The sequence below is a fragment of the Streptomyces sp. NPDC048473 genome (assembly GCF_043200155.1).
Lineage (GTDB): Bacteria > Actinomycetota > Actinomycetes > Streptomycetales > Streptomycetaceae > Streptomyces.
Map to the genome: position 1 here is coordinate 396,607 of NZ_JBICXE010000006.1, position 40,901 is coordinate 437,507.

General features: G+C 70.0%; 36 protein-coding genes (1 of these 36 running past the window's edge). 24 read left to right on the forward strand and 12 right to left on the reverse strand.

From position 1 onward, the window contains the following. The 12 genes from ACGFU7_RS14285 to ACGFU7_RS14340 form a co-directional block, all read left to right on the forward strand. On the forward strand, positions 1–136 hold the end of the coding sequence (locus ACGFU7_RS14285) for a dihydroorotase (RefSeq protein WP_393695523.1). The gene continues 1,151 nt to the left of window position 1, outside the view; 136 of the gene's 1,287 nt are visible here — the last part of the coding sequence; its start codon lies off the left edge, out of view; it ends in the stop codon at positions 134–136. Continuing rightward, a complete protein-coding gene (locus tag ACGFU7_RS14290; RefSeq protein WP_393695525.1) occupies positions 133–714 on the forward strand; it encodes a hypothetical protein in 582 nt (193 codons plus the stop codon). Before ACGFU7_RS14285 ends, ACGFU7_RS14290 begins: the two co-directional genes overlap by 4 nt. Then, positions 711–1,886, forward strand: a complete 1,176-nt coding sequence (gene carA, locus ACGFU7_RS14295) for a glutamine-hydrolyzing carbamoyl-phosphate synthase small subunit (protein ID WP_393695527.1) — start codon at positions 711–713, stop codon at positions 1,884–1,886. The genes ACGFU7_RS14290 and carA overlap by 4 nt, the downstream gene beginning before the upstream one ends. Continuing rightward, a complete protein-coding gene (gene carB, locus ACGFU7_RS14300) occupies positions 1,879–5,187 on the forward strand; it encodes a carbamoyl-phosphate synthase large subunit (RefSeq protein ID WP_393695529.1) in 3,309 nt (1,102 codons plus the stop codon). Before carA ends, carB begins: the two co-directional genes overlap by 8 nt. A gap of 65 nt (positions 5,188–5,252) precedes the next feature. Further along, a complete protein-coding gene (locus ACGFU7_RS14305) occupies positions 5,253–6,362 on the forward strand; it encodes a quinone-dependent dihydroorotate dehydrogenase (RefSeq protein ID WP_393695531.1) in 1,110 nt (369 codons plus the stop codon). After that, on the forward strand, positions 6,359–7,198 hold the full coding sequence (pyrF, locus tag ACGFU7_RS14310) for an orotidine-5'-phosphate decarboxylase (protein ID WP_393695533.1): 840 nt from the start codon (positions 6,359–6,361) through the stop codon (positions 7,196–7,198). Before ACGFU7_RS14305 ends, pyrF begins: the two co-directional genes overlap by 4 nt. A 244-nt stretch (positions 7,199–7,442) precedes the next feature. Continuing rightward, a complete protein-coding gene (locus ACGFU7_RS14315; RefSeq protein ID WP_014157387.1) occupies positions 7,443–7,766 on the forward strand; it encodes an integration host factor in 324 nt (107 codons plus the stop codon). 38 nt (positions 7,767–7,804) lie between these two features. After that, positions 7,805–8,422, forward strand: coding sequence for a guanylate kinase (gene gmk / locus ACGFU7_RS14320; protein WP_393695535.1), 618 nt, complete (start codon positions 7,805–7,807; stop codon positions 8,420–8,422). A gap of 81 nt (positions 8,423–8,503) precedes the next feature. Then, complete coding sequence (gene rpoZ, locus ACGFU7_RS14325) at positions 8,504–8,776, forward strand: DNA-directed RNA polymerase subunit omega (protein ID WP_003970369.1); 273 nt, start codon at positions 8,504–8,506, stop codon at positions 8,774–8,776. A gap of 132 nt (positions 8,777–8,908) precedes the next feature. After that, complete coding sequence (gene coaBC, locus ACGFU7_RS14330) at positions 8,909–10,111, forward strand: bifunctional phosphopantothenoylcysteine decarboxylase/phosphopantothenate--cysteine ligase CoaBC (RefSeq protein WP_393695537.1); 1,203 nt, start codon at positions 8,909–8,911, stop codon at positions 10,109–10,111. Positions 10,112–10,354: 243 nt separating this feature from the next. After that, entirely contained in the window at positions 10,355–11,563 is a 1,209-nt protein-coding gene (gene metK / locus ACGFU7_RS14335; RefSeq protein WP_393695539.1) for a methionine adenosyltransferase, read from the forward strand. Between the two features lie 126 nt (positions 11,564–11,689). Continuing rightward, positions 11,690–13,834 carry a primosomal protein N' gene (locus ACGFU7_RS14340; RefSeq protein WP_393695541.1) on the forward strand — a complete coding sequence of 715 codons (2,145 nt, stop codon included), beginning with the start codon at positions 11,690–11,692 and terminating at the stop codon, positions 13,832–13,834. A gap of 206 nt (positions 13,835–14,040) precedes the next feature. Here ACGFU7_RS14340 and ACGFU7_RS14345 read toward each other — a convergent pair whose 3' ends face one another. Next, positions 14,041–14,589, reverse strand: a complete 549-nt coding sequence (locus ACGFU7_RS14345) for a hypothetical protein (protein ID WP_393695543.1) — start codon at positions 14,587–14,589, stop codon at positions 14,041–14,043. 229 nt (positions 14,590–14,818) lie between these two features. Between ACGFU7_RS14345 and fmt the strand changes: the two genes are divergently transcribed. Beyond that, the gene (gene fmt, locus ACGFU7_RS14350; protein ID WP_393695545.1) at positions 14,819–15,751 is read left to right on the forward strand and encodes a methionyl-tRNA formyltransferase; all 933 of its coding nucleotides are present in this window, start codon (positions 14,819–14,821) and stop codon (positions 15,749–15,751) included. Positions 15,752–15,833: 82 nt separating this feature from the next. Then, positions 15,834–17,267 carry an RsmB/NOP family class I SAM-dependent RNA methyltransferase gene (locus tag ACGFU7_RS14355; protein ID WP_393695547.1) on the forward strand — a complete coding sequence of 478 codons (1,434 nt, stop codon included), beginning with the start codon at positions 15,834–15,836 and terminating at the stop codon, positions 17,265–17,267. A gap of 153 nt (positions 17,268–17,420) precedes the next feature. On the opposite strand, the gene ACGFU7_RS14360 is transcribed toward ACGFU7_RS14355, so the two are convergent. Further along, complete coding sequence (locus ACGFU7_RS14360) at positions 17,421–18,035, reverse strand: PadR family transcriptional regulator (protein ID WP_393695549.1); 615 nt, start codon at positions 18,033–18,035, stop codon at positions 17,421–17,423. Positions 18,036–18,134: 99 nt separating this feature from the next. Between ACGFU7_RS14360 and ACGFU7_RS14365 the strand changes: the two genes are divergently transcribed. The 5 genes from ACGFU7_RS14365 to ACGFU7_RS14385 all read left to right on the forward strand — a co-directional run bounded on the left by ACGFU7_RS14365 (position 18,135) and on the right by ACGFU7_RS14385 (position 22,336). Further along, positions 18,135–18,596, forward strand: coding sequence for a hypothetical protein (locus tag ACGFU7_RS14365; protein ID WP_393695551.1), 462 nt, complete (start codon positions 18,135–18,137; stop codon positions 18,594–18,596). Further along, positions 18,593–19,801, forward strand: a complete 1,209-nt coding sequence (locus ACGFU7_RS14370) for an FAD-dependent oxidoreductase (protein WP_393695553.1) — start codon at positions 18,593–18,595, stop codon at positions 19,799–19,801. The genes ACGFU7_RS14365 and ACGFU7_RS14370 overlap by 4 nt, the downstream gene beginning before the upstream one ends. Before the next feature lie 423 nt (positions 19,802–20,224). Continuing rightward, on the forward strand, positions 20,225–20,359 hold the full coding sequence (locus ACGFU7_RS14375) for a hypothetical protein (protein ID WP_393695555.1): 135 nt from the start codon (positions 20,225–20,227) through the stop codon (positions 20,357–20,359). Positions 20,360–20,472: 113 nt separating this feature from the next. Then, positions 20,473–21,156 carry a ribulose-phosphate 3-epimerase gene (rpe, locus tag ACGFU7_RS14380; RefSeq protein ID WP_393695557.1) on the forward strand — a complete coding sequence of 228 codons (684 nt, stop codon included), beginning with the start codon at positions 20,473–20,475 and terminating at the stop codon, positions 21,154–21,156. A gap of 163 nt (positions 21,157–21,319) precedes the next feature. Then, the gene (locus tag ACGFU7_RS14385; protein WP_393695623.1) at positions 21,320–22,336 is read left to right on the forward strand and encodes a sugar-binding transcriptional regulator; all 1,017 of its coding nucleotides are present in this window, start codon (positions 21,320–21,322) and stop codon (positions 22,334–22,336) included. A gap of 209 nt (positions 22,337–22,545) precedes the next feature. Here ACGFU7_RS14385 and ACGFU7_RS14390 read toward each other — a convergent pair whose 3' ends face one another. Continuing rightward, a complete protein-coding gene (locus ACGFU7_RS14390; RefSeq protein WP_393695559.1) occupies positions 22,546–23,568 on the reverse strand; it encodes a terpene cyclase in 1,023 nt (340 codons plus the stop codon). 307 nt (positions 23,569–23,875) lie between these two features. Here ACGFU7_RS14390 and ACGFU7_RS14395 point away from each other — a divergent pair, with 307 nt between their 5' ends. The 5 genes from ACGFU7_RS14395 to ACGFU7_RS14415 all read left to right on the forward strand — a co-directional run bounded on the left by ACGFU7_RS14395 (position 23,876) and on the right by ACGFU7_RS14415 (position 30,480). Further along, positions 23,876–25,342, forward strand: a complete 1,467-nt coding sequence (locus tag ACGFU7_RS14395; RefSeq protein WP_393695561.1) for a GuaB1 family IMP dehydrogenase-related protein — start codon at positions 23,876–23,878, stop codon at positions 25,340–25,342. A 198-nt stretch (positions 25,343–25,540) separates the two neighbouring features. Continuing rightward, positions 25,541–26,998: an aldehyde dehydrogenase family protein gene (locus ACGFU7_RS14400; protein ID WP_393695563.1), complete on the forward strand. Its 1,458-nt coding sequence runs from the start codon at positions 25,541–25,543 to the stop codon at positions 26,996–26,998. Positions 26,999–27,110: 112 nt separating this feature from the next. Further along, positions 27,111–27,566 (forward strand): Lrp/AsnC family transcriptional regulator, encoded by a 456-nt coding sequence (locus tag ACGFU7_RS14405; RefSeq protein ID WP_393695564.1) that lies wholly within the window; start codon positions 27,111–27,113, stop codon positions 27,564–27,566. A gap of 360 nt (positions 27,567–27,926) precedes the next feature. Then, entirely contained in the window at positions 27,927–28,724 is a 798-nt protein-coding gene (locus tag ACGFU7_RS14410) for a carbon-nitrogen hydrolase family protein (RefSeq protein WP_393695566.1), read from the forward strand. A gap of 49 nt (positions 28,725–28,773) precedes the next feature. After that, positions 28,774–30,480, forward strand: coding sequence for a flavin monoamine oxidase family protein (locus ACGFU7_RS14415; RefSeq protein ID WP_393695568.1), 1,707 nt, complete (start codon positions 28,774–28,776; stop codon positions 30,478–30,480). 13 nt (positions 30,481–30,493) lie between these two features. Here ACGFU7_RS14415 and ACGFU7_RS14420 read toward each other — a convergent pair whose 3' ends face one another. From ACGFU7_RS14420 to ACGFU7_RS14460, 9 genes are all read right to left on the reverse strand, one after another. Continuing rightward, complete coding sequence (locus tag ACGFU7_RS14420) at positions 30,494–31,342, reverse strand: fumarylacetoacetate hydrolase family protein (RefSeq protein WP_393695570.1); 849 nt, start codon at positions 31,340–31,342, stop codon at positions 30,494–30,496. A 78-nt stretch (positions 31,343–31,420) separates the two neighbouring features. Continuing rightward, complete coding sequence (locus ACGFU7_RS14425; RefSeq protein ID WP_393695572.1) at positions 31,421–32,443, reverse strand: hydroxyacid dehydrogenase; 1,023 nt, start codon at positions 32,441–32,443, stop codon at positions 31,421–31,423. After that, positions 32,427–33,482, reverse strand: coding sequence for a dihydrodipicolinate synthase family protein (locus ACGFU7_RS14430; RefSeq protein ID WP_393695574.1), 1,056 nt, complete (start codon positions 33,480–33,482; stop codon positions 32,427–32,429). Before ACGFU7_RS14430 ends, ACGFU7_RS14425 begins: the two co-directional genes overlap by 17 nt. Before the next feature lie 8 nt (positions 33,483–33,490). After that, positions 33,491–34,519 carry an NAD-dependent epimerase/dehydratase family protein gene (locus tag ACGFU7_RS14435; protein ID WP_393695576.1) on the reverse strand — a complete coding sequence of 343 codons (1,029 nt, stop codon included), beginning with the start codon at positions 34,517–34,519 and terminating at the stop codon, positions 33,491–33,493. Between the two features lie 6 nt (positions 34,520–34,525). Continuing rightward, a complete protein-coding gene (locus ACGFU7_RS14440) occupies positions 34,526–35,473 on the reverse strand; it encodes a carbohydrate ABC transporter permease (RefSeq protein ID WP_393695577.1) in 948 nt (315 codons plus the stop codon). A gap of 2 nt (positions 35,474–35,475) precedes the next feature. Continuing rightward, positions 35,476–36,381 carry a carbohydrate ABC transporter permease gene (locus ACGFU7_RS14445; RefSeq protein ID WP_393695579.1) on the reverse strand — a complete coding sequence of 302 codons (906 nt, stop codon included), beginning with the start codon at positions 36,379–36,381 and terminating at the stop codon, positions 35,476–35,478. Between the two features lie 107 nt (positions 36,382–36,488). Next, positions 36,489–37,745 carry an extracellular solute-binding protein gene (locus ACGFU7_RS14450; RefSeq protein WP_393695581.1) on the reverse strand — a complete coding sequence of 419 codons (1,257 nt, stop codon included), beginning with the start codon at positions 37,743–37,745 and terminating at the stop codon, positions 36,489–36,491. Positions 37,746–37,792: 47 nt separating this feature from the next. Then, positions 37,793–39,049, reverse strand: coding sequence for a Gfo/Idh/MocA family protein (locus tag ACGFU7_RS14455; RefSeq protein WP_393695583.1), 1,257 nt, complete (start codon positions 39,047–39,049; stop codon positions 37,793–37,795). 233 nt (positions 39,050–39,282) lie between these two features. Next, positions 39,283–40,901, reverse strand: a 1,619-nt coding sequence (locus tag ACGFU7_RS14460) for a peptidase C14 (protein WP_393695585.1), incomplete at its 5' end; no start/stop codon positions are given.

The following is a 40,901-nucleotide window of genomic DNA, read 5'->3' on the forward strand; positions in this document are numbered from 1 at the left end:
CCGTGGTGTCGTGGACCCCGCGGGCTTCGCCTCCCGCAGCCGCAACACTCCCTACGAGGGTCGCGAGCTGCCGGGGCGAGTCACCCACACCTTCCTGCGGGGCCGTGCCACGGTCGTCGACGGGAAGCTCGCGTGACATCACTCACCCCCCTGCACCTCCAGCTCGCCGCCGAGCAGAAGTCGGCCGAAGTGACCGACTGGTCCGCTCGCATCAGCTGGGTCATCGGACTGATCGTCCTCATCGCCTTCGTCTACTGGCTGATGCGCCAGGGATGGAAGTGGCGGGGGAGCCTCCAGTCCGATCTGCCGGAACTCGGCTCCACCCCGGAGGGGTTCGCGGACGGCGAGAAGCTGCTGACGCTGACCGGCAGGTACCACGCCTCGACGACCGCCGGGCAGTGGCTCGACCGGATCGTCGCCCACGGCCTCGGTACCCGCAGCCGCGTCGAGCTCACCCTGACCGACCAGGGTCTCGATGTCGTACGACCCGGGGCAGCCGACTTCTTCGTCCCGGCGGCCTCACTGCGTGAGGCCCGGCTCGACAAGGGCATCGCCGGCAAGGTCCTCCCCGAGGGCGGCCTGCTGATCATCACCTGGGCGCACGGCGACAAGCTGATCGACTCCGGTTTCCGCTCCGACCGCTCGGCCGAGCACCCGGCCTGGGTCGAGGCCATCGACCAACTCACCAGCACTACGGAAGGCACCGCACGATGACGATCTCCACCCGGGGAGCCGCCAAAGCTCCCGCCGTACTCGTCCTGGAGGACGGCCGCGCCTTCCGCGGCCGCGCCTACGGGGCCGTGGGGGAGACCTTCGGCGAGGCGGTGTTCTCGACCGGCATGACCGGATACCAGGAGACGCTGACCGACCCCTCGTACCACCGCCAGGTCGTCGTGATGACCGCCCCGCACGTCGGCAACACCGGTGTGAACGACGAGGACCCCGAGTCGAAGCAGATCTGGGTCGCCGGATACGTCGTCCGCGACCCCGCCCGGGTGCCCTCCAACTGGCGCTCGCAGCGTTCGCTCGACGAGGAGCTGGAGCGCCAGGGCGTCGTCGGCATCAGCGGCATCGACACCCGCGCCCTCACCCGCCACCTGCGCGAGCGCGGCGCCATGCGCGTCGGCATCTTCTCCGGCGACGCCGTCGCCGACGAGGCCACGCTGCTGGCCCGCGTCCAGGAGGCCCCCGAGATGGTGGGCGCCGACCTCTCCGCCGACGTCGCCACCAAGGAGACGTACGTCGTCCCCGCGATCGGCACGAAGAAGTTCACCGTCGCCGCGATCGACCTGGGCATCAAGGGCATGACCCCGCACCGGATGGCCGAGCGCGGCATCGAAGTACACGTGCTGCCCGCCACCGCCACCCTGGAGGAGGTGTACGCGGTCGAGCCCGACGGCGTCTTCTTCTCCAACGGCCCCGGTGACCCGGCCACCGCGGACCACCCGGTCTCCGTCATGCAGGGCGTCCTGGAGCGGAAGACCCCGCTCTTCGGTATCTGCTTCGGCAACCAGATCCTGGGCCGCGCCCTCGGCTTCGGCACCTACAAGCTGAAGTACGGCCACCGCGGCATCAACCAGCCCGTGCAGGACCGCACGACCGGCAAGGTCGAGGTCACCGCGCACAACCACGGATTCGCCGTCGACGCCCCGCTCGATAAGGTGTCCGACACAAACTTCGGCCGCGCCGAGGTCTCCCATGTCTGCCTGAACGACCAGGTCGTCGAGGGACTGCAGCTCCTCGACCGGCCGGCCTTCAGCGTCCAGTACCACCCCGAAGCCGCTGCGGGCCCGCACGATGCCGCGTATCTCTTCGACCGGTTCGTCGAGCTCATGCGAGACAACAATCAGCCCAGCGTTTCCCTGATGGAGGGCCAGCGTGCCTAAGCGCTCCGATATCCAGTCCGTCCTGGTCATCGGCTCCGGCCCGATCGTCATCGGACAGGCCGCCGAGTTCGACTACTCCGGTACCCAGGCCTGCCGCGTCCTCAAGGCCGAGGGCCTGCGTGTCATCCTGGTCAACTCGAACCCGGCGACGATCATGACCGACCCGGAGATCGCCGACGCCACGTACGTCGAGCCGATCACCCCCGAGTTCGTCGAGAAGATCATCGCCAAGGAGCGCCCCGACGCGCTGCTCCCCACCCTGGGCGGCCAGACCGCGCTCAACACCGCGATCTCCATGCACGAGAACGGTGTCCTGGAGAAGTACGGCGTCGAGCTCATCGGCGCCAACGTCGAGGCCATCAACAAGGGCGAGGACCGCGACCTCTTCAAGGGCGTCGTCGAGGCCGTCCACGCCAAGATCGGCCACGGCGAGTCCGCCCGCTCGGTCATCTGCCACACCATGGACGACGTCCTGGCGGGCGTCGATACGCTCGGCGGCTACCCCGTCGTCGTCCGCCCCTCCTTCACCATGGGCGGTGCCGGTTCCGGCTTCGCCCACGACGAGGAGGAGCTATGCAGGATCGCCGGTCAGGGCCTGACGCTCTCCCCGACCACCGAGGTGCTCCTGGAGGAGTCCATCCTCGGCTGGAAGGAGTACGAGCTGGAGCTGATGCGCGACAAGCACGACAACGTCGTGGTCGTCTGCTCCATCGAGAACTTCGACCCGATGGGCGTCCACACGGGCGACTCGATCACCGTCGCCCCGGCGATGACGCTCACCGACCGCGAGTACCAGCGGCTGCGCGACATCGGCATCGCGATCATCCGCGAGGTCGGCGTCGACACCGGCGGCTGCAACATCCAGTTCGCCATCGACCCGACCGACGGCCGGGTCATCGTGATCGAGATGAACCCGCGCGTCTCCCGCTCCTCGGCGCTCGCCTCGAAGGCCACCGGCTTCCCGATCGCCAAGATCGCCGCCAAGCTGGCCGTCGGCTACACGCTCGACGAGATCCCGAACGACATCACCGAGAAGACCCCGGCCTCCTTCGAGCCGACCCTCGACTATGTCGTCGTCAAGGCCCCGCGGTTCGCCTTCGAGAAGTTCCCCTCCGCCGACTCCACCCTCACCACCACCATGAAGTCGGTGGGCGAGGCCATGGCGATCGGCCGCAACTTCACCGAGGCGCTCCAGAAGGCTCTGCGCTCACTGGAGAAGAAGGGCTCGCAGTTCACCTTCGTCGGCGAGACCGGCGACAAGGCCGAGCTGCTGGCTGAGGCGGTCCGCCCGACCGACGGCCGTATCAACACCGTCATGCAGGCGATCCGGGCCGGCGCCACCCAGGAAGAGGTCTTCGACGCCACGAAGATCGACCCCTGGTTCGTCGACCAGCTCTTCCTGATCAAGGAGATCGCCGACGAGCTGGCCGCCGCCGACAAGCTCGACCCCGAGCTGCTCGCCGAGGCCAAGCGCCACGGCTTCTCCGACGCTCAGATCGCCGAGATCCGCGGCCTGCGCGAGGACGTCGTGCGCGAGGTGCGGCACGCGCTCGGCATCCGCCCGGTCTACAAGACGGTCGACACCTGCGCCGCCGAGTTCGCCGCGAAGACGCCGTACTTCTACTCCAGTTACGACGAGGAGAACGAGGTCGCGAGCCGCACCAAGCCTGCGGTGATCATCCTCGGCTCCGGCCCCAACCGCATCGGGCAGGGCATCGAGTTCGACTACTCCTGCGTCCACGCCTCCTTCGCCCTGAGCGACGCGGGCTACGAGACCGTGATGGTCAACTGCAACCCGGAGACCGTCTCCACCGACTACGACACCTCCGACCGCCTGTACTTTGAGCCGCTGACGCTTGAGGACGTGCTGGAGATCGTGCACGCCGAGTCCCTCGCGGGCCCGGTCGCCGGTGTCATCGTCCAGCTCGGCGGCCAGACCCCGCTGGGTCTGTCGCAGGCGCTCAAGGACAACGGTGTGCCGGTCGTCGGCACGTCCCCGGAGGCGATCCACGCCGCCGAGGACCGCGGCGCCTTCGGCCGCGTCCTGGCCGAGGCCGGACTCCCGGCCCCGAAGCACGGCACCGCCACCACCTTCGACGAGGCCAAGGCCATCGCCGACGAGATCGGCTACCCCGTCCTCGTACGTCCCAGCTACGTGCTCGGCGGCCGCGGCATGGAGATCGTCTACGACGAGACGCGGCTCTCCTCGTACATCGCCGAGTCCACCGAGATCAGCCCCACCCGGCCGGTCCTGGTCGACCGCTTCCTCGACGACGCCATCGAGATCGACGTCGACGCGCTCTACGACGGCACCGAGCTCTACCTCGGCGGCGTCATGGAGCACATCGAGGAGGCCGGTATCCACTCCGGTGACTCCGCCTGCGCGCTGCCCCCGATCACCCTCGGCGGCTACGACATCAAGCGGCTGCGGGCCTCCACCGAGGGCATCGCCAAGGGCGTCGGCGTACGCGGACTGATCAACATCCAGTTCGCGCTCTCCGGCGACATCCTGTACGTCCTGGAGGCCAACCCGCGCGCCTCCCGCACCGTCCCCTTCACCTCGAAGGCGACCGCGGTCCCGCTCGCCAAGGCCGCCGCCCGCATCTCGCTGGGCGCGACCATCGCCGAGCTGCGCGAGGAGGGCCTGCTGCCGAAGAAGGGCGACGGCGGCACCCTGCCGCTCGACGCGCCGATCTCCGTCAAGGAGGCCGTCATGCCGTGGTCGCGCTTCCGCGACATCCACGGCCGCGGCGTCGACACCGTCCTCGGCCCGGAGATGCGCTCCACCGGTGAGGTCATGGGCATCGACTCGGTCTTCGGCACGGCGTACGCCAAGTCGCAGGCCGGCGCGTACGGCCCGCTGCCCACCAAGGGCCGCGCCTTCATCTCGGTCGCCAACCGCGACAAGCGCTCGATGATCTTCCCGGCGCGTGAACTCGTCGCGCACGGCTTCGAGCTGCTGGCCACCTCCGGCACGGCCGAGGTCCTCAAGCGCAACGGCATCAACGCCACGGTCGTGCGCAAGCAGTCCGAGGGGGTGGGCCCGCAGGGCGAGAAGACCATCGTCCAGCTCATCCACGACGGCGAGGTCGACCTCATCGTCAACACGCCGTACGGAACGGGCGGCCGCCTCGACGGCTACGAGATCCGTACCGCGGCCGTCGCCCGGTCCGTGCCCTGCCTCACGACGGTCCAGGCGCTCGCCGCCGCCGTCCAGGGCATCGACGCACTCAACCACGGAGACGTCGGCGTACGTTCCCTCCAGGAACACGCGGAACATCTGATCGCGGCGCGCGACTAGCAGGCCCAGCAGGGGGACACCGGAAACGGTGTCCCCCTCTCTGTGAGGACACCGAGGACACCCCGATGTACAAGTTCTTCTTCCAGCTGGTCTTCAAGCGGATGGACCCGGAGCAGGCCCACTACCTGGCCTTCCGGTGGATCCGCCTCGCGGCCCGCATCCCCGTGCTGCGTACGTTCGTCGCAGCGGCGCTCGCCCCCCGCTACAAGGAGCTGCGCACCGAGGCCCTCGGCCTGCGCATGCACGGCCCGTTCGGCCTCGCCGCGGGCTTCGACAAGAACGCCGTCGCGATCGACGGCATGTCGATGCTCGGCTTCGACCACATCGAGATCGGTACGGTCACCGGCGAGCCGCAGCCCGGCAACCCCAAGAAGCGCCTCTTCCGCCTCGTCGCGGACCGCGCGCTGATCAACCGCATGGGCTTCAACAACGAGGGTTCGGCGGCCGTGGCCGAGCGTCTGGCCGCCCGCAACCCGGTCTTCAGGACCACGGTCGGCGTCAACATCGGCAAGACGAAGGTCGTGCCGGAGGCCGAAGCGGCCGGCGACTACGTGAAGTCCACCGAGCGGCTCGCCCGCCACGCCGACTACCTCGTCGTGAACGTCTCCTCGCCCAACACCCCCGGCCTGCGCAACCTCCAGGCCACCGAGGCGCTCCGGCCCCTGCTCAGCGCCGTGCGCGAGGCAGCCGACCGGACCGTCACCGACCGGCGCGTTCCCCTGCTCGTCAAGATCGCCCCGGACCTCGCGGACGAGGACGTCGACGCGGTCGCCGATCTCGCGGTCGAGCTGGATCTGGACGGCATCATCGCCACCAACACCACCATCGCCCGGGACGGCCTCGGCCTGAAGTCCTCGCCGTCCCTGGTCAAGGAGACCGGCGGACTGTCCGGTGCACCCCTCAAGGCGCGCTCCCTGGCGGTCCTCAGCCGCCTGTACGCGCGGGTGGGCGACCGGATCACCCTGGTCGGTGTCGGGGGCGTCGAGAACGCCGAGGACGCCTGGCAGCGCATTCTCGCCGGTGCCACGCTCGTCCAGGGCTACAGCGCCTTCATCTACGAGGGCCCGTTCTACGCCCGGGCGATCCACAAGGGCTTGGCGGCGCGCCTGGCCGCCTCCCCGTACGCCACCCTCGCCGAAGCCGTCGGCGCAGAAACCAGGAAGGCCACCGCATGATCCCGGAACCGTTCGGCGCGCGCCTGCGCCACGCCATGGACACCCGCGGGCCGCTCTGCGTCGGCATCGACCCGCACGCCTCGCTCCTCACCGCCTGGGGCCTGAACGACGATGTCGCGGGTCTGGAGCACTTCACGCGTACGGTCGTCGAGGCACTGGCCGACCGGGTCGCCGTCCTCAAGCCGCAGTCCGCGTTCTTCGAGCGCTTCGGCTCGCGCGGCATCGCCGTCCTGGAGAAGGCCGTCGAGGAGGCGCGGGCGGCCGGTGCGCTCGTCCTGATGGACGCCAAGCGCGGCGACATCGGCTCCACCATGGGCGCCTACGCGGCGACCTACCTGGACAAGGACTCACCGCTGTTCTCCGACGCGGTCACCGTCTCGCCGTACCTCGGCTTCGGTTCGCTGCGCCCGGCGCTCGACGCGGCTGTCCTCTCCGGCGCGGGCGTCTTCGTGCTCGCCCTCACCTCCAACCCGGAGGGCGCGGAGGTGCAGCGCGCCACCGCCGCCGACGGCCGTTCGCTGGCCCAGCTGATGCTCGACCACATGGCCGCCGAGAACGAGGGGGTGACCCCGCTCGGCTCCGTCGGCGCGGTGGTCGGTGCCACGCTCGGGGACGCGGGCGTGAATCTCGCCATCAACGGCCCGCTGCTCGCCCCCGGGATCGGGGCCCAGGGTGCGACCCCCGCGGATCTGCCCGGTGTCTTCGGCGACGCCGTGGGCAATGTGGTGCCCAGTGTGAGCCGCGGAGTACTGAGTCAGGGACCGGACGTGGCGGGGCTGCGCGCAGCCGCCGACCGGTTCACGGACGAGGTCCGGACGGCCGTCGCAGGTAGGTGAACATGCCACGTAACAGCGTGTTGACTGAATCCTGACCAAAAAACTCGGTTGTTATGACTGAAATGTCCTGGTCGGCCGAGGCTGACCAGGACTTTTCGTTGGTTCTCGCTGACTCGGGCGGTCTTGGCCGCTAGTCTCCGTCGAGAGCCGACGTACACAAGTTGTCCGTCGCTCACCTGGTGTGGAGCGCCCAGCTTCCTCACCGGTCCGTATCCGACAGATCGACATCCGAGGTGACGTAGGCGTGGCTCTTCCGCCCCTTACCCCTGAACAGCGCGCAGCCGCGCTCGAAAAGGCCGCCGCGGCTCGCCGGGAGCGGGCCGAGGTCAAGAATCGACTCAAGCACTCCGGCGCCTCGCTCCACGAGGTCATCAAGCAGGGCCAGGAGAACGACGTCATCGGGAAGATGAAGGTCTCCGCCCTCCTGGAGTCTCTGCCCGGCGTGGGCAAGGTCCGCGCCAAGCAGATCATGGAGCGGCTCGGCATCTCCGAGAGCCGCCGTGTCCGGGGTCTCGGCTCCAACCAGATCGCATCCCTGGAGCGTGAGTTCGGCGGCAGCGCCGCCTGACGTTCTCAGGCACCCCTGAGAACCTGGATAATCGCCTCATGGCTGCAACATCCCGGGGGACGTCCCCCGTACCCCCGGACGTACGTCCGCGGCTGACCGTGCTCTCCGGCCCCTCGGGGGTCGGCAAGAGCACGGTCGTCGCCCATATGCGCAAGGCCCACCCCGAGGTATGGCTCTCGGTGTCGGCGACGACCCGCAAGCCGCGCCCCGGCGAGCGCAACGGTGTCCACTACTTCTTCGTGGACAACGACGAGTTCGACAAGCTGATCGCCAACGGCGAGCTGCTGGAGTGGGCCGAGTTCGCCGGTAACCGGTACGGGACGCCCCGCCGCGCCGTGCTCGACCGCCTGGAGGCGGGCGAGCCGGTGCTGCTGGAGATCGATCTCCAGGGTGCCCGGCTGGTCCGGCAGTCGATGCCGGACGCCCAGCTCGTCTTCCTGGCCCCGCCGAGCTGGGAGGAGCTGGTGCGCCGGCTCACCGGCCGCGGGACCGAGTCCGCCGAGGTGATCGAGCGTCGGCTCGTCGCTGCCAGGATCGAACTGGCCGCCGAGTCCGAGTTCGATACGACGCTGGTCAACACCTCCGTCGAGGACGTGGCCCGTGAGCTGCTAGCCTTGATGCTGGAGGCTTCCGGCCACCGTGCCGGCAGCGAGTGACGCAACCGACACGCGCGGCAGTACGGAACTCCGCACTGTCAAAGATTTTCTTTGATCTTTACCCCCTTCGGAAGGCAGAGAGTGTCCTCTTCCATCACCACGCCCGAGGGCATCATCAACCCGCCGATTGATGAGCTCCTTGAGGCCACAGACTCGAAGTACAGCCTCGTGATCTACGCCGCCAAGCGCGCGCGCCAGATCAACGCGTACTACTCGCAGCTCGGCGAGGGTCTCCTGGAGTACGTCGGTCCGCTCGTCGACACCCACGTGCACGAGAAGCCGCTCTCGATCGCGCTCCGCGAGATCAACGCGGGCCTGCTCACCTCCGAGGCCATCGAGGGCCCCGCGCAGTAAGCAGGAATTGCATCTTCATCACAGGCCCGGCAGCCACGGCTGCCGGGCCTGCGGTGTGTCCGGGGCGACAGCATCGGACCGGGTGCGGTGAGGCAGCATGGGGGTGTTCGTATCCGAGTGCGGGGAGACGCAGTGGACAAGCCGAAGGTCGTTCTTGGGGTCAGCGGAGGCATCGCCGCGTACAAGGCGTGCGAGCTGCTGCGCCGGCTGACCGAGTCCGGTCATGACGTGAGGGTCGTCCCGACCGAGTCGGCGCTGCACTTCGTGGGAGCGGCCACTTGGTCGGCGCTCTCGGGCCACCCGGTCTCGACAGAGGTCTGGAACGACGTCCACGAGGTGCCGCACGTCAGGATCGGGCAGGGCGCCGACCTGGTCGTCGTCGCCCCCGCCACCGCCGACATGCTCGCCAAGGCCGCCCACGGTCTCGCGGATGACCTGCTCACCAACACACTCCTCACCGCCCGCTGTCCGGTCGTCTTCGCGCCGGCCATGCACACCGAGATGTGGGAGCACCCCGCCACCCGGGAGAACGTCGCCACGCTGCGCCGCCGCGGCGCCGTCGTCATCGAGCCCGCCGTCGGCCGGCTCACCGGCGTGGACACCGGCAAGGGCCGGCTGCCCGACCCGGGGGAGATCTTCGAGGTCTGCCGCCGGGTGCTGGCCCGCGGGCCCGTCGAAGCCGACCTGGCCGGCCGTCACGTCGTGATCAGCGCGGGCGGTACGCGGGAGCCGCTCGACCCGGTGCGCTACCTCGGCAACCGTTCGTCCGGCAAGCAGGGCTACGCCCTGGCCCGCACCGCGGTCGCCCGAGGCGCCCGGGTCACCCTCATCGAAGCGAACACCGGCCTGCCCGACCCGGCAGGCGCCGACGTCGTGCACGCAGGGACCGCCATACAGCTTCGTGAGGCGGTGCTGAAGGCCGCCGCGGACGCGGATGTGGTCGTGATGGCGGCTGCGGTCGCAGACTTCCGCCCCGCCGAGTACGCGACGGGGAAGATCAAGAAGAAGGACGGCCAGGAGCCCGCGCCCATCAAGCTCGTCCGCAATCCCGACATTCTCGCCGAGGTCGCCGGTGAACGCGCCCGGCCGGACCAGATCGTCGTCGGTTTCGCCGCCGAGACCGACAACGTCCTCGCCAACGGCCGCGAGAAGCTCCGCCGCAAGGGCTGCGATCTTCTCGTCGTCAATGAGGTGGGGGAGCGCAGGACATTCGGCTCCGAGGAAAACGAAGCGGTGGTCCTCGCAGCCGACGGCGCTGAGACCCCGGTGCCGTTCGGTCCCAAGGAGGCGCTCGCCGACACGGTCTGGGATCTCGTGTCGTCGCGGCTCGGATGAAGTTCTCGTTTCACGCCATCGCATTGGCCAAAACCCCTGAAATATGGGCGCAAATGGCTTTTTCGGGAGGCGATTTTCGTACAGTGACGGGCCGTGCCGCAGGTCACAGAACTCCCAAAGGGCGAGACACGTTGTCCGCCGAGCGACAGCGACAGATAAACTGACCCTCGGACCGTGCCGGGCGCAGCTCCCGGCCGTCCGCCAAATGATCAGCCAGCAGCCGCTGCAACCCCAGGGAGCGATGTGTCCCGCCGTCTCTTCACCTCGGAGTCCGTCACCGAGGGTCACCCCGACAAGATCGCTGACCAGATCAGCGACACCATTCTCGACGCGCTGCTCCGTGAGGACCCCCGGTCCCGCGTCGCCGTCGAGACCTTGATCACCACCGGTCTGGTGCATGTTGCGGGTGAGGTCACGACCAAGGCCTACGCCGACATTCCGACCCTCGTACGCAACAAGGTTCTCGAGATCGGCTACGACTCCTCCAAGAAGGGCTTCGACGGCGCCTCCTGTGGTGTCTCGGTGTCCATCGGTGCGCAGTCGCCCGACATCGCGCAGGGCGTCGACACCGCGTACGAGCAGCGGGTCGAGGGCGATGAGGACGAGCTCGACAAGCAGGGCGCCGGCGACCAGGGCCTGATGTTCGGCTACGCCTGCGACGAGACGCCCGAGCTCATGCCGCTCCCGATCCACCTCGCGCACCGGCTCTCGCGCCGGCTCTCCGAGGTCCGCAAGAACGGGACCATCCCGTACCTGCGCCCGGACGGCAAGACCCAGGTCACCATCGAGTACGACGGCGACAAGGCCGTCCGTCTCGACACGGTCGTCGTCTCCTCGCAGCACGCCAGCGACATCGACCTCGACTCCCTGCTCGCGCCCGACATCCGCGAGTTCGTCGTCGAGCACGTGCTCGGGCAGCTGATCGAGGACGGCATCAAGCTGGACACCGACGGCTACCGGCTGCTGGTCAACCCGACCGGGCGCTTCGAGATCGGCGGCCCGATGGGCGACGCCGGTCTGACCGGTCGCAAGATCATCATCGACACCTACGGCGGCATGGCCCGCCACGGCGGTGGCGCCTTCTCGGGCAAGGACCCGTCGAAGGTCGACCGCTCGGCCGCGTATGCCATGCGCTGGGTCGCCAAGAACGTCGTCGCCGCGGGCCTCGCCGCCCGTTGCGAGGTGCAGGTCGCATACGCGATCGGCAAGGCCGAGCCCGTCGGCCTGTTCGTCGAGACGTTCGGCACCGCCGCGATCGAGACCGAGAAGATCGAGCACGCCATCGGCGAGGTCTTCGACCTCCGCCCGGCCGCGATCATCCGCGACCTCGACCTGCTCCGCCCGATCTACGCCCAGACCGCGGCGTACGGCCACTTCGGCCGCGAGCTTCCCGACTTCACCTGGGAGCGCACGGACCGCGTGGACGCGCTGCGCACGGCGGCCGGGCTGTAAGCCTGCCGCTCCCGCCCGTACGCCGGGGCCCGGACGCCGCACATCGGTGTCCGGGCCCCGGTGCGTGCGGCCGCCGGCGCTGCCTCGCCGGGGCCGCTGTCAGTGGTGTCTGGTAGGAATTTGGCTGTGAGCAGCGACAACGAGCGATCCGAGGACCCCGGGGGCGGGGCCCCGGAGCAGCTTGCGCTCATTCGGGAGACGGTACGGAAGGCCAAGGTGCCGCGGGCCAAGCCGCGGACCTGGCGCGGCGCCGCGCTCGCCAAGGAGCTGCCCGTCGCCCGGGTGCTGGTCAACAAGGGCGTGCTCCATCTCGACCAGTACTTCGACTACGCAGTGCCCGAGGAGCTCGACGCCGACGCACAGCCCGGAGTGCGGGTGCGGGTGCGATTCGGGGCCGGGGGACGCAATGTCCGTGGCGGGCGGCGCGAAGGGGGCGGGCTGATCGACGGGTTCCTCGTCGAGCGGCTCGCCGAATCGGACTACACGGGGGCGCTCGCCGCACTCGCCTATGTCGTATCGCCCGAACCGGTGCTGGGGCCGGAGCTGCTGGCCCTCTCGCGGGCTGTCGCCGACCGTTACGCGGGCAGCCTCGCCGATGTGCTGCAGCTCGCCGTGCCGCCCAGGAACGGACGGGCCGAGTCCAAGCCCTCGCCCGAGCCCCTGCCCCCGCCGCCCGCGCCGTCGGCGGGGAGCTGGGAGCGGTACGCACAGGGGCCCGCGTTCCTGCGGGCACTGGCCGAGGGCGGTGCACCCCGGGCCGTATGGACCGCCCTGCCCGGACCGCACTGGCCCGAGGAGATCGCCAGGGCCATGGCCGCGACGCTCGCCTCCGGGCGCGGCGCACTCGTCGTCGTGCCGGACGGCCGGACCGCGGGGCGGGTGGATGCCGCGCTCACCGAGCTGCTCGGCGAAGGCCGCCACGCGCTGCTGACCGCGGACTCCGGACCGGAGAAGCGGTACCGGGAGTGGCTCGCCGTGCGGCGCGGCTCCGTGCGGGCGGTCGTCGGGACGAGGGCCGCGATGTTCGCACCCGTCGCCGACCTCGGACTGGTCGCCGTCTGGGACGACGGGGACTCCAGCCACAGCGACGACAACGCTCCCTTCCCGCACGTCCGCGAGGTGCTCGAACTACGGGCCGCGCACGGCCGGTGCGCATTCCTGCTCGGCGGTACGAACTGCACCGTGGAGGCCGCGCAGCTGGTGGAGAGCGGCTGGGCGCTGCCGCTGCGCGCGGACCGGGAGCAGCTGCGGATCGCGGCGCCCCTGGTGCGTACGGTCGGCGACGGTGAGCTGGCGCGGGACGGGGCCGCGAGGGCGGCCCGGCTGCCCAGCCTGGCCTGGCAGACGGTACGGGACGGGCTGCGCAGCGGCCCTGTCCTGGTCCAGGTGCCGCGCCGCGGATACGCACCGCGGCTGGCCTGCGAGCGCTGCCGTGAACCCGCCCGGTGCCGGCACTGCGCGGGACCGCTTCAGGCACCGGACCAGCGGGATCTCGACTGTGCCTGGTGCGGGCGAGCCGAGACCGCCTGGCACTGTGTCGCCTGCGGCTCCAATCGGCTGCGCGCCCAGATCGTCGGCGCCCGCCGCACCGCCGAGGAGCTCGGCCGGGCGTTCCCCGCCGTGCCGGTACGGACGTCGGGCCGCGACCACATCCTGGACTCGGTGCCGGACGTGCCCGCACTGGTCGTCAGCACCCCCGGCGCCGAACCCGTCGCCGAGGGCGGTTATGCGGCCGCGCTGCTGCTGGACGGCTGGGCGATGGTCGGGCGCCCCGACCTGCGGGCCGGCGAGGAGGCGCTGCGCCGCTGGACGGCCGCGGCCTCGCTGGTACGGGGGCAGCCGGAGGGCGGCACGGTGGTGATCGTCGCCGAGCCGACACTGCGGCCCGTGCAGGCCCTGGTGCGCTGGGATCCGGTCGGTCACGCCCGCCGCGAGCTGGCGGAGCGGGCCGAGCTCGGCTTCCCGCCGGTGTCCCGGATGGCCTCGGTGACCGGTTCGCCGGAGGCGCTCGCCGCGTTTCTCACGGCCGCCGAACTGCCGCCGGAGGCCGAGGTGCTCGGCCCGGTCCCGGTGCCGGGCGCCGAACCCGGCAGGCCCCGCAGGCCCTGGGACGCACCGCCGGGGGAGTCCTGGGAACGGGCGCTGCTCAGGGTGCCTCCGGGGAGTGGGGCGGCGCTTGCGGCCGCGCTGAAGGCGGCGCAGACGGCGCGGATGTCCCGGGGGAGCGGTGAGCAGGTCCGGATCAGGGTGGATCCGCCGGACATCGGATGACGGTGCGGGCCGGCCGGGCTGCTCGGTGGCCGTTCTGTCCTCAATCGCCGGACGGGCTTGATCTTGCCGGACCGGCCTGGGGTTTCACCGGACCGGCTGGGGTTTCCCGGACGGGTCGGGTCTCGCGGAACGGTGACGGGCGGCTGTGGAGACGCAGATGCCCCGCCGTGCGTCGGGCGCGGCGGGGCAGTGGGCGGGACGCGTGGTCAGCCGTTGCGCGGGCCGGGGAAGACGCCCGGGCGCAGGTCCTCGCGCAGTGACGGGCGGTCTTCCGACGGCTGCGGGGGCATGGAGCGTGCGGCGGGTACGGCGGGCAGCGTCGGCGCATTGGCGGAGCCGGGCGCCATGGGCAGGGGGCGCGGCACCGCGGTCTCCGCGGCGGCCTCGGCCGCTCCCGGCTGCCGGGCATTGCGCCGGGCGCCGTAGCGGCGGTGCACCGCCTGCTTGGTGACCCCGAGCGCGGAGCCCACCGCGTCCCAGGAGAAGCCCAGCGAGCGGTCGAAGTCCACTGCCGCGGTGACCAGGGTCTCGACGCTGTCCCGCAGCTCCTGGGCCAGCCTGACGGTGGGGGCCGGGGCCCTGCCGTAGACGACGAAGCCCGTGGACGGGCCGGAGCGGCGCGGACGGTAGACGTTGCCCAGTTGGGCGGTGAGCGTGCGCAGCGCGTCCACCTGCCGCCGGACCCGCTCGATGTCCCGCACCAACAGATGCAGGCTGGCCCGCGCTTGGGCGTCGTGGGTTGCGTGGTCGGCCATGAAGAAGCCTCTCGAACCGGCATTGAAAGGGATCGGGCCGCACCATGGCGGCTCGCTTCGGTCAATCTCTCTTGACCAACGCGTCAGCCGGGGATCTGGTCACGGTGCAGGGGCGCGTGCGCTTATCCAAGGGGCGCGCAGTCATACGTACGCCCCCCGGCCGCCCGGCCCATAGACTTGTGCGTCGCTCATCAACGTACGTTTCGGCCTGAGAGGCAGTCAGCCACCCATGAAGCTCGTCTTCGCAGGCACCCCCGAGGTAGCCGTACCCGCCCTGGACGCCCTGATCGCCTCCGACCGGCACGAGGTGGCCGCCGTCGTCACCCGGCCCGACGCCCCGGCAGGGCGGGGTCGCCGCCTGGTCGCCAGCCCCGTCGCCGAGCGCGCCGAGGAAGCCGGGATCGAGGTGCTCAAGCCCGCCCGGCCGCGTGACGAGGACTTCCTGTCGCGACTGCGCGAGATCGCCCCGGACTGCTGTCCGGTCGTCGCCTACGGGGCGCTGCTGCCCAAGACCACGCTCGACGTACCCGCCCGCGGTTGGGTCAACCTCCACTTCTCGCTGCTGCCGGCCTGGCGCGGCGCGGCCCCCGTACAGCACGCGATCATGGGCGGGGACGAGGTGACCGGTGCGTCGACCTTCCTGATCGAGGAGGGGCTCGACTCCGGCCCGGTGTACGGCGTCCTCACCGAAGAGGTGCGGCCCACCGACACCAGCGGTGACCTGCTCACCCGGCTGGCGTTCGCCGGTGCGGGGCTGCTCGTCGCGACCATGGACGGCATCGAGGACGGCACGCTGCACGCCGTGCCGCAGCCCGCCGAGGGTGTCACCCTCGCACCGAAGATCACCGTCGAGGACGCCCAGGTGCAGTGGTCCGCCCCTGCCCTGCGGGTCGACCGGGTGGTGCGCGGTTGCACGCCCGCTCCCGGGGCGTGGACGCTGTTCCGCGGGGAGCGGCTGAAGCTGATCCAGGCGGTGCCCGTGCTGGACCGTGCCGATCTGGCGCCCGGCGAGCTGTCGGCGGCCAAGAACAATGTGTACGTGGGCACCGGATCGCACGCCGTCGAGCTGCTCTGGGTCCAGCCGCAGGGCAAGAAGCCGATGCGGGCCGCGGACTGGGCCCGCGGGGTGCGGATCGTCCACGGCGAGCTGCTGGGGATCTAGGGTCTCTCGCGGATTCCGGGGCCGGGGCGGCGACGTACGCTGGGAGGGTTCGCCCCCTCACCATCAGCGGAGCACCTTTCACGTGAACGACCAGCAGCGTCGCCGTCCCGCCAAGCCGCATCGCCGCCCCCAGAAGGACCCCGTCCGGTTCCTCGCCTTCGAAGCGCTCAGGGCCGTCGACGAACGCGATGCGTACGCCAACCTCGTCCTTCCTCCGCTGCTGAAGAAGGCCCGCGCCAAGGGCGACTTCGACAACCGGGACGCGGCGCTGGCGACCGAGCTGGTCTACGGGACGCTGCGCCGCCAGGGGACGTACGACGCGATCGTCGCCGCCTGCATCGACCGGCCGCTGCGCGAGGTCGACCCGCCGGTCCTCGACGTGCTCAACATGGGCGTACACCAGTTGCTCGGCACCCGTATCCCCACCCACGCGGCGGTCTCCGCCAGCGTGGAACTGGCCCGGGTGGTGCTCGGCGAGGGGCGGGCCAAGTTCGTCAACGCCGTCCTTCGGAAGGTTTCCGCGGACGACCTCGACGGCTGGGTGGCGCGCGTCGCCCCGTCGTACGACGAGGACGCCGAGGACCACCTCGCGGTCGTGCACTCGCATCCGCGGTGGGTCGTGTCCGCCCTCTGGGACGCGCTGGGCGGCGGCCGCGCCGGAATCGAGGACCTCCTCGAAGCGGACAACGAACGGCCCGAGGTCACCCTGGTCGCCCGCCCCGGCCGATCCACCACCGACGAGCTGCTCACCGCCCTCGGCGACGAGAACGGCCTGCCCGGCCGCTGGTCGCCCTATGCCGTACGGATGGCGGAGGGCGGCGAGCCCGGCGCGCTGACCGCCGTGCAGGAGAGCCGCGCCGGGGTCCAGGACGAGGGCAGCCAGCTGGTGGCCGCCGCCCTCGCCAACGCACCGCTGGAGGGCAGTGACACCCGGTGGCTCGACGGCTGTGCGGGGCCCGGCGGCAAGGCCGCCCTGCTCGGCGCACTCGCCGCCGGACGCGGCGCCGCCCTGCTCGCCGCCGAGAAGCAGCCGCACCGGGCCCGCCTCGTCGAGCGCGCGCTGGCCGGCAACCCCGGCCCGTACCAGGTGATCACCGCCGACGGCACCCGCCCGCCGTGGCAGCCCGGCACCTTCGACCGGATCCTGATGGATGTGCCGTGCTCGGGCCTCGGCGCGCTGCGCCGCCGCCCGGAGGCGCGCTGGCGGCGCCGCCCGGAGGACCTGGAGAGCTTCGCCCCGCTGCAACGCGGTCTGTTGCGCGAGGCATTGAAGGCGGTACGGGTCGGCGGCGTCGTCGGTTACGCGACCTGCTCGCCCCATCTCGCGGAGACCCGGGTCGTCGTCGAGGACGTACTCAAGGGGCGCGGCGGCCCTCCGGTCGAGGCGGAGTGGGTCGACGCCCGCCCGCTGATGCCGGGAGTGCCCGCGCTGGGCGACGGCCCCGACGTCCAGCTGTGGCCGCATCTGCACGGCACCGACGCGATGTACCTGGCACTGCTGCGCCGGACCGCCTGAGGCAGGCCGGGGTCAGGTTCGCATTTTCAGGGGCCCTTTCTCACTGGCTGTGTCCCTTGTCCGGCCCAAAGGACACAGAAGTGAGACGAGCGGCTGGGGTTTGCCCCCGGGAGAATGCAGCGCTAGCCCGTCCCCGGTCGCACCGGGGGCGGGCTAGCGCTGCACCAGTCCCGCCGCGAGGGCGTCCAGCTGCTCCTGCGACCACGAGAGCCCGCCGGTCCGCAGATCTTCGACCACTGCGCGCACCCAGCCCAGCTCCGCGGCCGTCACAGCCCGCAGATATTCGGTCTCCAGGCCGGTGATGCGTGGCAGCCCCTGCTCCGTCTCCTCGGCCAGGGCCGATTCCAGCCCGTCGAGCTTCTCCGCGAGTGCGTCGGCCCGCTGATCCAGTACGTCCGCCATGTCTTGCGGCGAGAGCAGCATCAGGTTCGACAGGGCGGCCGGGAACTCCGGGAACTCCTGCTTGGGCGCGGAGAGCATCTCCTCCAGCCAGGCGCGGGCGGTCTCGCGCCCCGCGTCGGTGATTTCGTACACGGTCCGCTCCGGGTACTGCTGATCGCGCCCGGTCTCGCGGACGGCGATCAGCCCGGCGCCATTGAGCCGCTCGATCGTGCGGTAGAGGCTCGCGCGCTGGCTGACGTTGACGACCTGCTCCTTGCCCCAGTCCTTGATCAGGCGCTGGACGCCGTAGGGGTGCAGCGGTTTGTAGTGCAGCAGAGCCAGGACGGTCAGGGCGAGTGGGGAGCTGCGGGGGGCAGATGGGGTCATGGACCCGATTCTAGCCACAGAAGAACTAGTTGACGAGATACTAGTTGCAGTGCAACTATCGATTCGTCAGTGCACACCACTCAGAGAGGAACCACTGAGATGTCCCTCACCGAGCGCATCCACTCCGACCACGGCCTCGTCAAGCACCTTGGCAACTGGACCGAGGCCAGCCGCTTCGAGGTCAAGGCCCGCCATGGCGCAGCCGTCCTCGACCTCCGCTCGCCCGGCCTCCCCGACGACATCGAGATTCACCTCGATATGGACCGGGCCATGGTCAAGCTGCTCGTCGACGACGACACTGCCATCGACCACTGGAACCTGAGCTGGACCGCCCGCGGCAAGATCAAGGACTCCACGTCCTCATCCAGCGGCGACAAGACGGCCGGCCGCCTTGTCCATCTGTCCGGCTCCGCGACGAACAGCGAGATCCGCATTCACCGCGGTGGCATCGCGCTCCTGTCCGCGATGTTCTCCCGTGCGTACGTCCAGGATGTGCGCCGCGCCCACAAGACCGGCGGCGTACCGACGATCGACGACCCGGCAAGGGGACACCAGTCATGAGCGGCACGGACAAAGCCCGCACCGCACTCATTATCGGGGGCGGGATCGCAGGCCCGGTCGCCGCGATGGCCCTGCGTCAGGCCGGTATCGAGGCCGCGGTCTACGAGGCGTACGACTCCACGGCGGACGGGGCCGGCGGCGGCATGACCATCGCTTCCAACGGCCAGAACGCCCTCGACGCCATCGGCGCGGGTGACCTCGTCCGCGCCATCGGCACCCCGGTCACCTCCATGGTCTTAAGGAGTGGGACGGGCAAGCAGCTCGCACAGTTCGCCCCGCCTTCGCGCCTCCCTGTCCAGCAGTTCGTCTGGCGCGCCGACCTCTACCGAGAGATCTACGACGAGGCGGAGCGCCGCTCCGTACCCATCCACCACGGCAAGCGGCTGACCGGCGCGACGGACACCGGCTCCGGTGTTACCGCGCACTTCGCGGACGGTACGCAGGCGAGCGCCGACATCCTGATCGGTGCCGACGGCATCCGGTCCACGGTCCGCCCCCTGATCGACCCGGCCGCACCCCGGCCGAACTACGCCGGCCTGGTCTGCTTCGGTGCGCGGATGGACGAGTGCGGGCTGCCCTCCACCAACGGCGTCATGTATATGTGCTTCGGCAAGCGCGCCTTCTTCGGCTACCAGATCTTCGACGACTCCTCGGCGGTGTGGTTCGTGAACCTGCCGCACCCAGCCCCGATGACAGTGGCCGAGGCCCAGGCGATCGGCGCGAAGGAGTGGATGCGCACCCTGCGCACCGCCTTCGCCGACGACAGGACCCCGGCTCTGGAGATGATCAGCGCGACCGACCCCGGCCGGCTTCTGATCACCGGCCCGATGGAGAACATGCCGAGTGTCCCGACCTGGACCCGCAGCCGCTTGACCCTGATCGGCGACGCGGCCCACGCCGCTTCGTCCAGCTCAGGGCAGGGTGCCTCCATCGCCGCCGAAAGCGCCGTTGAACTGGCGCGCTGCCTACGGGACTTGCCGTACGACCAGGCCTTCGCGGCATACGAACAACTGCGCCGCCCCCGCGTCGAACGCATCATCAAGCTCGGCGCCCGCACGAACAGCAACAAGAGCACGGGCCCGGTCGGCCGCGTACTGCGCGACCTGCTGATGCCGGTGGCCATGAAGCTGATCAACCCGGAGAAGACGGCCTGGCAGTTCGACCACCACATCGACTGGGGCGCGAAGGCATCCCCGCTCGCCTGAACTCCGGCACGGCCCTGGGCCGCGCCGCCAGGGACGGGCTGGTGCCTGTGTCAGGTCCAACCCCGTGTGTGGCCCTTGCCGGGTGGCGAGGGTGAGGCGGTTCCAGACGTTGACCTCAGTGATCGAGAGAACCAGGACCCCCGGATCCTGCTCGTCGTAGTGCTTGGGCGCCTCCTCCCAGATCTCGCCCAGCACCGGGTCCGACCGGTCAGTGACCCATGTGGCGGCCTCGGCCGGCCCCCTGTCGTTCGTCTCGACTCCCGCCGGACAGCCCGGAAAGGACACGGAAGTGAGACGAACTCGTGGGGGACCGCCCGTGAGGTGGGCGCATCTGCGCTGGTCAGCGCCACGCAATGGGACAGCGGAAACGAGACCCTACACCGGGGGCCGCGCGAGGCCGGCGGGGCGGCCAGGTCCGACGGTATGAGCGAGCGGGCACGGGTACCGGCCGCCGCCCGCTGGTACCGGCCGCTCGCCGGATTCTGGGGCCCGGCCTGTTGGCAGAACGCCCACCGCTGCCGGGCCCGTACCGCCCCCGAAGGGCCCGACGCGGGCTGAAACGCCCGTATCGCGTGGCCGGGAGGCCTGGATTCCGCGAACTGTAATGATCCCGTGAGGCTTTGGCCCGCACCAGGGCGGGGAAGTGGCGCGGAACATGGCAGGCTTGGCACATGGCCCAGATCAACCCCAGCATCCTGTCCGCCGACTTCGCCCGTCTCGCCGAGGAGGCGAAGGCAGTCGAAGGCGCCGACTGGCTCCATGTCGATGTGATGGACAACCACTTTGTGCCCAATCTGACCCTCGGCGTGCCGATCGTGGAATCGCTCAGCCGGGCCACGGACACTCCGCTGGACTGCCATCTGATGATCGAGGACCCGGACCGCTGGGCGCCGCAGTACGTCGAGGCCGGCGCCGGTTCCGTCACCTTCCACGTGGAAGCCGCGGCAGCCCCCGTACGGCTGGCGCGGGAGATCCGGGCCAAGGGCGCCCGCGCCTCCATGGCGCTCAAGCCCGCGACGCCCATCGAGCCGTACGAGGACCTGCTCCCCGAGCTCGACATGCTGCTGATCATGACCGTGGAGCCGGGCTTCGGCGGCCAGGCCTTCCTGGACATCATGCTGCCGAAGATCCGCCGCACCCGTGAGCTGATCTCCAAGCACGGCCTCGAACTGTGGCTCCAGATCGACGGCGGTGTCTCCGAGTCCACCATCGAGCGGTGCGCCGAGGCCGGTGCGGATGTATTCGTCGCGGGTTCGGCGGTGTACGGGGCCGAGGACCCGGCCGAAGCGGTGCGCGCCCTGCGGGCCAAGGCCGACAGGGCCACCGCCTCGGCGGCCTGGGCGTGCCGCCACTGAAGCCGGAACCGGCGCCGGAACCCATTCCGGCCCCGATTGCAGGTCGGCCCGGCCAAGGGCAGATGAACGCGGTCCGACGGGACCGATCAAGGATCGCCGGATCTGACAGGATGAACGGCGTATCGAGAGTGTGAACAGCAGTGAGGAGATCGCGGTGTCTGCAATGTCGGCGGGACGGTCCGCCCTGCGGATGGGGCCCGCGGAGCTGGTGCAGGCGGCGGCCATGGCCCGCCGCTTCTACCTCGAAGGAAAGTCGAAGATCCAGATCGCCGAGGAGTTCGGCGTCAGCCGCTTCAAGGTGGCCCGGGTCCTGGAGACGGCTCTTGAGCGGGACCTCGTCCGGATCGAGATCCGTGTCCCCGCCGAGCTGGACGCCGAGCGCTCCGACGCGCTCAGGGCCCGCTACGGGCTGCGTCACGCGGTCGTCGTCGAATCTCCCGCGGAGGAGCAGGACGACGCACCCGACCCGGAGAACCTGGGCGAGGTCGCGGCCGATCTCCTCGGCGAACTGGTGAACGAGGGCGATGTGCTCGGCCTGGCCTGGGGCCGGTCCACCATCCACATGGCGGCGGCTCTCGACCGGCTGCCGCCGTGCACGGTCGTGCAGCTCACCGGGGTGTACGACGCGGGGACGGCCGAGCGCGGTTCGGTCGAGGCGGTCCGGCGGGCCGCCCAGGTGGCCGGCGGTGAGGCCCACCCGATCTACGCGCCGATGCTGCTGCCCGACCCGGCCACGGCCGCCGCGCTGCGCCACCAGACCGGTATCGCCCGCGCCTTCGAGTACTTCGACAAGGTGACGGTCGCCGCGGTGTCCATCGGTTCCTGGGAGCCGGGCATCTCCACCGTCCACGACATGCTCACGGACGAGGAGCGGGCGCACTACGCGTCGCTCGGCGTCGCCGCCGAGATGTCCGCGCACCTCTTCGACACGGAGGGGCGCCGGGTCGGCCGGGACCTGGGGGAGCGGTGCATCACGGTCGAGGCCGACCGGCTGCGCCGGATCCCCGAGGTGGTGGCGATCGCGGGCGGCCAGCGGAAGGCTGCGGCGATCGGGGCGGTGCTGCGGTCCGGGCTCGTCACCAGCCTGGTGACGGATACGGCGGCGGCCGAGTATCTGCTGACCGAGTCCGCGGCGCCGCGGCGGCCGGCGCTGGAACGGGCGGATCCGGACGGGGTCTGAGCGGGGGCCCGGGCGGGCGGCGGCGGTGATCGTCACCGGGGCCGCCCGGTGGCCGTTGTGTCCTCAATCTCCCCCATGGACTGAAGGTCATGGGAGGAGCCCCCTCGACGGGCTTGATTCTGCCCGGACGGTCATCGAGCCGTGCGGGTGACGGCGAGTGAACTGCCCGGACAGTGGGGGCACCGCCCGGGCAGTGTCCGCTCGGTGGTTCAGTCCTGGGCCACGCCCAGGACCGTTGCCTCCAGATACTCCTCCGGCTCCTCGTACTGGCTCACATCGGCCGGGTTGTACCGGGGGGTCTGCCGTGACCAGTCCAGGTTGCCGCGCATCCAGCTCCGCATCCCGTCCAGGTACGGTGCGAGCATCCAGGACAGCTGCGGGTACGCGGCCAGCAGCTCGGCCTCGGCGGTGAGGAACCGCTCCGTCTCCGTGGCGATCTCCGCGCAGACGTGTTCGAGCGCCTGCTGCTTGCCGTAACCGCGGTGGTGCCGGACCAGATGGACGAGATTGTGGATCTCGCCGAGCACCTGTTCCTTCTCGTACGAGTACACGTCGTTGGCCCAGCACACGACATTGCACGACGCTTCCAGCGCGGTGATGAACCGGGAATCGTTGTGGATCGACTCGGGAGCCTCGATCCCGGCCACGATCTCTATCAGGTCCATGCACACATGTATCGCGCCGGTGTGGCGACGCTTGGCGATGTACGTCTCCTCGGACGGCACCACACCAGCCGCCCGGTTCCCGGCCTCCCAGGTGGTCGCCGTCGTGAGATACGTGGTCAGGTGCCAGCCGAACCGGGTGCGCCAGTGCGCGGCGGCGGTCGGCGTCGTCCGTTCCCACAGATCGACCAGGGCGACCACGGCGGCGGGGAGGTCCTCGTCCGGCAGGGTGCCCGTACCGATGCCCTCGATCACGGACCGCATCACCGCGACCACGTCCCGCACCCGCTCCGGGCTGCGGCCGAGGTGGCCGTCGTCCAACTGGTCATCGACGAGAAACAGCCATACGAACCAGTCGGCGACGAGGTCGAGATTCTTGCTGTCGGCGGTCGGGTACACCATGCCGACGAACGCTCCGAAGTCCGCCTGCTCGAAGCGCTCCCTGGCTGAATCACGGTGTACCAGACCGGTGTTGCGGATCCAGCTGTCGAGGTGGACCCGGGTGTGCCCGACGTGCGGATTCGTCCGCTTGGGGAACGGGCAGTAGATGTCCGGCAGTTCGCTCTCCACGAGTGGGTCGTGATCCTCTCCGGTCGTACGTGTGACGGAAGTTGTGACCCTCCGCCTGTTCCTCCGGGGCGTAGTCATGACCCACGGGACCTGCGGGTTTTGAAGCTACCTGACCCCTTGTCACCAGGTCCAGGGAAGATGATCGCGAATGATTCGGATGCCGTACGGGTAGGGTTCGCAGGTAAGGCAGGTTCCACTTGCCCGGGACTCCCGCCGGCTCCCTTTGTGGGAACGTACGAACGCGGGGGTCGTTTGCTGTGTCTTCGTGGACGCGACCTGCTCCGTTTCGTATGAAAAAATGAGCGTTATGCGTTTTCTTGAGCCCGGTACTGGTCGCTACACAGACTCTCCTTCGGTCCCGTACGACCTCACGTACGACGATGTCTTCATGGTTCCGGGCCGTTCTGCGGTCGGTTCCCGCCAGGGTGTCGATCTCTCCTCGCCCGACGGCAGCGGCACCACCATCCCGCTCGTCGTCGCGAACATGACGGCCATCGCGGGCCGCCGGATGGCCGAAACGATCGCCCGCCGCGGCGGGCTCGTCGTCATCCCTCAGGACATCCCGATCGACGTCGTCACCGATGTCGTCTCCTGGGTGAAAACGCGCCACCTCGTGCTCGACACGCCGATCGTGCTGGCCCCGGGCCAGACGGTCGCCGACGCGCTGTCCCTGCTGCCGAAGCGCGCGCACGGCGCGGGTGTCGTCGTCGACGAGGAGCAGCGGCCCATCGGTGTCGTCACCGACCACGACCTGACCGGTGTCGACCGCTTCACCCAGCTCTCCGAGGTCATGTCCAGGGACCTGGTGCTGCTCGACGCGGACATCGACCCGCGTGACGCGTTCCACAAGCTCGACGGCGCCCACCGCAAGCTCGCCCCCGCGGTCGACGCGGACGGCCGGCTCGTCGGCATCCTCACCCGTAAGGCCGCACTGCGCGCCACTCTGTACACCCCCGCCACCGACGCCGCCGGCAAGCTGCGGATCGCCGCCGCCGTCGGGATCAACGGCGATGTCGCCGGCAAGGCCAAGCAGCTCCTCGACGCGGGCGTCGACACGCTCGTCGTGGACACCGCCCACGGCCACCAGGAGTCCATGATCAGCGCGGTCAGGGCCGTCCGGGGGCTCGACCCGCAGGTGCCGATCGTCGCGGGCAATATCGTCGCCGCCGAGGGTGTGCGCGACCTCATCGAGGCCGGCGCGGACATCATCAAGGTCGGTGTCGGCCCCGGCGCCATGTGCACCACCCGGATGATGACCGGCGTGGGCCGGCCGCAGTTCTCCGCCGTCCTGGAGTGCGCCGCCGAGGCGAAGAAGTACGGCAAGCACGTCTGGGCCGACGGCGGCGTCCGGCACCCGCGTGATGTCGCCATGGCGCTCGCCGCGGGCGCGTCCAACGTGATGATCGGCTCCTGGTTCGCCGGTACGTACGAGTCGCCCGGCGACCTCCAGCAGTCCGCCGACGGCCGCTTCTACAAGGAGTCCTTCGGTATGGCGTCCGCACGCGCCGTGAAAAACCGTACGTCGGACGAGTCGGCGTACGACCGGGCCCGCAAGGCGCTCTTCGAGGAGGGCATCTCCACCTCGCGAATGTTCCTCGACCCTGCCCGGCCCGGCGTCGAGGACCTGATCGACTCGATCATCGCGGGCGTCCGCTCCTCCTGCACCTACGCAGGCGCGGCCTCCCTGGAGGAGTTCGCCGAGAAGGCGGTCGTCGGGGTGCAGAGTGCCGCCGGTTACGCCGAGGGCAAGCCGCTGCACGCCAGCTGGAGTTGATCCCGGAGTCCCGCAACACCGTTGCCCCTCACGGCCGTTCGTGCCGTGAGGGGCAACGGTGTTTCCGGGTGTCCCCGCGGGCCGACAGGGGTGTCCGATTCCGGTCCTCGGATGCCCTGGTGATCCGCTTCAACACCATTGAAATGTAAGTAATATGAAGCGCAATCAGCTGCCCGCCCCTCTGCGGTAAGGGATCTCATGTCCTTCTTCACTGACCTGGCCCATCAGTACATCGACGGAGAGTGGAGGCAGGGCAAGGGGTCCTGGGACATCATCGACTTCAATCCCTACAACGGGGAGAAGCTCGCCTCGATCACGGTCGCCACGGCCGACGAGGTGGACCGGGCGTACCGGTCCGCCGAGGCTGCCCAGCGGGCGTGGGGCGACACCAACCCGTACGCCCGCCGGCTGGTGCTGGAGCAGGCGCTGCGCGTCGTCGAGGAGCGCGAGCCCGAGATCAGCGACGCGATCGTCGCGGAACTGGGCGGCACCCGGCTGAAGGCGGCCTTCGAGCTGCATCTCGCCAAGGAGTTCCTGCGGGAGTCGATCCAGCTCGCGCTGCGGCCCTCCGGGCAGATTCTGCCCTCGCCGACCGAGGGCAAGGAGAACCGCGTCTACCGGGTGCCCGTCGGTGTCGTGGGTGTCATCAGCCCCTTCAACTTCCCGTTCCTGCTGTCCCTGAAGTCGGTCGCCCCCGCCCTCGCGCTCGGCAACGCCGTGGTGCTCAAGCCGCACCAGAACACCCCGGTCTGCGGCGGCACACTGGTGGCGAAGGTGTTCGAGGAGGCGGGGCTGCCGGCCGGGCTCCTGAACGTCGTGGTCACCGACATCGCCGAGATCGGTGACGCATTGCTGGAGCACCCCATTCCGCAGGTCATCTCCTTCACCGGCTCGGACAGGGTGGGACGGCACGTCGCCACGGTGTGCGCGGCGAACCTCAAGCGCGCCGTGCTCGAACTCGGTGGCAACAGCGCGCTCATCGTCCTCGACGACGCCGATCTGGACTACGCCGTGGACGCGGCCGTCTTCAGCCGGTACGTGCACCAGGGCCAGGTCTGCATGGCCGCGAACCGCATCCTGGTCGACCGGGCGGTGGAGAAGGAGTTCACCGAGAAGTTCGTCGCCAAGGTCGCTTCGCTGCGGGTCGGAGACCCGGCCGACCCGGAGACCGTGATCGGCCCGCTGATCAACTCCTCGCAGGCCGAGGCCATTTCCACGCTCGTCGACCAGACCGTCGAGGCCGGTGCGACGGCCCTGCTGCACGGCCGGGCCGACGGCAATCTGGTGAGCCCGTCCGTGCTGACCGGCCTGGCCGCCGATTCCCCCGTCCTGTCCCAGGAGATCTTCGGGCCCGTCGCGCTCCTCGTGCCGTTCGACGGTGAGGACGAGGCGGTACGGATCGCCAACGACACCCCGTACGGTCTGAGCGGCGCGGTGCACACCGGCAACATCGAGCGCGGCGTACGGATCGGGCAGCGCATCCACACCGGCATGATCCACATCAACGACGGCACGGTCCACGACGAGCCCATCGTCCCGTTCGGCGGCGAGAAGAGCTCCGGCCTCGGCCGGCTGAACGGCGAGTCGATGGTCGAGGCCTTCACCACCCAGAAGTGGATCTCGGTGCAGCACGGCCGCTCGCAGTTCCCCTTCTGACCGGTCACCGGATGCGGTGAGCGCGCCCGGCGGGGCGGGGCCATGGTCTACTTCGGGGGCGGCACCCTGTCGCACCCGAAACCGGCCATCGCAGAGAAGTGAACCGCCCGAAGTGCGCCTGAACGACCTCGACGAACGCATCGTCCACGCCCTCGCCGAAGACGCCCGGCGCTCCTACGCGGACATCGGCGCGATCATCGGCCTGTCCGCGCCCGCCGTGAAACGCCGCGTGGACCGGTTGCGCGCCGAGGGCGCGATCACGGGCTTCACGGTGCGGGTGGACCCGGCGGCGCTGGGGTGGGAGACCGAGGGGTTCATCGAGATCTACTGCAGCCGCAATACGTCGCCGGAGGCGATCAAGCAGGGGCTTGCGCGGTATCCGGAGATCGCGTCGGCCTCCACGGTGACGGGGGAGGCCGACGCGATCGTGCAGGTCTTCGCCGCGGACATGCGCCACTTCGAGCAGGTGCTTGAGCGGATTGCGGGCGAGCCGTATGTGGAGCGGACGAAGTCCGTGCTGGTGCTTTCGCCGCTGCTGCGGCGGTATTCGTCGGGGGCGCCGGAGTAGGGGTGCCGGGCTGCGTCCGGCGGCCGCCTTGTCCTCAATCGCCGGACGGGCTGATAGCTGCCGGGGTGCGGGGGCTCCGGGGAGGCGTCGGAGTACTGCCGTGACGGTTCCGTCCTCAATCGCCGGACGGGCTTGATTTGCGCCGGGCGGGCTTGGTCGTGCGGGGCGGGCCGAGCTCCGGATGAGACCTGTGTCACCTGTTTGACCTGGGAAGACGGCTTGCGCAATGAATCGCCGGGACAGGCAGTCCGTGCGCAATGGATCGACGGTGTACGCGCAACGGTCGCGCCTTGTCCGGTTCGAGTGGCGGACCGTACCGTCGATACGTCCCCGCCCCGCCCGCACCGCCCGAGGTCAGCCATGCCGCCGTTGCGCACCGCCCTGCTCCAGAGCTCCGGACGACCCGGGCATGTGGACGAGAACATCAAGGTGCTCGACGAAGCGGCGCGGCGGGCAGCGGATGCCGGGGCTCGGCTGCTGGTCTGTCCCGAGCTGTTCCTGACCGGATACGCGATCGGCGCCGACGTGCCCCGGCTGGCCGAGCCGGCCGACGGGCCTTCCGCCCGGGCCGTCGCCGAGATCGCCACACGGCACGGGCTCGCGGTCCTCTACGGCTACCCGGAGCGCGCGGGCGAGCAGATCTTCAACGCCGCGCAGCTCATCGGGCCGGGCGGGGCGGCGCTCGCGAACTACCGCAAGACCCATCTCTTCGGCTGCTTCGAGCAGGAGTGGTTCACCCCGGGCGAGCAGCCCGTGGTCCAGGCCGAGCTGGACGGCGTACGCATCGGGATCATGATCTGCTACGACGTCGAGTTCCCGGAGAACGTCCGCTCGCATGCCCTCGCAGGCACCGATCTGCTGCTGGTGCCCACCGCGCAGATGCACCCTTTCCAGTTCGTCGCCGAGTCCGTCGTGCCGGTCCGCGCATTCGAGAGCCAGATGTATGTGGCGTACGTCAACCGGACCGGCCCGGAAGGTGAGTTCGAGTTCGTCGGGCTGAGCTGCCTGGCCGGTCCCGACGGCACCGTCCGCACCCGCGCCGGACGCGGCGAGGAGCTGGTCATCGGTGAGGTCGACCCCGAGTTCCTGAGCGCGTCGCGCGCCGCCAACCCGTATGTGCACGACCGCCGCCCCGGTCTGTACGGCTCCCTCGTCTGAGCCCGCCACCCCTCGTTCCACCTTTTTTCGTGCAAGGAGTCCGTACCCCATGACGTCCACGGTGCCCAACGCCGTCCAGCACACCGACGCGGTCGAGCCGATCACCATGTTCGGGCCGGACTTCCCCTACGCGTACGACGACTTCCTGGCGCACCCCGCGGGGGTCGGGCAGATACCGGCGACCGAGCACGGCACCGAGGTCGCTGTCATCGGTGGCGGGCTCTCCGGCATCGTCGCCGCGTACGAGCTGATGAAGATGGGGCTCAAGCCCGTCGTCTACGAAGCGGACGAGATCGGCGGCCGGCTGCGTACCGTCGGCTTCGACGGCTGCGATCCGGAACTCACCGCGGAGATGGGCGCGATGCGCTTCCCGCCGTCCTCCACCGCACTCCAGCACTACATCGATCTGGTCGGCCTGGAGACAAAGCCGTTTCCCAACCCGCTCTCCCCGGTCACCCCGTCGACCGTCGTCGACCTCAAGGGCGAGTCGCACTACGCGCGGACCATCGCCGATCTGCCGCAGGTCTACCGCGATGTGATGGACGCCTGGAACCGGTGTCTGGAGGAGGGCGCGGACTTCTCCGACATGAACCGCGCGATGCGCGAACGCGATGTGCCACGCATCCGGGAGATCTGGGCGAAGCTCGTCCAGAAGCTCGACAACCAGACCTTCTACGGATTCCTCTGCGACTCCGACGCCTTCAAGTCGTTCCGGCACCGTGAGATCTTCGGCCAGGTCGGTTTCGGCACCGGCGGCTGGGACACCGACTTCCCCAACTCCATCCTGGAGATCCTGCGCGTCGTCTACACCGAGGCGGACGACCACCACCGGGGCATCGTCGGAGGCAGCCAGCAGCTCCCGCTGCGGCTCTGGGACCGCGAACCGCAGAAGATCGTCCACTGGCCGCTCGGCACATCACTGTCGTCGCTGCACAGCGGCGAGCCGCGCCCCGCCGTGACCCGGCTGAACCGCACCGCCGGAAACCGGATCACCGTCACCGACGCCACCGGCGACATCCGCACCTACCCCGCCGCGATCTTCACCGGACAGTCCTGGCTGCTGCTCTCGAAGATCGACTGCGACGACGCGCTCTTCCCGATCGACCACTGGACGGCGATGGAGCGCACCCACTACATGGAGTCGTCCAAGCTGTTCGTGCCCGTCGACCGGCCGTTCTGGCTGGACGAGGCCGTCGACGACAGGGGGGTGCCGACCGGGCGGGACACCATGTCGATGACGCTCACCGACCGGATGACCCGGGGGACGTACCTCCTCGACGACGGACCGGACAAGCCGGCGACCATCTGCCTCTCGTACACCTGGTGCGACGACAGCCTGAAGTGGCTCCCGCTCTCCCCGAACGAGCGCATGGACGTCATGCTGAAGTCGCTCGGTGAGATCTATCCGAACGTTGACATCAGGAAGCACATCATCGGCAACCCGGTGACGGTCTCGTGGGAGAACGAGCCCTACTTCATGGGTGCGTTCAAGGCCAATCTGCCGGGCCACTACCGCTACCAGCGGCGGCTGTTCACCCACTTCATGCAGGACCGGCTGCCCGCCGACCGGCGAGGCCTGTTCCTCGCGGGCGACGACATCTCCTGGACGGCCGGATGGGCCGAGGGTGCCGTACAGACCGCGCTCAATGCCGTGTGGGGTGTGATGACCCGGTTCGGCGGCGCGACCGATGCGACGAACCCCGGCCCCGGCGATGTCTTCGACGACATCGCCCCGGTCGAACTCCCGGAGGACTGAGACCCGTTCGGTGCTACGCGGGCCGGCAGACGCTGCGCTGCCGGCCCAGGCCCGAGATCTCGACCTCCATCACATCGTCCGGACCCAGGTAGGGGAAGCGGCCGGACAGCGCCACACCCTGCGGGGTTCCGGTGTTGATGATGTCGCCGGGCTCCAGCACCAGATACTGCGACAGATGGTGCACCAGATGCGCCACGCTGAAGATCATGTCCGCGGTGCTGGAGTCCTGCCGCGGCTCCCCGTTCACATAGCTGCGCAGCCGCAGCTGCTGCGGGTCACCGATCTCGTCGGCCGTCACCAGCACCGGGCCCAGCGGATTGAACGTGGCGCAGCTCTTGCCCTTGGACCACTGGCCGCCCGACTCCTCCAGCTGGAAGGCGCGCTCGGAGACGTCGTTGCTGACGGCATAGCCTGCGATATGTGCGGCAGCGTCGGCCGGGGAGTCCAGGTAGGAGGCGCGGCGGCCGATGACGACGGCCAGCTCCACCTCCCAGTCGGTCTTCTTCGAGCCGCGCGGGATCAGCACGTCGTCGTACGGGCCGACGACCGTGTTCGGCGACTTGTAGAAGAGGATCGGCTGCGCGGGCGGCTCGGCACCCGACTCCGCCGCGTGGGCCGCGTAGTTCTGGCCGATGCAGAGCAGCGCGGAGGGACGGGCCACCGGGGCGCCGATCCGCTGACCCGTGATGTCGATCTCGGGGAGCGCCGGCTCGGCGGGGACCAGGCGCGGATTGTCGGCGAGCGCGGCGAGGAACGCGCCGTCGATGTCGTGGGTGATGCCGGACAGGTCGTGGTGACGGCCCTCGGGGCAGATGGCAACGGGGCGCTCATGGCCCGGCTCGCCGATGCGCATCAGTCGCATGACGGTGAAATCTCCTGACAGGTACGGGGATTGGGGGAGGGGATGGGGCCTGTCCCGGCCCTGATCCGCCGGACGGCGCTAGTGCAGACGGGTGAGGGCGTCGGCGGTGACGGCGTGGACCGGGGGGCGGCCGGCGAGCAGCCGCAGCACCTCGTTGACGGCGCTCATTCCGAGCCGCTGCCGGCACTCGACGCTGCCCGCCGCCTGGTGCGGGGTGAGCAGCACATTCGGCAGGGAGCGGAAGGGGTGGCCGGCGGGCAGCGGCTCGGCGTCGAAGACATCGATCGCCGCGTCCAGCCGGCCCGATGTCAGCTCGACGAGGAGCGCGTCCTCGTCGACCAGCCACGACCTGGCGGTGTTCACCAGGCCCGCCCCGTCCGGCATCAGCGCCAGCTGTTCGGCGCCGATCATCCTGTGGGTCTCCTCGGTGACCGGCGCGTGCACGGCCACGATCCTGCTGCGGGACAGCAGGGTCCGAAGCGGTACGGACTTCACGCCGAGCGCCTCGGCGTCCGCGTCGGACAGGAACGGGTCGGTGACGCTGACCCGCGCCCCCATCGCCCGTACCAGGGCGATGTAGGCACGTCCGGTGCGGGAGGCGCCGATCACGCCGATGTCGCTGCCGTGGATCTCATGGCGGGGCGGGGCCTCGCTCGCCGCCGCCCACTCCAGCCCGCCGCGCAGGGCGTGGTCGAAGCGCTGGATGCGGTGGAGCAGCGAGAGCGTGAACGCGAGCGCCACCTCGGCGACCGGGCGGGCCATCTCATCACCTGCCTGGGTGACCAGGATGCCCCGCCGGAACACCTCCTCGGTGACATAGGGCGCGACCGCCGAACCGGTGTGCGCCACCAGTTCCAACCGGTCGGCCGATGCGAGGAGTCCGGCGTCCACCTTGGGCGCCCGCCACGAGGTGATCAGCGCGCGGGCGCCGGGCAGCGCCGCGGCCAGCGCCGCCCGGTCGGAGTGGTCGTCCAGGACCGTCAGCTCCGCCGCGCGCTCCAGCTCCCGCCACACCTCGGCGGTGAAGAACTGGGCCCGCAGGCCCGGCGGTACGGCGACGACCACCCGGGAGCGGTCGGCAGGATCAGGAGAGCCAGGCATCGAGGTGCTCCGCAACGAAGGCGTCATCGGTCAGCCAAGGGTAGGCCGCGGCGACCCGGCTGATCTCCTCGGCCTGCCCGGGGGAGAGCGTCTCGGCCGGGTCCAGGCACCGGATGTTCGCCAACAGGCCCTGGCGGTGCAGTACTTCGTGCACCCCGGCGATGCAGCCGCGGAACGCGCCGCGCACGTCGAAGACCGCGCTGTTGGCATCGGTCAGCTCGGAGCGACGGGCCAGACAGCGCACCATCGCCTCGTGGTCCCCGCCGCGCGCCCTGCGGATGTCGTCCAGGAGCGTCACCGCGGAGCTCGTCCACACGGCCCACTGGCCGAGGAGGCCGCCCGCGAACCAGCGCGCTGTGCCGCCCGCCGTCTCGTACGGGGTGAGCAGATCACCGATGATGTCGTCGTCGTTGCCGGTGTACAGCGCCACCTCGTCGGCACGGTCCGCGGCGGCCACGGCCCGCACGACATCGGCGGTGCGGTACCGGTCGAACGGAGCGATCTTCACCGCGACCGTGTTCGGCAGATCGGTGAACGCGGACCAGAAGCCCGGCGACAAGTACCGTCCCCCGACGGCCTCCTGGAGATAGAAGCCGATCACCGGCAGCACTTCGCCGACCGCCCGCGCCCGCTCCAGCAGACCCTTCTCGTCCGCACCGGGCACGGCCGGGCTGAGCAGCACCGCGTCATAGCCGAGCCCGGCGGCGGTCTCGGCCTCGGCGACGGCCTGCGCCGTGTATCCGCAGGCACCGGCGACCTTGATGAACGGCCGGCCGGCCTCGGCGTCGATGGTCTCGGCGGCGAGCTCCAGGACCGGCCGGAGCAGACCGACTTCGGGCTCGCGGATCTCGAACTGGGTGGTGTGCACGGCGACGGCGACCCCGCCCGCTCCGGAGGCGAGGTAGTAGCGGGTCAGCGCACGCTGCCGGCGCTCGTCGAAGGAGCCGTCGGCGTGCAGGGCGAGCGGATGGGCGGGGATCACGGCACCGTGGGCGAGCGCGTCCAGGGCGGGGGTGGACAGGAGGGCGGGAGTGGACATGGAGTGGATCAGAACCTTCCGTCACGGACCTGGAACCTGGTGGGCTTGCCGGACAGCGGCAGCCCGCGGCGCAGCCAGTCGGCCTGCCACTCGACGAGGGTGCGCAGAGCGACATCCGGGTAGCCGAAGAGAGCATGGCAGCGGCCGGCGTCGGAGAGCAGCGCGGTGGGCGCCTCCTCGCCCGCGAAGGCCGGCTCCCGGTCGAATTCCTCGCCGAACCACTGGGCGATGCGGCGCACCGAAGCGGTCTCCGGACCGGTGAGGTTGAGGGTGAACGCCTCGCCGTCGGTGGCGTGCAGCAGGGAACGCAGGGCGACCTCATTGGCGTACCCCTGCCACACCACATTGGCATGACCGGTCGTCACATCGACGGGCTCGCCCGCCTGTACGCGGTACGCGATGTCGGCGAGGACGCCGTAGCGCAGGTCGACCGCGTAGTTGAGGCGGATGTTGGCGACCCTGGTGCCACGGGTCAGTGCCGCATGGCCGAAGATCCGCTCACGGCCCAGGCACGACATGGCGTACTCGCCCACCGGCCCGACCGGGTCGGACTCGGTGCAGCCGCCGGAGGAGACCGGCACCAGTGGATACACATTGCCGGTGGAGAACGCGGCGATCCGCGAACCGGACCAGCGGCGCGCCACCCGGTCCGGCATCGCGGCGTTCACGGCCCAGGCGTGTGAAGGCGCCCCGGCGGAGCCGAACTTGGCGCCGACCATGAAGACGATGTTCCCGGCGTCCGGCAGCTCGGCCGGATCGGCGGCCGGGTCCATCAGGTCGAAGGCGACGGTGGAGACCCCGGCGGCCTCCAGCTCGTCGGCGGCGGACTTGTCGGACCAGCGGGAGACCGCGTACACGGTCACATCCGTACGGCCCGCGGCGTCCAGCGCCCGGCGGGCCAGCCGGCACAGGCTGGGGCCCATCTTGCCGCCGGCGCCGAGCACCAGCAGATCGCCTTCGAGGCGGCCGAGGTCGGCGGCGAGCGCGGGGGAGGGGGTGGCGAGCCGCTCTTCCAGAGCGGCCTCATCGGTGAACATCCGTAGCTATCCCTTGATTCCGGACGCGGTGACGCCCTCGGTGAAGTAGCGCTGGCCCACCATGTACGCGGCGAAGATGGGCACGAACGCGATGACGGAGCCGGAGAGCACCACATTGAGCGGCACGTTCTGCTGCTGGAGCGAGGCGATGCCGACGGTGAGGGTGCGCATGTCGGTGGACTGGCCGATGACCAGGGGCCACAGGAAGTCGTTCCAGTGCCACAGGAAGACGAAGACGCCGAGCGTGGCGAGGATCGGCTTCAGCAGCGGCAGCACGATCCGGTAGAAGATCTGCCACTCGTTGCAGCCGTCGAGCCGCGCCGCCTCGAAGAGTTCGTCCGGCAGCCCCTGGATGAACTGCCGCATCAGGAACACCGCCTGGGCGTTGGCCAGGGTCGGCACGATCAGACCCCAGTACGTGTCCACGCCGCCCAGCTTCGCGATCATCGCGAACGTCGGGATCATCGTGACGTGGTACGGGACCATCACCATCGACAGGAACGACCAGAACATTGTCTCCCGGCCCGGGAAGCGCTTCTTGGCGAAGGCGTACCCGGCGAGCGAGGCGAGCAGCAGCACGCCGACGACGGAAACGACCGAGTAGACCAGGGTGTTGACCAGCCAGCGCGGCACGTCCTGGGCCTTCATGACGGTGTCGTACGCCTGGCCGGTCAGCGGCCACGGCAGCAGACTGCCGGGGAACTCGACCGCCGCGGACGGCTTCAGGGAGAGCACGACCATCGCGTAGAACGGGAAGACCGTCACGATCGCCGCCACCGTCAGCAGCGCGGCGCGCGCGATCCGGCCGGCCGGGGTGGCCCGCATACCGTGCGGGACGGTGTCCTGCTCCGAGAGCTTGCGCAGCTTGCGTCCGGCCCGGCGCGCGGCCCGGTCCGGGGCCGCCGGTGCCTTGCCCGCGGGCGGCCTCTCGGTCTCTATGGGTGCTGCGGTCATGGTCACTGGTCCTTCCCGATCACGAGCCGCTGGATCACCGCGACCACCACGGTCAGCACGAAGAGCGCGACACCGATGGCGGAGGCGTAACCCAGGTCGAAGTACTTGAAGCCCGCGTCGTAGAGCTGGAAGACGAGCGTGTAACTGGCGTTGGCGGGGCCGCCCCCGGTCATCGTGTAGACCGCGTCGAAGACCTGGAACGAGGCCGTCGTCTCGATCACCGCGAGGAAGAACAGGGCGGGCTTGAGCTGCGGCAGCACGATGTACCGGAACCGCTGCCAGGGGCCCGCGCCGTCGGTGAGGGCCGCCTCCTCCAGCTCCCGCGGAATGTCCTGCATCCGGGCCAGCAGGATGAGCATCCCGTACCCGAAGCGGGACCAGACGCCGACGATCGCGAGCGCGGGCAGCACCAGCGCGTCGTCGGAGAGCCAGGAGCCCTCGGACATCCCGAACCAGCCCATCAGCGTGGACCACGGGCCGCCGGTCGAGAAGATCCAGACGAACACGGTGGCGGCCAGCACCAGCGAGGTGACGACCGGCAGGAAGAACACCGAACGGAAGAACTTGGCGCCGCGGAACGCGCGGCGGGTGATCAGCGCCAGGGACACCGACGCGATGAGCGTGCCCGGCACGGCGAGCGCGGTGTAGAGGACCGTGACCTTCAGCGCCTGCCAGAACAGCGGGTCGTCCCACAGGCGGGTGAAGTTGTCCAGACCGATGAAGCTGCCGCCGCCGGTCAGGGAGTAGTCGGTGAAGCTCATCAGCACACCGGTGACGCCCGGACCGAACCGGAAGGCGAGGAAGAGCAGGAAACACGGAAGGACGAAGAGCAGGCCGATCCGGGCCTCGCGGCGCGCCTGCGGCCCGCTGCGACGGCCCCGGCGGGTGGGTTCCGCGACGACTGCCACGGGGATCTCCTTGCGGTACGGGGGGAATTGCGGGGGGTCGGGGGGAATGCCCCCAGGGAACGCGGGGCCGGGGTCCGGGTGCGGCCGGACGCCGGCCCCGCGCGTGATCAGCGGCCGAGCATCGCCTGCGCGGCCTTCTGCGCGGCATTCAGCGCCTCCTGCGGGCTCTTCTTGCCCAGCAGCGCCGCCTGGATCTCCGGCGCGAGCACGCCCTGGACCTCACGGGCCTTGTCCTGGAGCGGGCCCACGGTCATGCTCGGCAGCGTGGCACCGACCGCCGTCTGCAGCGCGTCGTCCGGGTACAGATCGCCGCCGGACTTACGGGCCGGGAAGTAGCCCGCCGCCTTCTGCAGACCGGCCGTGTTCTTCGACTCGGCGACGAAGTTCAGCCAGTCGCCGGTGTTCTTCCTGTCGGCGCCCTTCAGCATCGACAGGGCGCCCACGGTGCCGTAACCGACCGACTCGACGTCCTTCAGCGGCGGCTGGACGACGATGTTCTCCTTGCCCCAGAACGGCTCCACGTCCGCCGGGGTGTTCTGCCAGGTGCAGGCGATCTTGCCCTTGGCGGTCGGGGTCTGCTCCAGCTTGGGCGTGGTCGTGACCAGGTCCTTGTCGGTGTAGCCGCCCTCGACGAGCTTCTTCAGATACGTCAGGGCCTTGACGCCGGCCGCGTCGTTGAAGGTGACGTTCTTGCCGTCCTCGGAGAAGACGTCGCCGCCGGCCTGCCACAGCAGCGGGTAGAAGGTCATGTTCAGCGTCTGCTGGGTGTCACCGCTGTAGCTGGTGGCGTAGTAGCCCTTCTCCTTCAGCTTCGGGGCCAGCGCCTGAAGGTCCGCCCAGCTGGTCGGGTAGTTCTTCTCGCCGATCGCGGCGAACACCCGCTTGTCGCAGATCAGCGGGTTGGCGCTGGTCAGGATCGGGGTGGCGAGCGCCTTGCCGTCGACCGTGACGGACTTCAGCGCGAAGTCCGTGTAGTCAGACTTGGCGTCGGCCGGCATGTAGTCGTCGGCCGGGACGATGCTCCTTGCGTACTTCGGCAGCTGGTCCGGGATCAGGTAGACCGCGTCCGGGCCCTTGCCGGAGGCGATCGCGGTGGCCAGCGCGGTGTCGCGGTTGGCCCACGGGAAGGTCTCCACCTTCACCTCGACGCCCGAGTGCTCCTTCTCGAACGCCTTGACCAGGCCGTCCCAGTACGCCTTGTTCTTGGCCTCGTCGAAGATGACCGGGTAGGTCCACATGGTGACGGTGTTGTCGTCGCTGCCGCTGCCGGAACAGCCGGCCAGCGCACCGGCGGCGAGCGCGGTGGCCAGGACGGGGGCGGCGAGGGCACGGACTCTGGAACGACGGGTGAGGAGACGGGACATGAGGTGGTCCTCCGAGGACGTGAGGGTGGGGCAAGGGAGAGGAGATGTCACTTGGCCGGGACCGTCTGGACGGTGCCGGTGTGCCGGGCACGTTCGGCGGCGAACGCCGCGAGATGACTGCCGAGCGAGGTGGCGGGGCCGGAGCGGACGGCCCCGGCGTCACCGGTGGCCACAGCGGTGACGAACGCCTCGACGAGCGCGGCGTCCCCGCCGCCGTGCCCGTCGGCCGCGTTCGAACCGGACGCGCCGAGTTCATGGACGGTGCTCCCGCCGGTCCGGAAGTCCTGCACGGTGACCCGCTCTCCGTCACCGGTCAGCCAGCCGTGCGAGCCGAAGATCCGGGTCTGCCGATGCGTCTGCTCGGTGAACGCCACCATCTGGAAGGTCGCGGTCACTCCGTCCGTCAGCTGCATCGCCAGCACCTGGTGGTCGACCACGTCGTTGTCGCTGCGGTACGCGCAGACGCCGTACGGCCCCTCGCGCAGCGCCTGCAAGAGCCCGGCCTCGTCGGTTGCCTCGGTGACATGGGTGACCGGCCAGACCGCGCCCTTCTCGCGCAGCGTCGGCATGTACAGCTTCAGCGCGCTGTACGGGCAGTCGGACTCGACCGCACAGTCGAGACAGCGGTCGGCGGACCCGGCCGGAGCATTCTCCGGCCGGAAGTGCTTCAGCCCACCGAAACCGGTGACCTGCTCGATCCGGCCGCCCATGACATACGTGATCCAGTCCAGGTCGTGGCAGGACTTGGCGAGCAGCATCGGGGAGGAGTCCTTCTCGCTGCGCCACGGCCCGCGCACATAGCTGTGGGCGTAGTGCCACCAGCCGACCGGCTCCAGATGGTCGAGAGAGACCAGCTGACCGAGCACGCCGGAGTCCACGACCTCCTTCACCAGGTCGGTGTAGGGGGTGTACCGCATGACATGGCACACCGCGAAGAGGACCCCGGCCCGCTCCACACCCTCGACGATCCGCCGGGTCTCCTCCTCGGTCGGGGCGAGGGGCTTCTCGGCGAGGATCGCGTATCCGGCCTCGGCCAGGGCCAGTACCGGCTCCACATGGAAACGGTCCTGGGTGGCGACGATGACGGCGTCGGCGATACGGCTGTCGACGAGCGGCCTCCAGTCGTCGAACTCGACGGGTGCACCGGCGGCGGCTCGCGCCGCGGGGCGCGGATCGGCGACGGCGACGAGTTCGGCGCGCTCGGGGTGCGCCTTGATCCACTCGGCGTACGTCAGACCGCGGTTGCCGGCGCCGACGAGCGCGACCCGTACGGGCCGGCCGGTGATCGGGGTATGCGTGGACACGGGGAATCCCTGGTACTCGATGGGTTGGGGCCTTTCGGTCGGATCAGGCCGGATCAGAGAGCGGGGTCCGGTGCGTGCGATCGCAAGGCGGAGGAGGGAGTCATGGCGGAGCCGATGGGGTCTCCCCTGCTCGAGCGGAGCCGAGAGCTTGGGGAAGACCGACGACAACGCCGCGAGCGTGCGTGCCAGACCCCGCGAGCCCGGCATGATCCAACCGAAAGGGCCCAAGGTGGTCAGAAGCGCAGCGTGGCCGCGGTGTGGGCGACGCGGTCGCCCTCGTCCGGCAGCGCGGTGCGCTCGGTGCCGTCCTCGGCACAGCCGGTGTGCAGCAGATGGCTGGAGTTGCCGCTGAACGCCGCGGGCCGCAGTTCGAGCCGGCCGCCGGTGAAGGTGGAGCCGGTGGCCCGGTAGCGGTTGGGGCCCTCGGTGACCAGCACATGGGCGGTGCCCTCGGGCGCGGTCGAGTCGAGGCCGGTCAGCTGCCAGTCGACGGTCCGTCCGGAGCCGGTACGGGCCAGCAGGGCGCCGTCCTTGTTGGTGCCGGTCAGACGCGTTCCGTCGATGCGCAGCCGCTGGTCCTTCGCCGAGGTCAACTTGAGGCCGGTGTCGCGGAGTTCGCCGCCGAGGACGGTGATGTCGGCGTGTGCGAGCGAGACCGGGGCGGTGTCCTTGGAGCCGGTCAGGGTGCACTGGTCCAGGACGAGCGGCCCGGTGCCGTTGAAGACCGCGCCGTCGACGCCCTTGAGCGTGTTGCGCTGCAGGGTGAGCGGGACGGTGACAGTGGCCTGGGTGATCTCCGCGCCCGCCGCGAAGGCGAACGAGGAGTCGGCGATCACATTGGGGCGGGCGGACAGGTCGGATGCCCCGGAGACGATCAGCGGACCGGTGGCCGTACAGCCGCGCATTTGCACACCGTCGGCATTGACCCAGAGCATTCCGGAGCCGGCGAGGGACTTCTTGCCGATGACCAGTACGTCTTCCAGGGTCAGATCGGTGATCTTGACCCGGGCCACGAACCAGGAGCAGGCGTGCCGTCGTACGGTGATCCGCTTGGCCCTGCCGCCCCATGCCGCACCGGAGTTGGCGAAGGTCATCAGACCGGAATTGCCGGTGTAGACGAGGTCGTGCTCGAACTGCCCGTGCGTCACGAACGGGCCTTCGTCGTCACCGTCGCCGTGGCAGTTGGTGACATAGCAGTAGGCGGAGGCCGTGAAGTCGTTGAGATGACGGGCGTTGGAGGTGTGACAGTCCTCGACGTGTCCGTACAGGCAGTAGATCTGCTGGGTGAGATAGCCCGCGCCGCCGTACGTGACGGACTTGGGGTTGGTCAGCGAGCACTGCTCGGTGCGGTAGTACGTGCACCAGCGGCGCATCACCACCGGCCAGAAGGTGCCGATGGCCTCGATCCCGGAGACGTCGCAGCGCACCGCGTACTCGTACGCGACCGGGTGTGAGCCGGTCATCTCGTCCTCGCCCCAGCCCTCGAAGACGAGGTTGCGGACGTGGGCGCGGTCGACGGGCTCGATTTGGGTCCAGGTGAGGGTGCGGCCGGCGGCCAGGTCCCAGCCGATCTGGTAGTTGACCCGGATGTGCGTCGAGTCGACGACATCGGTGACCTGGACGAGACGCTGGATCTCCTTCTCGTACGTCCCCGACAGGGCGTTGATCTCCACGGCCCACCACTGGCCGACGGAGAACTTCGCCGAGTCGCCGACCTCGAAGAGGTCCGAGAGATCCGGCATCGCCGTGCTCAGGGTGTGTTCGACGGTGGTGTCGGTGACGGTGCCGCGGAAGGAGAGGACGGCGCCGAAGGGGTTGTCGTGGGTGTTCTTCTCGATGCCTTCGGTGCGCA

Excerpts from the sequence above, each read along its gene's own strand:
- carA (WP_393695527.1), top strand. The coding sequence starts at position 711 with ATGACGATCTCCACCCGGGGAGCCGCCAAAGCTCCCGCCGTACTCGTC.
- ACGFU7_RS14305 (WP_393695531.1), top strand. The coding sequence starts at position 5,253 with ATGTACAAGTTCTTCTTCCAGCTGGTCTTCAAGCGGATGGACCCGGAG.
- pyrF (WP_393695533.1), top strand. The coding sequence starts at position 6,359 with ATGATCCCGGAACCGTTCGGCGCGCGCCTGCGCCACGCCATGGACACC.
- gmk (WP_393695535.1), top strand. The coding sequence starts at position 7,805 with ATGGCTGCAACATCCCGGGGGACGTCCCCCGTACCCCCGGACGTACGT.
- ACGFU7_RS14345 (WP_393695543.1), bottom strand. The coding sequence starts at position 14,589 with ATGGCCGACCACGCAACCCACGACGCCCAAGCGCGGGCCAGCCTGCAT.
- fmt (WP_393695545.1), top strand. The coding sequence starts at position 14,819 with ATGAAGCTCGTCTTCGCAGGCACCCCCGAGGTAGCCGTACCCGCCCTG.
- ACGFU7_RS14360 (WP_393695549.1), bottom strand. The coding sequence starts at position 18,035 with ATGACCCCATCTGCCCCCCGCAGCTCCCCACTCGCCCTGACCGTCCTG.
- ACGFU7_RS14365 (WP_393695551.1), top strand. The coding sequence starts at position 18,135 with ATGTCCCTCACCGAGCGCATCCACTCCGACCACGGCCTCGTCAAGCAC.
- ACGFU7_RS14370 (WP_393695553.1), top strand. The coding sequence starts at position 18,593 with ATGAGCGGCACGGACAAAGCCCGCACCGCACTCATTATCGGGGGCGGG.
- ACGFU7_RS14375 (WP_393695555.1), top strand. The coding sequence starts at position 20,225 with ATGAGCGAGCGGGCACGGGTACCGGCCGCCGCCCGCTGGTACCGGCCG.
- rpe (WP_393695557.1), top strand. The coding sequence starts at position 20,473 with ATGGCCCAGATCAACCCCAGCATCCTGTCCGCCGACTTCGCCCGTCTC.
- ACGFU7_RS14385 (WP_393695623.1), top strand. The coding sequence starts at position 21,320 with ATGTCGGCGGGACGGTCCGCCCTGCGGATGGGGCCCGCGGAGCTGGTG.
- ACGFU7_RS14395 (WP_393695561.1), top strand. The coding sequence starts at position 23,876 with ATGCGTTTTCTTGAGCCCGGTACTGGTCGCTACACAGACTCTCCTTCG.
- ACGFU7_RS14400 (WP_393695563.1), top strand. The coding sequence starts at position 25,541 with ATGTCCTTCTTCACTGACCTGGCCCATCAGTACATCGACGGAGAGTGG.
- ACGFU7_RS14410 (WP_393695566.1), top strand. The coding sequence starts at position 27,927 with ATGCCGCCGTTGCGCACCGCCCTGCTCCAGAGCTCCGGACGACCCGGG.
- ACGFU7_RS14415 (WP_393695568.1), top strand. The coding sequence starts at position 28,774 with ATGACGTCCACGGTGCCCAACGCCGTCCAGCACACCGACGCGGTCGAG.
- ACGFU7_RS14420 (WP_393695570.1), bottom strand. The coding sequence starts at position 31,342 with ATGCGACTGATGCGCATCGGCGAGCCGGGCCATGAGCGCCCCGTTGCC.
- ACGFU7_RS14425 (WP_393695572.1), bottom strand. The coding sequence starts at position 32,443 with ATGCCTGGCTCTCCTGATCCTGCCGACCGCTCCCGGGTGGTCGTCGCC.
- ACGFU7_RS14430 (WP_393695574.1), bottom strand. The coding sequence starts at position 33,482 with ATGTCCACTCCCGCCCTCCTGTCCACCCCCGCCCTGGACGCGCTCGCC.
- ACGFU7_RS14435 (WP_393695576.1), bottom strand. The coding sequence starts at position 34,519 with ATGTTCACCGATGAGGCCGCTCTGGAAGAGCGGCTCGCCACCCCCTCC.
- ACGFU7_RS14440 (WP_393695577.1), bottom strand. The coding sequence starts at position 35,473 with ATGACCGCAGCACCCATAGAGACCGAGAGGCCGCCCGCGGGCAAGGCA.
- ACGFU7_RS14450 (WP_393695581.1), bottom strand. The coding sequence starts at position 37,745 with ATGTCCCGTCTCCTCACCCGTCGTTCCAGAGTCCGTGCCCTCGCCGCC.